Source organism: Elongatibacter sediminis (genome assembly GCF_037892215.1).
Lineage (GTDB): Bacteria > Pseudomonadota > Gammaproteobacteria > Xanthomonadales > SZUA-36 > Elongatibacter > Elongatibacter sediminis.
Genome location: NZ_JAZHOG010000008.1, coordinates 1 through 57,671 on the forward strand (window position 1 = coordinate 1; position 57,671 = coordinate 57,671).

Consider the following 57,671-nt stretch of genomic DNA (forward strand, 5'->3'; position numbering starts at 1 on the left):
GATAAGCGGAACTGAACTAACGCAAAACCAGTAAGGTCTCCAGGCTGTTGCACCAAGACCCCGAGGGGAATGTGCCGCAGCGCCTGCCGGCTCGAAGGCACGGATTTCCAAGAGCGCTTCAAATGAGCGGAATCTGAACCTGGTCCGCGGGTCTGTTGGAATTTCTGCCCGAAAGCTGGCCGCCCAACGATGGGAGAAAAGCTCGGAGGGCACAAGCAGAGTTTCCGGGGACAGGCGGATGCCGGGCGTTGGGGTCGGGGTGGTGCCGGCGGTCGGGAAAGGAGTCCGAAAGGCGGCGAAAGCAATCGCAACCCAGAGGGGCATGGGTTAGAATATGCTTCCAGAACTCGCACATCCTCAGACACAAGGTTCTGGCATGGCATCACTAGTTTTCGTTACCGGCGGCGTCGTCTCCTCACTGGGCAAAGGTCTCACCTCGGCGTCCCTGGCGGCAATCCTCGAATCACGCGGCCTCAAGATCACCCTGATCAAGCTGGATCCTTACCTGAACGTGGATCCCGGCACCATGAGCCCGTTTCAGCACGGCGAAGTGTTTGTTACCGGCGATGGTGCGGAAACCGACCTCGACCTCGGCCACTACGAACGATTCGTGCGGACCCGCATGAGTCAGCTGAACAACTGCACCACCGGTCGTATATACAACAACGTGTTGGCCAAGGAGCGCCGCGGCGAATACCTGGGTGCGACCGTGCAGGTCATTCCGCACGTTACCGACGAGATCAAGGACTGGGTACGCAGGGCTTCGGAAGGTTACGACGTTTCGCTGGTGGAAATCGGCGGCACCGTGGGTGACATCGAGTCGCTGCCGTTCCTCGAAGCCATCCGCCAACTGGGTGTGGAGTACGGTCGTCAGGCCATGTTCATGCACCTGACGCTGGTTCCCTACCTGCGTGCCGCGAACGAAATCAAGACCAAGCCGACCCAGCACTCGGTGAAGGAACTGCGTTCCATTGGCATCCAGCCCGACGTTCTGGTGTGCCGTTCGGAAATCGAATTGTCCGAGTCGGAGCGGGAAAAGATCGCGCTGTTCACCAACGTGCCGAAGAAGGCGGTGATCACCGCGCTGGACGCCAAGAACTGTATTTACGACATCCCCGTGATGCTTTACGAGGAAAATCTGGACGATATCGTCATCGAACGCCTGGGGCTGGAAGACAAGGCCGGGCCGGCCGATCTGGACGACTGGCGGGAAGTGGTGGACCGCACCGTCAACACCCGGCACACGGTGAAAGTGGCCATGGTCGGCAAGTACGTGGAGCATGCGGATGCCTACAAGTCGTTGACCGAGGCGCTGTCCCACGGCGGGCTGCGTCAGCGGATTCGGGTTGAAATCGAACGCATTGAATCGGATGAACTGACCGAGGGTGACCTGTCCCGGCTGGAGGGTGTCGACGCCATCCTGGTTCCCGGCGGATTCGGCGAACGCGGGTTCGAGGGCAAGGTGAATGCGATTCGGCACGCTCGCGAGCAGGGGATTCCCTACCTGGGCATCTGCTACGGATTGCAGGCGGCCGTGGTCGAATTCGCACGCAATGTCTGTGGCCTCAAAGACGCCAACACCACGGAAAACGATCCGGATGCGGCGGATCCGGTCATCGGCCTGATTACCGAGTGGCTGGACCGGAGTGGAAAAGTTGAAACGCGGCACGAGGATTCCGACCTCGGCGGCACCATGCGGCTGGGCGGCCAGCGTTGCCGGCTGCGTCCCGATTCACTGGCCCACAAGCTGTACGGCGAGGACATCATCACCGAACGCCACCGGCACCGTTACGAGTTCAACAACCACTACCGGGACATCCTGCAAAAACACGGCATGGTTCTGTCCGGCCTGTCGATGGACGAAATGCTCGTGGAAATGATCGAGTTGCCGGAGCATCCCTGGTTTCTGGCCTGCCAGTTTCACCCGGAATTCACCTCGACGCCACGTGACGGCCATCCGCTGTTCACCGGCTTCATCGAGGCCGCGCTGCGCTCGCAGCAGGGCGAACAGCCCGCCAACGTTGCCAACCTGTGAAACTCTGCGGATTCGATGCCGGGCCGGAACACCCGTTCTTCCTGATCGCGGGTCCCTGCGTCGTCGAATCGGAACAACTGGCGATGGATACCGCCGGACGCCTGCGTGAGGTCTGTGCCGGCCTGGATATCCCTTTTATTTACAAATCCTCGTACGACAAGGCCAACCGGTCCTCGCTGGAGAGTTTCCGGGGGCTTGGTGTGGACGAGGGCCTGCGCATTCTGGCGGATGTGCGGGAAAAGATCGGGGTGCCCGTCCTCACCGACGTGCACGAGGATACCGACATGGAAGCGGTCGCATCGGTCGTGGATGTGCTGCAGACGCCGGCGTTTTTGTGCCGTCAGACGAATTTCATCACACGGGTGGCGGCCGCCGGCAAGCCGGTCAATATCAAGAAGGGTCAATTCCTGAGCCCGTGGGAAATGGGCAATGTCGTGGACAAGGCCCGCGCGGCGGGCAATGACCGGATCATGGTGTGCGAGCGCGGAGCCTCATTCGGTTACAACAATCTCGTTTCCGACATGCGTTCGCTGGTGGTGATGCGGGAAACCGGTTGCCCGGTGGTCTTCGACGCGACGCATTCCGTGCAACTTCCCGGTGGAAAGGGCAGCTCTTCGGGGGGGCAGCGCGAGTTTATCCCGGCGCTGGCACGGGCCGCGGTGGCCGTGGGAGTCTCCGGCCTGTTCATGGAGACCCATCCGGATCCGGACCGGGCGCTCAGCGACGGGCCCAATGCCTGGCCGCTCGATCGGATCGAGTCCCTGCTCGACACCCTGAAATCACTGGACGCCGTCGCCAAACAGGCAAGCGAACCGTTTCTCTGACCCAACCGCCGTCCGGCGGTGCAACGATACAAGGTAAAACGAATGAGCCGCATGAAATCGATTCACGCCCGGGAAATTCTCGATTCCCGGGGCAACCCCACCCTGGAAGCGGAAGTGCGGCTGGAAAGCGGCGCGTTTGGCCGCGCGGCGGTTCCGTCCGGCGCGTCCACCGGGGCCCGCGAAGCCATCGAACTGCGTGACGGTGATTCCGGGCGTTACGGTGGCAAGGGCGTGCGGCAGGCGGTGGAAAACGTGAATACGACACTTCGCGAAGCACTCACGGACATGCCCGCCGACGACCAGGCGGCCCTCGATCACCGATTGATCGAACTCGACGGCAGCCCGAACAAGGCCAATCTGGGCGCCAATGCCCTGCTGGGCGTTTCACTCGCGGCCGCGCATGCGATGGCGGCCGAGGAGGGCCGGCCCTTGTGGCGTCGGCTGGCGGGGGACGGGGCGTGTGAATTGCCCGTTCCCATGATGAACATCATCAATGGCGGGGCCCACGCGGACAACAGCGTGGACATGCAGGAGTTCATGATTCTGCCGGTGGGTTTCGACCGGTTCAGCGAGGCTCTGCGTTGTGGTGTGGAGGTTTTCCACGCGCTGCGCGGCGTGTTGAATCGCCGGGGCCTGAATACGGCCGTTGGGGACGAAGGCGGATTCGCTCCCAACCTGCCATCGAACGAAGCCGCGGTGGAGACTCTGCTCGAAGCGGTTGAGGCTTCCGGCTACCGCATTGGCGAGCAGGTCTATCTGGGACTGGATGTCGCGTCGTCGGAATTCTTTCGGGACGGGCAATATCATCTCGACTCGGAGAACCGGAGTTTCGAGCCCGAGGCCTTCGCCGCCTACCTGGCCGACTGGGTCGCGCGTTATCCGATCATCAGCATCGAGGATGGCATGGCCGAGGACGACTGGGAGGGCTGGCGCGCGCTTACCGGCCTGACCGGCGATCGTTGCCAGCTCGTCGGTGACGACTTGTTCGTGACCAACACCGAGATCCTCGCGCAGGGAATCGAGCGCGGTGTCGCGAATTCGATTCTGATCAAGCTGAACCAGATTGGTACCCTGACCGAAACCCTGGAGGCCATCGGCATGGCGAAGCAGGCCGACTACACGGCCGTGATTTCGCACCGGTCTGGCGAAACCGAGGATACGACCATCGCTGATCTGGCGGTGGCGACGACGGCGAACCAGATCAAGACGGGTTCCCTGTGCCGTTCCGATCGCGTGGCCAAGTACAATCAGTTGCTGCGCATCGAGGAGGCACTGGGTACGGACGGGCGTTACGCCGGAGGCGGCGCCTTCGCGCATCTCGGTGGCCCGAAGAGCTGAACGGTGCGCCTCCTGCTGGCCATACTCCTGGTATTGCTGGCCTTGCTGCAATTCAACCTCTGGTTCGGTGAGGGTGGTTTTGCAGACATCAGGCGGCTGGAGCAGCGGGTCAGCGAGCAGGAGCGGGAGAACGCGCTGTTACAGCAGCGAAACCGGGAGTTGGAGGCTGAAGTGGACGATCTGCGCCAGGGTCTCGAGGCCATCGAAGAACGGGCTCGCAGTGAGATGGGCATGATCAAGGAAGGCGAAGAGTTCTACCAGGTCGTTCCCGGTCAGGGCGCTCCCCCCGAAGAGCAGAAGTGAATCCGCCGATGCAGCCCGCCATCCACGCCTTGATTCCCGCCGCCGGCCAGAGCGTGCGATTCGGCGGTACGACCTACAAGCAATATGCCCATCTGCTGGGTAAACCCGTCATCGCCCACAGTATCGATACCGTGCAACGGCATCGGGCGATTTCGGCGGTGACCGTGGCCCTGGCCCCGGACGACGGCATTTACGGCGAACTCATCCGGCCGGAATATCCCGAGGTCCGCACCGTCGCGGGCGGAGACTGCCGGGCCCGGACGGTCATGAACGGCCTGGAAGACATTCGCGCCGCGGATCCGGGTTGCCGCTGGGTGCTGGTTCACGATGCCGCGCGTCCGTGTCTTTCGCCCGAACTGCTCGATTCCCTGATTCTCGAAGGCCTGCAGGCCGACGATGGCGCGATTCTCGCCATGCCGGTCAGTGATACGCTCAAGCGCGCTGGGGATGAGGGTCGGATCGAACGCACCGAGGATCGCGAAGGACTGTGGGCGGCCCAGACGCCACAGCTGTTTCCGCTCGATGCCCTGATGGACAATCTGTCGGCCGCCCTGCGCTTCGGTGCGCCGCCCACCGACGAAGCCGAGGCGATGGAACGGGCCGGCTGCCGGCCGTTACTGGTGCGCGGCTCCTCGACGAATATCAAAATCACCCATCCCGACGACTTGCCGCTGGCCGAGGCGCTGATGCGATCCCGCCTCAAGGCGCAGCGACCCGCTGGACATGCCGCATGAATATTCGCATCGGCCAGGGGCTGGACGTACATGCCTTCACGCCCGGGGACCACGTGATGCTGGGTGGCGTGCGCATTTCCCACCACCGGGGAGTCGCCGGTCATTCGGATGGGGATGTGGTTCTGCACGCGCTCTGCGACGCCTTGCTGGGCGCACTGGCGCTCGGTGACATCGGCATGCATTTTCCGCCCGGTGATGAGCAGTGGCGTGATGCCGACAGCCGCGACCTGCTGCGGCGGGTGGTTGCGCTGCTGGTCGAGCGGGGCTGGCGCATCGGCAATGTCGATCTTACGGTGGCCTGCGAAGAGCCCCGGCTCTCCCCCCATGTACCCGCCATGCGCAAGGTCATCGCGGAAATTCTTGAAATCAGCGAGGGCCACGTATCGGTGAAGGCGACCACCACCGAGCAACTGGGGTTCTGCGGACGTGGAGAGGGGATCGCCGCGATGGCCGTGGCGCTGATCCACACCGGCTGAATGCATCCGGAACAGGAACTGGCCGCATTCGCGGCCGCGGGAGACTGGCCGCGCGCGCTGGGTGAGCCCGGGGTTCGTGCGGTGATCCGCGAGGTGCCCGAGGATTTTGAGGTCGAGGAGATAGCGCGCATCACGCCCGCCGGTGCCGGAGATCATCTGTGGTTGTGGGTCGAAAAGCGCGGGGCCAACACGACCTGGGTGGCCGATCAGCTGGCCCGTGCCGCCGGGTGCCGGTCCGGCGATGTGGGTTTCGCCGGCATGAAGGACCGCCACGCGGTCACGCGGCAATGGTATTCCGTCCCGGCGCCGGGGCGGCGGGACCTGCCGTGGCGAGAATGGCAAATCGAAGGCGTGACGGTGATCGACGGAGTTCGCCACGACCGCAAATTGCGGCGAGGCACCCTGACCGGCAACGCGTTTCGCATCGTTCTGGCCCGGCCGGAAGGCGATCTGGAAGGTCTGGTCGAGCGGATGCGACGAATCGCCGATGCCGGACTGCCCAATTACTTCGGCGAGCAGCGGTTTGGTCACGGCGGGGACAACGTGCGGCGCGGCGCCGACTGGCTGCGGCGCGGTGGGCGGATCAAACGCGCTCGCCGCAGCATCTACCTCTCGGCCGTGCGCAGCGCCCTGTTCAACCGCGTGCTGGCCTGCCGGGTGGATGCGGGCTGCTGGAACCGGCTCATGCCAGGCGAGATCGCGATGCTGGATGGATCCCGTTCGGTGTTTCCTTGCGACAACCTGGACGAGTCTCTCGAAACCCGCTGCCGAGAGCTGGACATTCATCCGACCGGGCCCCTGCCCGGACGTGACGGCATGCAGCCGACAGACGAGTCGGCGGCGCTTGAGAACTCCGTACTGGCCCCGTACGAAGCTTTGACGGCTGCGTTGTCCGCCGCGGGCGTCGATGCCGGCCGGCGCGCCTTGCGTGTGTGTCCGCGCAATGCCGGGTGCCGCTTCGAGGAGGGCGATGCCGTGCTGCGTTTCGAACTGCCCGCGGGTGCCTATGCGACGGCCGTTCTGCGTGAACTTGTGACACCGGTCCGGTGACGCCATATCGACCTCTGAACGGGAGAAGATGAATCGTGCATACGTACCGGCTCAAAGGCGCTTCGGGCAGTGTCGCCAACGAAGTATTCGAATTGCGGCAACGCACCGTGGTGGGTCGCGCCGACGATTGCGACCTGCGCCTCGACGACGACGGCTGCGCGCCGCGGCACTGCACCATCGAATTGCGCGACGACGGCGTGCTCGAACTCAAACACATCGCCGAGGAACCGGGGTTCGGCACGGTGCTCAATGGCCAGCCGGTGACCAGCGCCGCACTGGCGCGTGGCGATGAAGTGCGCATCGGCGCGGCACGCTGGGTGGTCCAGGCTCCGGGGCTTCGTCCCGAGCGGGTCCTGACCGAGACCGCGGTTCGCCGCCGGAATTCCCTGACACCCTGGCTCGTGGGGCTGGCCCTGGCGGCCGCGGCGGCGCTGGCGGTCTCGTGGCAGCAGGGGTGGCTGGCGCAGATCGGCCTCGCGGGCTGAGGCGGCCGCTTCAGTCGGATTCGCGCAGACGGAAAGCCGGCCGGTCCTGCGGGTCGATGAGCCCGTGGCGACGTAGCCATGCGCGCGCATCCTCCGCGTCCCGGCTGAACCACGCGGCCGCGCTCCCCAGCCGAAAACTGTAGCCCCAGCGGTCCATGTCGGCCATCATGCGGTTTCGGCCCAGTCCCGGAATTTCGTCGGCCAGCAGAATCTGCAGGTAGCATACGGCGTTCTCTTCGTCGTAGTCGCCACCGGCATCGGTGTCGAGTCCGTTCCGCCGCCCGGGGTCCATGCACACGTAATGGCAGGCTTCGTGGAGCACGGAGTGAATCGGTGTGTCATCCCTGACCCAGACCCCGTTTCCTTGCAGGCCGGCTTCTTCGTCACCCCAGAACGAGCCGGGAATGGACGTGCCTGCGTCCACTTTTACGATTCGCAGACCGTAGCGTTCCAGCAATTCCGCCACTGAATCACCTCGCCCCTGACCGAAACGCATGACGTCCTGGTCGGTACCGGGTGGTTGTGGCTGCGGCTTTGCCATGAAGTGGTCCTATAATGTGTCGCTGCAGTGTGCCGGTGGGCGGCCTGGGTCCGTTCCGGCCGGCGCATTACTATACCCCGCGCGCGTTCCCGGCCAAGTCCCTTTCCGGGCCGTGCCCAGTCTGAAGTGGTGGCGGAGCATGGCAGACGACACGTTCAAGGCCGACCCGTCCCGGCCCATGCAGATGTTGCGTTGGGCGGGCCTGTTCACGTGGTTGTGCGCGTCGGTGCCGCTGGTGCTCATGCCGCTGGTATTCGAAACGCCGCTGGATCGCGAACCCTATGTGGGCTGGTGGGTGCTGCACCTGGTTTTCGGGCTGACGTACTGGAACCAGGTGCGCGAATTGCCGATCCGCACGCCGTTGTGGCACCGGATTGTCACCGGCGGCGTCCTGATGCTCAGTGCCCTCGGCGTTTCGGTGATGGCCCAGTCGGGATTGGGCGGTATCCTGCTGCTGATTCTCGCCGGCCTGCTGCCCTGGATGCTGCCGGTGGTCTGGGCGTTGACCTGGCTGGTGGTGCAGAGCCTGTTGCTGAGCGTGACCATCGGCGTCATTCCCGGCGTCAGTCCGGGTGACGCAGCGCTGACCGGCGGACTGTTCCTCGGTATTTCCCTGTTCGCGTTCATGAGTTCGGTGGTCGCGCTGCAGCAGCACGCCGCACGCGATGAGCTGCGCAAGCTCAATTCCGAATTGCACGCGACCCAGGCGCTGCTGGCCGAAAACACGCGGATCGCCGAGCGCGTTCGAATTGCGCGGGAACTCCACGACCTCGTCGGACATCACCTCACTGCGCTGACACTGAACCTCGAGGTGGCCACGCACCTGGTTTCCGGCAAGGCGCTGGAACATGTGCAGCAGGCCCACTCGGTGGCCAAGCTGTTGCTTGCGGACGTGCGTGAAGTGGTCAGCGACATGCGGCATGACGACAAGGTCGACCTGGCGGCTGCGCTGCGGACCCTGGTCGAGGGCGTGCCGGAGCCGCGCATCCATCTGAACCTGCCCCACGAGCTTTCGCGCATGGACCCGCTGCGGGCCCAGGTATTGTTGCGCTGCGCGCAGGAGATGATTACGAACAGCGTGCGGCACGCCCGTGCGAGGAACCTGTGGATCCGGCTGCTCGAGGATGAGCACGGTGTGGCGCTGACGGCCCGGGACGATGGCCGCGGCGTGGAAACCCTGCGTTCGGGCAACGGTCTCAACGGCATGACCGAGCGCCTGCGCCAACTGGGCGGGGAACTTGAGGTAGAATCGCGGCCGGGTGAGGGCTTCGCGTTGCAGGCCAGGGTGCCGGTGGAGGGCGTGACATGATCAAGGTAATGCTGGTCGACGACCAGAACCTGGTTCGCAAAGGGGTGCGCAACCTGCTCGAACTGTCGGAAGAGATCGACATCGTGGGGGAGGCGGCGGACGGCGTCGAGGCATTGCGCTTGCTGCCGGAAATCGATCCGGACGTGATGCTGCTGGACATGAGGATGCCTGAAATGTCCGGCCTCGATGTGCTGCGCACCCTGTCCCAGTCCGGCAATCTGCCACCCACCATCATTCTCACAACCTTCGACGACGATGAGTTGGTGCTGGCCGGTATCCAGGCGGGTGCCCGGGGTTACCTGCTCAAGGACGTGTCCCTGGAGGATCTGGTCAAGGCCATCCGCACCGTGGCGGAGGGTGGGACCATCGTCAAGCCGGCGGTAACCCAGCGCCTGCTGAAAGGCCTGGAAAACCTGAAAACCGAATTTTCCAGCCTCGACCGACCCGATCCGCTGACGGAACGCGAAACGGAAATCCTGCGGTTGATGGCCGGGGGGTACAGCAACAAGGAAATTGCGGCTTCATTGAGTGTGGCGGAAGGCACGATCAAGAATCACGTGTCCAATATCCTGTCCAAGATGGGGGTGCGCGACCGCACGCGTGCGGTGCTCAAGGCGTTCGAGATGGGACAGATCTGAGCCGGATGCGGCCCGTCGACTCTCAGCCGGTCTTGTCCAGCCGGTCGAACTCGCGCTTCAGGTCCTGGCTGCGGTCGGTGACGATCCGTTCCAGAGTCTCTACGCGCTTGCGCAGTTCCGACTCGATCGAGTCGATCCGCCGGTTGATCGCGTCGAGGGATTCCTGATCGGCGCGGGACAGTTTGTCCTTGGTGCGCTGGCGATAGGCCTCCGAGGCGATTCCGGCGATCGCGATCAAGGCGATGGCGGTCCACATGCTCATTGCGTTGGTGCTCCTCTGATCATCACCGCACACTATCGCGCACTCGGACGTTCGCTTCCAGTGGCGAAAGTCACATCGCTCCGCCGCGGAACTTGAAAAATCCAGCCGATGACCTGAAATTTTCGCGGGGTTTCGTGGTCAGACGACGCTGAATCCCGATAACAAAGCACGGAAGTGAAGAGGAGCACATCATGAGCCAAGTGAGGGTCGAGGCACGGGCGCTTATCAAGCGCTACGGCAACCTGACCGCGGTCAGAGACCTCGAGTTCGAAATCGGCTCCGGCGAAGTCCTGGGCTTTCTCGGGCCCAACGGTGCCGGCAAGTCGACGACGATGAAGATGCTGACGGGGTTCCTGGCGCCGAGTTCGGGAACCGCGATCATCAACGGACACGACATTGTCGAGGATTCACTGGCCGCTCGCCGGTGCATGGGTTATCTGCCCGAGGGTGCCCCGGCTTACGGTGAGATGACCGTTCGCGCCTTTCTCGAATTCGTCGCCGGCGCACGCGGTTATTCCGGCGCCGAAGCCCGAAGCCGGGCAGCAGCGGCGCTGGAACGACTGAATCTGTCGCGAGTGCCGGAGCAGCCCATCGAAACCCTGTCGAAGGGTTTCAAACGCCGGGTCGGCCTCGCGCAGGCCATTCTGCATGATCCCGATGTGTTGATTCTGGACGAGCCGACCGACGGACTCGACCCCAACCAGAAGCACGAGGTACGCACTTTGATCCGGGAGATGGCGGCCGACAAGATCATCGTCATTTCGACGCATATCCTCGAAGAGGTGGCCGCCGTATGTAATCGCGCCATGATCATTGCCGATGGCCGTCTGCTGGTCGACGACACCCCCGCGGGCCTGCTGAAGCGCTCGCGCTATCACAACGCGGTGACCCTGGAGGTCGATCAGCCGGAGCGGGCGGCCAGCGTGCTCAGCGAACTCAGCCAGGCACGCAAGGTGGAAATTCGCGAAGGCGAAGTCACGGTGTTCCCGGCCGAAGGCGCCGAATTGCTGGAAGTGGTTTCCGGCGTGGTGCGAGAGCAGGGTTGGGCGGTGCGCGAACTGCGGCTGGAAAAGGGCCGCATGGATGAAGTGTTCCGGCAGGTTACGCAACAGGAGGTGGCGGCATGAACAACGCGGTTCCCGTCAATTCCACCACCCGTGCCGTCGGCAGTGTGATGCGGCGAGAGCTGTCCGGTTACTTCGCCACCCCGGTAGCCTGGGTGTTCATCGTTATATTCCTGGTCATGGCCGGTGTCTTCACGTTTTACATCGGTTCGTTCTACGAGCGCGGCATCGCCGATCTCGCGCCGTATTTCCAGTTTCATCCCTGGCTCTATCTGTTCCTGGTTCCCGCCATCGCAATGCGCTTGTGGGCCGAGGAACGGCGCTCGGGCACCGTGGAGCTGTTGCTGACCCTGCCGGTGACGACCTGGCAGGCGGTTGTGGGCAAGTTCCTGGCGGCATGGCTGTTCATCGGCATCGCGCTGGGGCTGACGTTTCCGATCTGGCTGACCGTGAATTATCTGGGCGAGCCCGACAATGGTGTCATCCTGGCCGGGTACATCGGCAGTTGGCTGATGGCCGGCGGTTTTCTGGCCATCGGGTCGTGCATGTCCGCCGTCACCCGCAACCAGGTCGTCGCCTTCATCCTCAGCGTGGTTGTCTGTTTCGGATTTCTGCTCAGCGGCCTTCCCATGGTGATGAACCTGTTCAGCGGGTGGGCCCCGCAGGTCCTGTTGGACCTGATTGCCGACTTCAGCTTCATTTCGCGATTCGGATCGATATCCAAGGGCGTTCTGGACTTGAGGGACCTCACTTACTTCGCGCTGGTCATCGTGTTCTGGCTCATCGCCAACACGGTGGTGCTGGATCTGCGCAAGGCCGATTGAGGAGCGATGACGATGAAGAAGAATGCACTGATTCCCGCCGCCTCGCTGCTGCTGCTCGCCGTGCTGTTCGCGGCGTTGAGCCTGATTTCGAGCCGCATGCTGGGTGGGGTGCGCGTGGACCTGACCGAAAACGGGTTGTACACCCTGAGCGAAGGCACGCAAAACATCCTCGAGGACCTGGATGAGCCGGTCCACCTGTACCTGTTTTTCTCCGAGGACTCCAGCCGAGACCTGCCGCAGATTCGCAGTTACGCGCGGCGAGTCCACGAACTGGTCGATGAGTTCGCCAACCGCAGTGACGGCATGCTGCGCGTCCACCACATCGACCCGGAACCGTTCTCCGAGGAAGAGGACCAGGCCAGTCAGTTCGGGCTGCAGGCCGTGCCGGTGGGCGCCAGCGGCGTATCCCTGTATCTGGGCATTGCCGGCACCAACGCGCTGGACGATGTCCAGACCATGCCCTTTCTGCAACCCTCCAAGGAGAAGTTCCTCGAGTACGATCTGGCCAAGATGATTTCCACCCTGGGCAACCCGGAACGCAAGACCATCGGGCTGATGACTGCCTTGCCGATGACGGCCGGGTTCGACCCGGCCACCCAGGCCATGCGTGAGCCGTGGGTGATTCATGATCAGCTCAGCCAGTTGTTCACGGTCGAGACCATCGACCTGCAGGCCCCGGAAATTCCGGACGACATCGACCTGCTGGTGCTGGTGCACCCGCGCGACCTCGGTCCGGCCATGCAATACCGCATCGAGCAGTTCGTGCTCGGTGGCGGGCGCCTGGTGGCCTTTCTGGACCCGATGGCGGAAATGGACCGGGGTGACCCGGGTGATCCCATGGCGCAAATGCAGCGCGGCAGTTCTTCGACACTCGGGCCGCTGCTGGATGCCTGGGGCGTGAAATTCGATACCGCGCGGGTACTCGGTGATCTTCAGTACGGAGTCGGATCCGGAACCAGCCGCCACATCGGAATTCTGTCCGTGCCCCGTGAGGGACTGAACGGTGAGGACATCATCAGTTCCGATCTCGAAGTCGTCAATTTCTCGTCCACCGGCTGGTTTACCGTGGAGGAGCCCGCTGACGGTGATTCGGCGCGGTCGACAACGCTGGAAGTGCTGGCGCAGAGCAGTGAGAATGCGGCGCCGGTCGATGCCGCCCGCATGCGTTTTCTGCCTGATCCCTCGGAGTTGATGAACGGCTTCAACCCCACTGGTGATCGTTACGCCCTGGCAGTCCGGATCAGCGGGCCGGCCAGTACGGCGTTCGAGCAGCCGCCCGAGGGCATTGAAGACGACGATCGGCTGACGGAGTCAGTCGACGGTGGCATCCAGGTCGTATTGTTCGCGGACAGCGACGTGGTGACGGACCGGTTGTGGGTGCAGAAACAGCCGTTTCTGGGACAGACCCTGGTCAATTCATTCGCCGATAACGGCAACCTCGTGGTCAACGCGGTGGATAACCTGCTGGGCAACAGCGATCTGATCAGCATCCGGACACGGGCCAGTTCCGGGCGGCCGTTCGAACGGGTCAACGCACTTCAGGCCGAGGCCGAGCGCCGCTACCGGGCCACCGAGGAACGCCTGCAGCAGGAACTCGCCGACACCGAGCAGAAGCTGGCCGAATTGCAGGCTGCGCGCGGTGACGACGACATGCTGGTGCTGAGCGACGAACAGCAGCAGGAAATCCAGCGGTTCATGGACCGTAAACTTCAGATTCGGCAGGATCTGCGCCAGGTTCAGCACGATCTGCAGCGCGACATCGATCGCCTGGGTACCCGGCTCAAGGTGCTGAATATCATCGTGGTGCCTTTGATCGTGATCTTCGTCGCCGGCCTGTACGGTTTACGCCGCCGTCGCCGACAGACGGAATCCGTTCGCGTTGTGACGACTGAATCGGGAGGATCACAGACATGAGCAGAAAGCATTTCTCCTGGTTGCTGGGGCTGACAGTGGTTGCCGCCGTGGTGATCGGACTGATGCCTGAACGCGCCGGCCGGCAAGACGTGTTCGAGAAAGAGGTTCTATTGCCGGACCTGGCCGGCCGGGTCAATGAGATTGATGAAATCCGGGTGACCGCGGCCGGCGATAAGCGGGTAGCGACCCTGCGCCGTACCGACACACGCTGGACCGTCGAAGAGGCGGGTGGGTACCCGGCCGACTGGAGCCGTCTGCGGAGCCTGCTGGCGGATTTCGCGCAGGCGCAGGTCGTGGAGCCCAAGACGGCCAATCCGGAATATTACGAACGCCTGGGTCTGCGCGATGTGAGCGATCCGGACAGCGCTGCGGTGCTAATCCGGCTCGGTGGGTCCGAGGACGCAACCGCAGTGCTGGTCGGCGAGTCGGCAAGCAACCGCGAAGGTCAATACGTGCGCCTGGCGGACGGCGATCGCGCATTGCTGATCGATCGCGCCCTGGACGTTCCAGCGGAAACGCGCGACTGGCTCGATCGCGACTTCATCGACATCCCGGAGTCCGACGTGGTGGAGGTGACCATCACTCATCCGGATGGAGACACGGTGCGCCTGGCCAGGGTGTCGGCCGACGAATCCGATTTTACGCTCGAAAACCTGCCCCCTGACCGGGAGGCTGAATCCTCGTGGACCGTGAATGCCCCGGCCGGCGGCCTGGGTGGGCTGCGCCTTGACGAGGTACGTCCGGCCACCGACGCTGATTTCGAAGCCCCGGTCGCTTACGAGCTGTTGACGGCGGACGGATTGCGTGTCACCGCCGAGTTGAGCGAGTCGGACGAACAACACTGGATTCGCCTGCATGCCGTGGCTGATGCCAATCTTTCCGGGGAATCCGGAGCGGCCGATGCAGCGGAGGGTGGAGCAAGCACGGAACCGGGAGCGGAGGAGTCCGATGAAAGCGCCCCGGTCAGTGCGACGGAACGGGCGGCGGACATCAACGCCCGGGTAGGGGGATGGGCCTACGCCATTCCCAAGTACAAGTTTGATGTGCTCACGCGGCGTCTCGAGGACCTGTTGAAACCGCTGCCCGAAGCGGAGGACTGAGCCTCTGGACACCGGGCGCTCCACGGGCTGGATCATCGTACTGGCGGCGGTGGCCGGTCTGGCGACGGTCATGTTGGCTGCCGTGGGCTCGCATGCGGTTTCCTTCGCTGATGAGCATGCCGCCAGCCTGTGGCGCACCGCCACGGGCATGCTCGGTTTTCACGCACTCGCCTTGCTGGGAATTGCTGCGCTTGTGGACCGGCACGGTTCGTTATGGCTCGCCGGTTCGGCCCTGGCGATGGTGGCCGGTTGCGTCCTGTTCTCGGGAACCCTGCTGCTGCGGGCCGCCGGGTTGGCGCTGCTTCCGGGAGTCCTGGCGCCCGTCGGCGGCGTCCTGCTGATGGCCGGCTGGGTCGCGTTAGGACTGACCGGCGTCATGAAAACCCGCCGCTGATTTGGTTTGCGTGGTTTGAAGGTATATATTTAACGGAAACCAGTCGGCACCGTATGGTATCGGCAAAATGATCCCAACGAGGTTTCCCATGGCCAGAATCCCCCGGTTTTCCTGGTACCTGAAGGTGCCGTCCGCAGTCGCAGTCCTGATTTTCGTCCTGTTTGCCGTGCCGGCCCAGGCCGCGGACTTCAATCTGCCCGGGCTGAGTGGACCGGTCACTGTCTATGAAGATGCCCTGGGGATTCCCACGATCCGGGGTGACAACGAATCGGATGTGGTCTTTGTCCTGGGCTACCTGCATGCTCGCGACCGGATGTTTCAGATGGATCGGGATCGCAAGGGCGCTGCGGGACGTGCCGCGGAACTGCTGGGCAGCGCCGCGCTGTCATCGGATGTTCAGTTTCGCAATCTGGGATTGGAGCGTGCGGCCCTGGATACCTGGCAGGTTCTGGGCGACGAAACCAAGGGCATACTCCAGTCCTACGCCAATGGTGTGAATGCATGGCTGGCGGCCAATCCGCTACCGCCGGAATACACGGCGCTTGAACTGACCCGGACCGATCCGTGGACGCCGCTGGATACCTTGTTGGTAGCCAAGGGCCTGGGTGCCGGTTTCTCGCTGGGTTTCGGAGATGTCGATAACACCGTGGCGCTGGGTACGTACCAGGCGTTCGGAGATGCCCTGGGCTTCGACGGGGTCGCACTGTTTTTCGAAGACACCTACCGCGTGCAACCACCGGATGACCGCTTGACGGCGCCTGGTTTCCTCGCCGGAATCGGCGGTGTCGGTCAGGCTTCGGTCGAAACGGCCGGGACGGATGGAGGAAAGGCTGAGTCCGGCATCACCGTCAGTGGCGATCAGCGCGTGCCGGATACCATGCTGAACCTGGCTGCGCGCTATCGCGCGACCCTGGATGCGGCCCCCGGCGTCGAGGCCCGTCTGCAGTCGGCGGAAATGCTCAAAGGCAGTAACGCCTGGGTGGTCAGCGGTGAGCACACGGCCAGCGGTTACCCGCTGATCGCCAACGATCCGCACCTGACCATGGACACGCCGCCAATCTTTCACGAAGCCCAGATGATCTATGATCGCGGTGACGGTCAGGACTGGCACGTCAACGGCACGGTCGTGCCAGGCACGCCCGGTGTGCTGCTCGGCTGCAACAACCACGCCTGCTGGGGCATGACCGTCAATCCGCTGGATGTGACCGACTTCTTTTTCGAAACCCTGCAGACCAATGCTCTGGGCCTGCCGACGCATACCGTGTACAAAGGCGAGCCCGAGATGATCCGGCAGGAATTCAATTCCTATTTCGTCAACCCGGTCGGTGACGGCATCGCCGACAACATTGAAAAGGCGAATGTGGGTTACACCGCGGGGGCGATTTCCCTGATCGTGCCGCGCCGCAATAACGGCCCGATCGTCGATATCGACGGTAATACCGGTTTGTCGGTGGCCTATACCGGATTCGGGCCGACCCGCGAAGTCGATCTCATTCGTGGTATCGATCAGGCGGACAGCCTGGAGTCCTTCGCCGAGTCTCTGGAATTCTTCGACATCGGTGTCCAGAATGTCTACTACGCCGATGTGCTGGGCAATATTGCCTGGTTCGCCACCTCGGAACATCCCATTCGCGAGGATCTGGCCAGCCTGACCGTCGACGGGCTGCCGCCCTGGTTCATCCGGGATGGAACGGGTGCGCAGGCCAATGAGTGGCTGCCGGTGATGAATCCACAGCCGAACCAGTCCTTGCCGTTCGAAATTCTGCCGATGGCGGAAATGCCGCATCTGATCAACCCGGAACAGGGTTTTATCACCAATGCGAACAATGACCCCATCGGAACCAACCTGGACAACGATCCGTTGAACCAGCTTCGTCCCGACTTCAACGGAATTTACTACCTCAATGCCGGTTACGCGGCCTATCGCATGGGCCGGGTGGACCGCGAGGTCAAGTCCCTGGTGGCCCGCGGAGGAGTGGACGTTCAGGACTTCATCGATCTGCAGGCCAATGTGCAATTGCTGGATGCCGAACTGATCCTGCCCATCCTGCTGGCGCAGTTCGACGGTGCCCCGCCGGGTTCACCCATGGCGCAGGCACTGGATGTGCTATCCACCTGGGATTACAGTGCGCCCACCGGGCTTGCCGAGGGCTGGGATCAGGGTGATGACCCGGTGATGGCCAGCACGCCGGACACCACGGAAATTCGCAACAGTGCGGCAGCCACGGTGTTCGCGCTGTGGCGGTCCATGCTGGTTCGCAACACCATCGACGCGACCCTGACGGCGATTGGCCTGGGCAATGAACTGCCGCCCAGCCGGGTCGCTTACAATGCCTTCAAGCACCATTTGCTCAATTATCCGACCGCGGGTGGTGTGGGTGCATCGGGCATCAATTTCTTCTCCGCCGGACTGGCGGCCACGGTGCAGGCCAGCCTGCAGCAGGCACTGGACCTGCTGGCATCGGAAGAATTCGCGCCGGCGTTCGCGGGTTCGCAGAATGTGATGGATTACCGCTGGGGCAAATTGCACCGGATCGTGTTCGATTCGACGCTGGACACCGATCCGTTCGATATCCCCAATGGGGGTGGTTTCATGGATCTGTCGCCGGAGCTTCCGGGGTTGGCCCGGCAGGGCGGCTATGAAGCGGTCGACGCGTCCAGCCACAGCGCCCGGGCGAATACCCTGAACGGCTTCATGTTCGGTCACGGCCCGAGTCGCCGCTTCATCGGCCACATGGCGCCGGGAGGTGCCGAGGCGCTGCAGGTGATCCCCGGCGGACAAAGCGGCGTGTTCTTCGATCCGAATTTCGCCAGCCAGTTGCCGCTGTGGCTGACCAACGACTATCACGACCTGGCTCAGGGTCAGGCGGATGCGGTGGCCAGCGCGCAATCGATCTCGACGTTTGGACCCGCGAACTAAGCGACTCATCGGGGGATTTTTCCCGGTCTGTCGGCGTGAGCGGCTTTGAGCCGACTGCGCTACAACCGCGCCGGTGCCGAGGAACATCTGCGCCGGCAGTGTCCGAAACTCGGAGCATTCGTCGAAATTCAGGGCCGGTTCCGCCTGCGTGTGGCCCGCGATCCCGACGTTTTCTGCGCGCTGTCCCGCGCCATCGTCTACCAGCAGCTATCCGGCAAAGCCGCCGGGACCATCCACCAGCGTTTTTGCGGACTGTTCGACGATGGATGCCCCGAACCATCGGCGGCGGCAGGTCTGGACATGGAGCGGCTGAGGGCTGCCGGCCTTTCGCGCAACAAGGCCTTGTCCGTCCAGGATCTCGCCCGTCGATCCCTGGACGGTTCACTGGCGGGGTTTCGGCGCCTGGGTCGGATGAGTGATGAAGCCGTCATCACCAATTTGTGCCAGGTACGGGGAATCGGACCGTGGACGGCACAGATGTTTCTGATGTTCAACCTCGGCCGCCCCGACGTGATGCCCGCCACTGACCTCGGCGTGCAGAAAGGTGTTCAGGCGGTCTATGGCCTGCGGTCCCTGCCGCCGCCTGACCGGGTTCTGCGGGTGACACGCCACCTGGCGCCCTATCGTTCGGCGGCAAGCTGGTATTTCTGGCGGGCCGCCGATACCGACTTAATGACCCGTTGACTTGATTCCGGACCGCCCCGGAGTCATGTTCAATAGCGTTCCCTCTCACTTTGGCCACCGGAGAACGCCGCCGCATGAATGCCCCGGAATCCGTGAACCTGCTGGACCGGTTCGTCCTCAAAAATCTCCAGATCACCCAACTCGAAGCCCGTTTGCAGCAGACTGCGAAAGAGGCGGGCAAGCAGGAAGGAAAGGTCGAGCTCAATCTGACACCGCGCACCGTGCAGGCGGATGCCGGTGACAACCTGCCGGCCTACCAGGTTGGCGCCCAGCTCGTGTGTGACGGCGGTGGTGCACAGGGGCCGGGACCACGTTTCACCGCGCGGGTGGCGTTCGAAACGATTTACCAGCAGGTCGGCGGTGACCCGGTCGATCTGGCGCAATTCACCGCCCACCATGCCAGCCTGACCCGGCAACTCTATCCGCTGCTGGCGCAGGAACTGCGCACGCTGTTGCTGCGGCTGGGGCTGGAGAAGGTTCACCTGCCGCACGACCTGGCGGCGCGGGCGAAGCCGGTCGAAGGGGAATCCATTCAGCTTTCGGGGGCCTTGCACTAGCGCGGATGACACGCTGGCGAGCATCGACGGCGGCCCGTCCGCGCATTCAGCCGCGATAACACCAGTGCCACGGCTCGTAGGCGAGCCGGTGCCGGTTTTCCCGTGGAAAAGACAGCCGGAAGCCATGCGCCGGCGCATGCTGGCACAGCCAGGCGAACGCACGAGTGTGTTCGAACGATTCTTCCAGCGGTTCGGCCCCCGGCGTGGTGATGTCCAGGGCGTTGCCGGTGTGGTGCTCGCTGAAGCCGGGCGCCGCGGAGACCCGCAGAATCTGTTCCATCTTCTGGCCGTGTTCCAGCTTTCGGCGCAGCAGCGCCGCCTGGTAGTCGACGCTGCGGAAGGCGGACACGGCCTGCAGCGCCGTGCCCGCTCGCGCGGCGGTTTCCACCATGGCCCGCCAGGCGGTTGCGGCCGGAGGTGTGAGCCGTTGTTCGCGGCCAAATACGTCCGTACCGATCGATTCCAGGCGGGGAGACTCGGCTTGCAGCCGCAGCCGGTGGCGTCGGGCATAATTCGAAGGAATGCCCAGTTCTGCACCGATGGCACGGATCCGGCGGCCGTACCGGGTCCAGCGGCGGGACAGCGCTCGCCGCAGGGCCGGCCGGCCGGAAGCAGACCGGGTCGGAGCCCGGTAGCCCAGCCCGGTCAGCAGTTCTGATCGGTCCGGCACGGGTTCGATCGTGATGTGGTCGAAACAGAAAGCCACGGCCAGGCGTTCGATCGCGTCCATCAAAGGTTGGATGTGCCGGGTGTCGGGACGCCGGCGCGCGACCGCGAGCGCCCACACCTCGCCGCTGTCCAGGTCGAGCGCCGCCACGCCCTGAACGCCCCGAAAACCATTGGCGATCACCACGCACCCGTCCTCGATGCTGCGACGAAAACGCAGCTCGGCTTTTTCGCCGCCGGCGGGTTCTAACCGCGCCTGGGTGATTGGTGTGTGGTGGCGATACCAATCCTTCAACCAGGGCAGGTCGTCCGGGCTGGCCGGACTGACGAAAGACTGCCGGGCGTTGGAGGATGGATTTGACGTGGCCATGGAAGCTGATCGGGGTCTCTGATCCTGTCCATGGTATCGCGAAACGGAGGCCGACACGCCGTCACCGCGGCCGAATGGTGGCCGGGGCCGGTCCGGGCGGGGTGTTCGTGGGGCGGCAGAGGCGTCTGAAGTCCCGTAACATAACTGTCACATTTGCCCCCTACCATGCCGATATGGAAGCTGCGTCTCCTGAAAACGCCGCGTCGGGCGAGGCGCGGTCTGTCCGTATTGCGCGTTTGCGCGCCCGGCGTGACCGGCTGGCGACGCGCCTGATCGGGCTCGGGGGGCTGACGGTCATCGTCGCCATCGTGCTGATTTTCTTTTACCTGGCCTATATCGTCGCGCCGCTGTTTCAACCGGCCCGCGCGACCCTGCGGGCGGAGGCGCCCGCCCCGGGCGATGCGAATCAGCCGCCTCTATTTCTTTCAATCGAGGAACAGCTGGAAGTCGTGGTTCGGATCACGGCGGATGGGCTTATCCGGTTTTCCCGGCTCGCCGATGGCGTCCCGGTGGAGGCCGCCGGCAACTCGCAGTGGAGCCCGGGTGGACTGCTCCTCGTTGAGGAAGCCATTGAACACAATGGTCTGCTGGCCGCGGCTGCCGAAGACGGCCGGGTTTACCTGGTGCGGCACGATTACGAAGCGCGCTACGACGGCGGAGTCGCCAACCGGACCATCGTGCCCAGGATCGGGTTTCCCTACGGTCAGTCGCCGGTCATGGAGATCGGCGACAGCGAGGTGGCCGAACTGGCCCTGTCCGAATCCGGTAACAGTCTGGCGCTGGCAGCGCTGGACCGTGCCGGTATGCTGCATGCCTGGACCGGCGACCGAATTGAGAACCTGCTGTCGGGCGACGTCAGTCTGAGCGGAAACGTCCGGCGTGCCGGACCGTTCAACGGCGTGACCGCTCTCGCGCTGAGCGGGGATCACCGTGCCCTTTATCTGGGCTACGACGACGGCCGGGTGCAGCGCCTGAAATTACCGAACCTGGAGCCCGCTGGTGAAGTGGGCGGGCAGGCGGCGCCCGTAACGGCCATGACCATGTTGCTGGGTGGTATTTCTCTGCTCGTGGGCGATGCGGAGGGCGGTATCACCCAGATGTTTCCGGTTCCCGATGCCGGCGGGGAAAACATGCTGCGTCCGATCCGGCGATTCTCGGCGGGAACTGCGGCCATCGAACGCATCGCGGTCGAGCCGCGGCGAAAAGGGTTCGCGGCCCTGGACGCCGACCAGAATCTGACCCTTTACCATTCCACTTCGGAGCGCCAGTTGCTGCACCGGTCGGTGGCCGGTCTCGCGCCACGTTCACTGAGTTTCTCGCCACGCGCGGACGCCCTGCTGATGGAAGGCGAAGACGGAGCCCTGCACCTCTTCTCCCTCGACAATGATCATCCGGAAGTTTCTTTTTCCTCATTGTGGAAAAAGGTCTGGTACGAGAACTACGACGAACCGGCCCATGTCTGGCAGTCATCGGCGGCGACGCGGGATTTCGAGCCCAAATTCTCCCTGACGCCATTGCTGTTCGGAACCGTCAAGGCGGCGCTGTACGCCATGCTGTTCGCGATTCCCCTGGCCTTGATGGGTGCGGCGTACACCGCCTGTTTCATGGCGCCACGGTTGCGCCGCTGGGTGAAACCTGGCATCGAAGTCATGGCCGCGCTGCCGACGGTGATTCTGGGCTTTCTGGCCGGATTGTGGTTCGCGCCCTTCATCGAGCGCCACCTGGCCGGCCTGTTCGCCCTGTTGGTGGTGGTGCCCGCCGGCATGTTGGGGTTTGCCTGGGCGTGGCACCGGTACGGCGGCAGGTTCGCGGCGCGCATACCGGCCGGTTTTGAGCCACTGGTGCAGATACCAGCGCTGGCCGTTTGTGTGCTGCTGGCATTTGCCGTGGCCGAGCCGATGCAATATGTGTTTTTTGGCCAGGATCTGAGTAGTTGGCTCACCCAGGTGGCGGGAATCGAATACGATCAGCGCAATGCGCTGGTCGTGGGCTGCGCGATGGGGTTCGCGATCGTTCCCACCATTTTCACGATCGCCGAGGACGCCATGTCGGGGGTGCCCGCATCGCTGTCGAACGGATCTCTGGCGCTGGGCGCGACCCCCTGGCAGACGCTGCTTCTGGTCGTGCTGCCAACCGCCAGTCCGGGAATATTTTCGGCGCTGATGATCGGGTTCGGGCGCGCGGTGGGCGAGACCATGATCGTGTTGATGGCCACCGGCAACACGCCGATCATGGATTGGAACGTGTTCGAGGGCATGCGTACGCTGGCGGCGAACATCGCGGTGGAAATGCCGGAGTCCGAAGTCCACAGCACGCACTACCGCATCCTGTTTCTGGCGGCCCTGGTTCTGTTTGTGTTCACGTTTGCGGTGAACACGGTGGCCGACGTCGTGCGGCAGAGCCTGCGTCAACGATACGGGGCGCTGTAACTTATGGAATCCCCGTCCAGAAACTGGTGGCGCAGCGGTGCACCCTGGATCTCGTTGCACGGGACGGCGGTCGCGGCCTGTATCCTCCTGGCGGGCGGGCTGCTGGCGCTGATCATGGTGCGCGGTTTGGCGTTTTTCTGGCCAACCCAGGTGCAGGAAATCATCTACCTGGAGCCGGATGGCGTCGAATCGCGCATTGTCGGACAGATTCATGGGGTGGAGCACGTCGATTCGGGCCGGCTCGCGGACGAGGGCTCCGATGCGGGCACCGTCATCGAACGGGTTCTGGTCAAAACCGGAAATCGTGATATCGCGGGCCAGGATTTCCGGCTGCTGAGAGGTGATCGCATCCTGCGGCAAAGTGCACCGCTCAGCCTGGTGGCTCTGGAGCGGCTGGAGTGGGGGGTGTTTTTCGGCCAGGTTGTGGGATTGCGCTCCTATGGAAGCCTGCTCCCCAGCAGTGATGTCTGGGCTGACTTTCAGTCGATGATCGGTCGGGCGCGGTACTTGCGGGAAGAGGCGCGGGAACTGGAGCGCGGACCCATTGCGGACATCAACTACCGGCTCGAGCAATTGCGCCTGGAGGAACGTGAACGGGAACTCGATGGAGATCCCGATCCGGTCGCGGCTGCGGCAGCGGCATCCGAACGCCGCGCCCTGCAGGAGCGTTATCGCGGCCTGGAATCGCAGTTGCTGGCGATCGAAGAGCAATTGAACCGGGATCACGTCATCGTTCGCATCTCCCGTGATGCATCCAATGACCGTGAAATGCCCCTGCGGTCTATCATCGATGCCTGGCGGCCGAACGACATGAGCCTGTTAAGCCGGTTCGGGCACTTTTTCCGCAAGTTCGGATCATTCATCACCGATGAACCGCGTGAAGCGAATACCGAAGGTGGCATTTACCCCGCGCTGTTCGGCACCGTGCTGATGGTATTGCTGATGACCGTGTTCGTCGCGCCGCTGGGCGTGGTGGCGGGCGTCTATCTCACCGAGTATGCCCGGCAGGGCTTGCTCACCCGGTTCGTGCGAATTTCGGTGAACAATCTCGCTGGCGTACCGTCAATCGTGTACGGTGTTTTCGGGCTCGGATTTTTCGTTTATACCGTGGGTGGCGGCATCGACCGGCTGTTTTACGAAGAAGCCCTGCCGTCACCGACCTTCGGGACCGGAGGATTGCTCTGGGCGTCTTTGACGCTGGCGCTGCTGACCCTTCCGGTGGTCATCGTAACGACCGAGGAAGGCCTGGCCAGGATTCCACGATCATTGCGGGAAGCCAGCCTCGCGCTCGGGGCCACCCGGTGGGAGACCTTGTGGCGTACGGTGCTGCCCATGGCCAGCCCGGCCATCATGACGGGCCTGATCCTGTCCATCGCGCGTGCGGCCGGTGAAGTCGCGCCGCTGATGCTGGTCGGTGTGGTGAAGCTCGCGCCGTCGGTTCCGCTGGACGGGAACTTTCCGTATCTGCACCTGGAGCGAAAATTCATGCACCTGGGCTTTCACATCTACGATGTGGGTTTTCAGAGTCCCAACATCGAAGCCGCGCGGCCCCTGGTCTACGCCACCGCGTTCCTGCTGGTCGCGGTGATCGTATTGCTGAACCTGGCCGCCATCCATGTGCGCAACAATCTCAGGGAGCGGTTCCGCGGAGTCGAGGTATGAACAAGGAGACCCGGTTGTCGCTGCAATCCCCGAGTGAGCAGTGGTACGACGATGAAGGCCTGGAGGGCCATGACATCACCCTACGCGTGCGCGATCTTGACCTGTTTTATGGCGAGGCACAGGCGCTCAGGGGCGTCAATATCGATTTTGCCGACCGGCTGGTCACCGCGATTATCGGTCCGAGCGGCTGCGGCAAATCGACCCTGTTGCGCTGCTTCAACCGGATGAACGACGTGGTGGGCGGTTGCAGCACCCGCGGCGAAATACTGCTCGGAAACCAGGACATACTCGGTTCGGAAATCGATGTCGCGGAATTGCGCCGGCGGGTCGGTATGGTATTTCAGAAACCCAACCCTTTTCCCAAGTCGGTGTACGAGAACGTGGCTTACGGATTGCGCATCCGCGGTATCAGGAAACGCCGGCAACTCGATGAACGGGTCGAGTGGGCCCTGCGCGCGGCCTCCCTGTGGGATGAAGTCAAGGGCCGGCTCGGCGAACCCGCCTTCGGCCTGTCCGGTGGTCAGCAACAACGACTCGTCATCGCACGCGCCATTGCCGTGGAACCGGAAGTGATCCTGCTGGATGAGCCGTGTTCGGCGCTGGATCCCATCTCGACGCTGAAGGTCGAGGAACTGATCAACGAACTGAAGCAGCGCTACACGATCATCATCGTCACGCACAATATGCAGCAAGCCGCGCGCGTGTCCGACCGGACCGCGTTCATGTACCTGGGCGAGCTTATCGAATACGGCGACACCGACCAGGTGTTCACCAACCCGCGGGTCAAACGCACCGAAGACTACATTACCGGCCGCTACGGTTGAACGGGAGCAGTACATCATGGAACGGCTGAACATCAGCGATCACATTTCACGCCAGTTCAACGAGGAACTGGAGAACGTGCGTGGACAGGTGCTGAAAATGGGCGGGCTGGTCGAGGAGCAGATGGCCCTGGCGGTGCAGGCGCTGGTGAATGGTGACGCCGAGCTGGCAGAGCGGGTGATCCTGAACGACTACCGGATCAATGCCCTGGATGTGGCCATTGACGAAGAGTGCACGCGCATCGTCGCGCGGCGGCAGCCGGCAGCCACGGACCTGCGCCTGGTGATGGCCGTGATCAAGACCATTACCGATCTGGAGCGGATCGGTGACGAGGCCAAGCGTGTGGCTCGTATGGTGGTGGAGCATCTCAGCGGCTCGGTGAACGACGAGGTGCGGCAGGAGATGGAGCACATGGGTGTGCTGGTGCGTGAAATGTTGCGCGGGGTGCTCGATGCGTTCGCGCGCACCGACGTCGATACGGCCATGGCCGTGGTGCGCGCCGACCGCAAGGTCGACGCCAAGTACGGCGCGATTACCCGGCAGCTCATGACCTACATGGCCGAGGATCCGCGCTCGATTCCAATGACCCTGAATATCCTGTGGGCGGCGCGCGCGATGGAGCGCATTGGCGATCGCTGCCAGAACATCGCCGAGTATATTTTCTACCTCGTGCACGGCCGTGATATCAGGCATACCAGTATCGAGGACGCCGAGCTCGAGCACGCCCGGGAACAGGCCCGGGAGCGGGAGTCCGGGCAGGAGTCGGAGTAAGCTCACCCCGTGAGAATTCGCCCCCACTGATCACATCTGTTTCAGGGTGCCTGCCGGGGAAGGCCGATTGCGGTCGAAGTGCGTTGTGAGGAAGACTTCAGGACCCGGCGAGCCGGGAAAAAAAGGGGCCGGTCACCCGGCCCCTCCAATACGGCTTCGCTTGTCGACTACAGGTCAGCGATCACTCGCCTCCCTCGACCTGGTGAGTCCAGCCGGTCGTCCAGTCGACACGGTCAAATGCGCCGCGGTAGGTGGTGTAGTCGAAGAAGTCGCTGTCGGTGATGTCAACGCCGCCACTCAGTGCCGGCGATCCGGGCATCGGCATGTAGCCGTCGAGCATCGGGTTGGCGGTCACATTGTTCATGAACTCACCACTGTTGAAGAAGGCGTTGACCGTGAACGGCGCGCCGGTGTCGTCGACGTAGTTGGTCGTGCAATCCAGGATGACACCGTTGAAGGCGCTGACGTCCGTGTTGGGGGCTTCAGGGGTGCCGGCGGCGTTGTAGGTAGCCGGTGCGTCGTCCCACTCGATGCAGCCTGTCGGAAACCGGGAGACGATGGTGTTGTAAATGCGTCCACCCGAACCGTCCTTGAACAGGATGCCGCTGTCGCCGTTGCCGTTGCCCAGGAACGTGTAGTTGGCCACGGTCGGTGTGGCGCGCGGCAGGGCGTCGAAGCTGTCCGGGTTGCTGGCGCCTTCGATACCGAAGTCTTCACCGAAGCCTTCGCCGTGGATCACCAGGCCGTACTGCAGAAATCCGCTGTAACCCAGGTCCCAGTCGACCGCGTCGTCACCGCCTTCGGTGACCACCATGTAGCGGACGTTCACGGTGCCGCCGAAAAACTCGATGCCGTCATCCTGGCCGCGGAAAGCCTGCAGGTGATGTACCCGCGTGCCGTCACCGACGCCCTGGAAAGTAAACGAGTTCACTTCGGCATTGGGCTGGAACTCGATGCCGGCGTAACGCACCTGGAAATAGCTGATCTCACCGCTGGAATCGTGCGGGTCGTCGCCGCCGAAGCGCTGGGTCTGGTCGAACTCCGAGAAGCAGTTGAACGGGGCTTCAGGGCAGGCATTGGATGGTGCGTTACCGGAAACCACCAGACCACCCAGATCACCCGGTGCGGGCGTGGTTCCTTCGATGAAGCCATCCTGCGGGCTGGTCAGAACGATGGGGGCTCCAGGCGTGCCGTTGGCGAATATTCTGGAGCCGGGGCTGACATACAGGTAATCCGCAGCCTGGCCGGCGCCGATCAAGACGGTGCCCGGATCGATCGTGATCGAAGCCGAATTTGCGTTGTCGTCACCGATGCGCACCAGACCGTTCAGAATCCAGGTGGTGTCGTTGGTCAGGGTGATGTCCTGGGTGATCACGCCGTTCAACTCGCATCCACGCGGTACCACCCCGGAGGCCTGGGCGAAGGCGGGGCAGCCGCTGAACTCTTCCTGGTAGACACAGGAATCAGCGGGTCCGTCGACCGGCTGCAGGTCGCCGAGTTCCACGTCCGGAAAACCGGAATTGTCATCCATGTCGAGATCGACGTACAGGCTTCCGCAGGAATTGAAACGCACCGTTGCCGATCCGACGATGTCCTCACTGACTGCTCCGGAATCGAACGGGAAATCAAACGCGCCGCCGCTGACACGCGAAACCGTGACCTCGGTGTTCTCGAACTGGTGCTCGAGGAACGGGGCGAAGAGAATCAGCCAGGTCGGCTCGCCGGCGTCGTCAAACGTAAACAAGGCGCCGAAGAACAGATGGGAACCGTCCGCCCGCGGGGCGACGAGAATGGAAAGGCCTCGTCCCCCTTCGGACGGGGAAAAGTAATTGCCGTCGAATACGTCACTCAGCTTGACCGCCGCATTGGCCGTGCCGGCCAGCAGGGTGCCGGCGAGCGCGCAAAGCAGGGTAAAACGTCGCAATGAAATGTTCACACTAAATCCCTCCGGGATATTGAAATTGAATGTCTACGGGTACATGACCACGGGCTGGCATGCGGTTTCCTACAGTACGTTCGCTTTGTTACAGCGATGTGTCCCGGAGGTGGCAAATATGACGTCTTTCCTTCATCTCGTCCGTAACGCTGGAAACGGATGTGATATCAGAGGAACTCCTTGGGAGGAATGTTGACTAATACGAACTATTCTTTTTCCGGGTTGCCGGATTATTCGCTTGCCTGCCAATGGACGATCACGCAGAAAAAGACAAACAATTCCACGCCAGGATCGCCGGGCATTACGACGCGATGACCAACGAGCCCCGGCAGTATCCCAATGAACTGCTGTTTCGGCCCATTGACCGGCTGATTCACCCGGCCCGCCTGCTCGTGGATCTTGGCTGCGGAACAGGGCAGATGTTTCTGAGGTACCGCAAGCGTACTGATCGGACCATTGCGGTCGACCACAGCGAGGAAATGCTCGAGGTGGCGGAAAGGCGGGTCCGAGGGATCGGCATGACGAATGTCGAATTCGTGCGGAGCGATGTGCACGATTTTCTGGAGCGGAACGCCGGTCTGGGTGTCAACCTCGTGACCTGCGTCGGTGTGCTGCACCACCTGAAGCAACATGAGCTTGAAACTGCCCTGAGCGGAATCAGCTCCATTCTTGCGGGGAGGGGGCAGTGTGTCATCGCCGAGCCGGTTTATTCCGATGCCGTCCCTGGCGTGATCCGGTCACGAAACGAACGCAGCATTCTGCAAAGACGCCTGGAACGATTCATGCCGGAGGATGCCGTCGATCCCGACGAAGAACCGCTGCATGAAACCAGTTTGCGGGATGCGATTCGCCATTCCGGGCTCGTCATGCGCAAAATTTCCAGGGGGTTCGAACTGTTTCACCTGACCGATCCGATTACGCGATTCGAAAAAATCCTGATCCGGGCGATATACGCCAGGTATCGCCATCGGGGCGATGTTATCGCGGTACTCCTGGAAAAGCCGACGGGCTGATAAGTCCGTCAAGGAAGGTGCCTTACGCTGAACGGCGGGCAGCGCGGTTGGAGCCGTCCGGTCAGAAACTCCACTGCAGTCCGAGGTCGATTTCCCGTCCACGTCTGTAGGCGCGGGTGATTTGATCGCCCTGGGTGTACTTCACATCCGGGTCGAGCAGGTTTTTGAGCTTCAGGGTGAAGCGCCAGCCTTCGCCGAGGCGGCGTTTGTAAACGAAATCCAGTTGGGGAAAAGCTTCCTCGTAGATGTCGGGTTGCCCAAGGACGCCGGCCTGCGTAATCCGCTTGCCGAATTCATTGTAGAGCAGGCTCCATTCGCCGGGGCTGTCGGGGCTGCTGTAACCGAGCTGGACGTTCACCACCCACGGTGACTGACCCTGCAGCGGTCGATCCGGGTTGGTCTGGGTGGTGAGGCTGGAATCGATCTCAACCGAAGATTCGATCCAGGCGTAGTTGAAAGCGACGTAATAGCCTTCCCAGTCGAACGGACCGGCGAAACCCAGGTCCAGGTTCTCCAGCCAGTTCAGCCAGTCGTGGTTCCGGATCCACCCCAGGGAACGGGAGTAGTCCAGTTCCACGCCCACGAGATCAGCCGCCAGCGCATTCTGCAGGGTGATGATGCGAGCCGAGCCGCCGGAGGAGAAGGTCTTTTCGATGGGTTTGGCGAATGCCTTGTAGAACGCCGCGATCGAGAAGCTCTCGTTGGGGGAGAAATAGTACTCCCAGCGTAAATCGTAGTTCTTGAGTTCAGCCGTCTGGAGCACCGGGTTGCCAACCGTGATCAGGTCCAGCAGGGGGTCCAGATACGGCGCTGGGGAAAGCTCGCGAAAGTCCGGGCGTGATACCGATTCGGCGTAGGCCGCGCGAATCTGTGCACTGGGGTTGTAGGCCCAGGTCACCGAGGCGGATGGCAAGCGGTCAGTCTGATCGATCTCGCCGATGACCGGGGGTGCGTTGGGGTTGGACAGGTCGGCGGTGATCACCTGCTGCCGGTTGTTCTCCTCGCGCACACCCGCTGAAATCCGCAATGCTTCGTTGAACAGGCTCAGGTCCAGGTTCAGGAAGCGGGAATCCAGGGATTGCGAAGCCGTGTACGTGTCCGTCGCACGCGTCGACTCCCGGAGTTGGAGAATGGACGGATCGATGTACTCGTCGGTGAACAATTCGGAGTAGGGCAGGTCCAGAAGATCGTTGGGCAGGCGGCCCTGAAAGGCGAAGGTCCGGATGCTGGCTTCGCGATCGCGCTCAAGTTCACCCAGGCCGGCCCGGATCGCCAGTGCGTGACGGCCAAAGTTCAGCGGCAGGGTGGTGTCCAGCGACCCGTGTTTCAGTGTGTCCTCCAGGTCCGACCAGGTCTGCTCATTGCTGTCGGCTCGCGTCGACACCGTGTAGATTCCGTCCTCGTCGTCGTCATCGCGCCGGTAGCTTCGCGTGTTGGGCTCTGCACGGGTGGCCGTGGCGTCGGTGTATTGCCAGTCCAGAGTCCAGTTTTTGAACGGAAGGGTGTGAGAGCCGGTGGCCTGGTAGGAAAGCAATTCATTCTCGACCCACTGAAATTTGAAGCGGCGGAGGACCTGGCTGTCTTCGACGCCCTGGCTGATCCGGGTCTCGTCCTCGGTCTGGCGCAGCAGCATGGCGTTGAAACCAACTTCGTGGTTGTCGCCGAACTCCACGCCGGTGTTCGCGAACAGGCTGGCGTCGATGTTGTTGATGGTTCGGACCACGTCCACTTCGTCCGCCAGTTGCAGCCCGCCTCCCGAGACCGCACTGAATTCCCGACGAACCTCGTTGGCGTTGGACCAAGTGTTGCCGTACCGGAAGGCGGTGAGAAAACCCCAGCGGTTGGTGTCACCAAAGGCAAAGGAGTGACCGAAAGACCCCGACAGGCCGATGTCCTGCGGAATGTCTTTTTTCTGAAGATCGTAGGTGCTGTTCGCGGCCATGTCCTGGCCCAGAGCCTCCAGTTCTTCCTGGGTCAGTCCGTCCGGATTGGTGAAAGAGCGTGGCCGCAGAAATTGCCCGTCGGCGATGGCCGTTGCCAGGGAGCCAGGAAGATCGCGGGCGCCGTCGTCGTAACCGAGCCAGTCGGTGTCACCGCCCCCGTAACTCAGGCCGGTTTCAAAGGTGGTGTCGTCGCGGTAGCCGAGGCTGAGGCTCAATTTCGCGGTCAGTTCGGGGGGGAAGGAAACCGTGCGCAGTTGGACCGTTCCGCCGCCGAATTCGCCCGGAAGATTCGCCGCCGCGGTTTTCTGAACGACGACCGCTTCAATCACGTCGGTGGGGAACAGGTCCAGCGGGACCACCCGCCGGGTCGGATCGGGGCTGGGAATGGTGGCGTTATTGAGCACCACGCTGGAGTAACGCTCGCCCAGGCCGCGCACGTAGATGTACTGACCGTCTACCAGGGTGAGTCCGGTGACCCGTTTCAGGGCGCCGGCGGCGTCGGAATCGCCTGCCCGGGAAATCTGTTCCGCGCTCAATACGTCGGTGACACCATCGGATTCCCGCCGCTCGGCCATCACCGAGGCCAGGGAGCCGGATATGTAGGGTGCCACCACCACGAATTCGGGGAGTTCTGAACCGGCGGGCGTCAGTTCCAGGCTCAGGGTGACGGCATCATCGGCCGGTATCTCGATGCCGTCCCGGGTGAGCGTGTTGAAACCGGCGTGAAGCACCGAAACCGATCGGGTTCCGGAGGGTAGCACAGCGGAAAAACGGCCATTTTCATCGCTGCGAATCTGCTCGGAAACACCGCTGATGAAAATGCGTGCACCGCTGATCGGGCTGCCGTCTTCGGCGCTGATCAGGTGGCCTTCGATCGTTCCGGGGGCTCCCCCGGGCTGGCTGTCCAAAGGCTTGGTCGCCGGGGGCTGGCCAGGCGGCGGACTGGACGATTCGACTTCGAACAATGCCGAACCACCCCCGGTCAGGTCGACAATCCACTGGCTGATCTCGTCCTGCACCGCGAGGATCTGCTGCTCCAGAACAACCGAGTCCTGGTACCTGAGCTCCAGCACCTTGATGCCCGGGTCCAGGTTCAGACCGGCGAGGCCGCCTGAATCGGTCCAGGTTTTGAGTTCGCCGTCGATGAGGACCTCGATGTTTCCGATCGGCGAGCCTTCGTTAAATACGTACAGGGTCAACCGGGATGATTGCGCGGCCAGGCTGCCGGCCAGCAGCAGACAGGCGAACCCGGTGATGAAACGCAGCGGGAGGTGATTGAGCCGGGTCAGTGGATTCAATAGCATCGCCAGCGCTCCTGCGCGCAGTCCTGGATGGCGCGTCTCAGTTCGGCGGCCTTGCGGAACAGGTCGGGCCGGTTCAGGGCCGCCAGGTGGTTTTCGGCCGCTTCGAAATCGCCGGTCTTGAACAGTGCGTAGGCGATCGCGTAGCGCAGATCTTCCTCCTGGAGCAGCCCCACCCGCCGCAGCGGTGTTTCCATCGCGGCGGCCTGTTCGAAGTTTTCCATCTGCAGGTACAGCGCCAGGCGCTGGCGGAATTTTTCCGGCTGGTCGGATAACTGGCTGTTGATGATGAGTGCACGGTAGATCTGTCCGGAGCGCCGGTAGAGTTCAGCGGCCTCCGCCATCAGCGGGGGACTCAGAAGCGCCGCCTGATAGAGAACATCCGCCGCAACACCCAACTGGCCCCGGTCGATATAGACATGGGCCAGGACTTTTCTGACCTCGGAGGAGTCTGGAAATTTCAGGAGTGCCTGTTCGAGCAGCATCGCGGCCTCGTTGAGTTCGCCACTGGCCCGGAGTGCGTTGCCCAGGGCCACGTAGTCTTCCCGCCTGCCTTCGGTTTGCGACAGGTACTCACGGCCCAGAGCTGCGGCCTGGCGGAACAGACCGAGGTCGACCAGGTAGAACACCTTGCGGCGCAGAAAAGATTGATCGCCGGAGAAAATTCCAGCTGCCTGGTCCAGGGTGGCGAGCGCCATGACGGGGTCTTGCATGAGCCAGTAGCTTTGCGCCTTCATGTGGTAGACCGACGGCACACTTTCGACCGCGGAGCCGGCATCATCCAGCGCTTCGATCACACCCGGGTAATCCTGAAGATGAAACTGCGCCTGCGCCAGGTACACATACACCAGGGCGTCGGCTTCACCGGACCCGATGGCCAGCTTCAGGGCGTCACGGGCCGCGGGGTATTCGTTGCGGCGAATGTGCGCCATGCCGCGCAGGGTGTAATAGCGTGTCAGGTCGACACCTTCGGTATCGGGATCGACCTGGTCCAGCGCGATCAGGGCGCGGTCGAGATTGCCGTCCCGCAGCATCAGAGAAGCCAGCGCGAGGTAGTCGACGATTTCATTTTCGTTTGCGGCCTGTGACGCCGCGGACACGCCCAGCGCGGCAGTCAGCAGAACGCTCAACAGAATTCGATTGCGTAAACTCATGTCAGCCCAGGTCAAAACGAACGCGCTGCCGCGCCCACGAACGGACGGCCTTGCCCTGGTAAAGGGCCGGCTCGAACCGCCACTGATTGATGCCAGCCATCGCGGCTTCGTCGAACACACCTTGCGGATAGGATTCGACGATTCGAACTTGTTCGATTTCACCGGTCAGGCCGATGAGCAGCGAGAAAACCACGTAGCCCTCGACGCCGTTGGCGCGGGCTCGGGGCGGGTATGTGACGGCAGCCTGATAGGTCGCACGGGGCGGATGGTCCACGGTGTCATCGGTCATCACCATGCCTTCGGCGCCGCCGAGCAGGTCACCTTCCAGGGCGCCGAGATGGTCCGCCGAGAAACCCGGCAGGCCCATGTCGATGCCCGACAGCGACGTATCGAGACCGGTCAGTGGCGCCGGTGCGCTGCGCTGGCTGCGCCGGGGTTTCGGCCTGGGCTTCGGCTTTTGTACCGGCTTTTCTTGCGGAGGTTTCCTGCGCTCGAACGCAATCTGGCTTTCGACTTCGGCGCGAGAATCTTCGAGCGCGTCGGAGTAGTAATTGATCAGGACGACGATGCCGAGCACGCCGAACGTGCCCGCCAGCATGAAGCCAGTGGCCCATGTGAAGCGCCTGAGGCGGCTGCTGCGCAACATGTCAGCCGGCTCCCGCTTCCTCGACGGTGGCGACGCCAACGTCCGTAGCTCCTGCCAGGCGGGCCTGGTCGACGACTTCCACCAGTCGTCCCGCCGGTACGCCGTCATCGGTTATGATCAGTACGGCCCTGGCAGTCATGGTCTTGAGCTGATCGCGCAACCGGCTCTGGACAACCCAGATCTGAACGGGCTCTCCATCCAGGTAGGTGTCGCCGTTGTTATCGATATACAGTCGGACCGCCTTGGTTGATGCCGTGGTCGCAGACGAAGCGGCCGGTCGGTTCAGTTCCAGCTTCATGTCCTTGACGAAGGTGGTGCTGACCATGAAGAAGATCAGCAGAATGAAAACCATGTCGATCAACGGAGAAATGTTGATGTCCTGGATGGCTTCTTTTTTTTCGCGGTAGCGCATGGCTTAGGGCCTGTTGATACGACATGGGGTCGGGTTGTTCCGGTAGTCGGAGCAGAGCATGTCCTTCAATTGCGCCAGCTCGAGCTCGATGTCTTTCTGTTTGCGGTGGAGCATGCCGTTCACGATCAATCCGGGGATGGCCACCGCCAATCCCATTTGCGTGGTGATCAGGGCCTGCGAAATACCGCCCGCGATACCGCCGGATTGCGAGAACAGCGACATGTCGCCGAGCGAGTCGAAAGTCTCGATCATGCCGACCACAGTGCCCAGCAGCCCCAGTAGCGGGGCCGAGAGCACAATGGTCATGATCAGCGTGTTGAAGCGCTGGATTTCCTGCTGCTCGTCGGAAAATGCGTCATCGAGCAGGGCGCGAAGATTGTTCGGCCGCGAGTCGCGAATGCTGGTGCCCCTGGCCAATGCCCGGACCAGCACACCATCATTGTTCGGCTGTCTGCCCTTCTCTTCGTGGCGCCGGAGCAGATTGCGCACGCCGCGCTTCGACCCGCGTTTGAGCGCGGCGAAGCGGTAGCCGATCGCGAACCACAGCAGCAGGGTGCATAACACCAGAGGCGGCATGACCCAGCCGCCCGCCTCGACGTAATCGGCAAATTGACGCAAAACTCCGGCGATCACGACTCAGGCTCCAGCCGCCGTTGGCGCCGCCGGGCGCTCGAGGTAGAGGTTCATGACGTGCAGCGCGGCTTTTTCCATGTTGTCCTTGATGGACTCTGCCCAGCCGGAAAGCAGGTTGCCGAAGATCAGTGCCGGGATCGCAACCGCCAGGCCGACCTCAGTTGTCACCAGTGCGATCGAAATGCCGCTGGACAGCAACTTGGGATCGCCGGTTCCGAACTCGGTGATGATGTCGAAGGTCGAGATCATGCCGGTTACGGTGCCGAGCAGTCCCAGCAGGGGTGCGACGGCGGCGATGACCATGATGAAGGCGCCGAAACGATTCAGATGAGCGGATTCATGCAGGATCTGCTCGGACACGATGTCTTCGATGTGCGCGCGATCCCGTTCGAGGTTGCGAACGGCCGAAGCAACGACGCGAGCGGTTGAACCTTTGAGACGCTTGCAGGCCTGAAGCGCGTCTTCGAGGCTTCCCTGGCGCACCAGCGTGCCCACCTCTTTTTCGACCCGGCCGGTACTGGCGCTGGCACTGCGCAGAAAGGACATCCGCAACAGGATCAGGACCGCGGCGAGGGCGCCGAGCCCCACGATCATCCAGGCGATGCTCCCGCCGCTGTTAATCACTCCGAGGAGTGTCTTGCCGGCTTGCTCCTCGATCGCCTTTCGGGTTGATTCGTAGACGAAGATGTTCAGGGTGTCGGGATCGTGACCGGCTGCGAGCGCCCGCGCGGTATCCGGGTCGGAAGGGCCCCAGACCTTGAGCTGGCCGTCTCCGGCCGGTACCAGAGCCCCACCCTGCTGACCGGCAATGCCGTAGGCAGCGATGTTGCCGATGTGAACGATGGTGCCGGTGACTTCGGTGCCGTCGGCCAGGAAGAAACTGCCCGTGACCTGGCGCCTTTTTCCAATGTTCTCGAGCAGGTCCAGGGTACCGGTCAGCAGAGTGTCGATTTTTTCGCTGTCGCTGGAACTCCTGTTGGTTCCGCCCGCCACGGGCTGGATTCCATATGGCTCCAGGGTCGAATCGGCCTGCAGGAAAGTCGCCTCCAGCGTCGAGCGGTTTTCCTCGACCGTGGCGACCTGACGTTCGGCATCGGCCAGCAGGTCGTTGATTCTCTCACCGCGTGACTGCAGAGCGATGTATTCACCCTCGAGGCGGTCTATCAAGGCTTCTTTTCGCGCCTCATCCTCGGCCGCGACGGCGTTGAATTCCTCCTGGCGCTGGCGCAGTTCACGAAGCTGGGCTTCGAGAAAGGCGTACTCTTTCTGATAGGCCGCCTGCAATTCGTTCCGGCTCTTCAGCGGGTTGGTCTGTGGTACCGGTGGTGCCGCGACCGCGGCCGGCTTCGAGGCCGGCCCGCCGTCCTGGGCCAGGGCCTGAAAGGAAACCATCATCAGGATGGCCGCCGGAAGCAGGCGCGGCCGGATCCGGGCAAGGGGGTTACCGTTCATGACGACATCTCCGGGAGCGCATTGGGAAGCTCGAAGTAGCCCTGGCGAATCTGCTTGCGCAGCGAGTCGAACAACAGCGCGACCTGTTCCTGCTCGCCCGGTGAGACGAGGCGTTCGAATCGCCAGCCCGCGGGTGTTTCCACCGCGCGACCGTATTCATGTTCGCGGGTGCGGAAATACATCATCGCGTTGCCGAGTTTGGCGATGTCCACCAGCACGTTCTCGCCGTCCAGTTCGATCGACTGGGTATAAATCGCGTTCTCGCGGCTGATGCGCAGCTCGTCTTCGATGAACGCCCACAGACGATTGAAGGCGCGCTGGGCGGTAATCACGCCGGTATTGAGCTGCACTTCGATCTCCTCGAGTTCGGCCAGGCGCTCCTGAACTTTGAACGGAAAGCCGGAACGGACCGCTTCGCGAAGGTCGGTCACGCGATCCAGGACCACCGGGGCCAGAACATCGGAACTGTCCCCCGCCGCCGCGACCTGTTCGCGCATTTCGTCCAGTTCGATTTCGAGTTGGGCGATCCGAAGTGATTCCCGGTCGCGGTTGGCTTCCAGCTCCGTTTGCTGGGCGGTCAGGAAGGCCATGCGGTTTTTGTGCTCTTCGCGCCTCAGGTTCAATTCGGCCTGAAGCTCTTCGACGTGGCCACGGATTTCGATCAGGCGGCGTGCCAGTTCAGTGCTGGCGTCTTCACCGACGTCCTGTGCGATTGCGGCGCTGTGACCACCGGCGGTGAGCAGGGCACAGGCCAGGATGGAGTGGCGATAGCTGCGGGTCATGGCATTATCCGGCTTGGTTGCAGGGGTCTGGATTCCGGCGCACCTGAGAGGCGGCGTCTCCGAAACATTCGATGGCGCGAAGTCTAGGACGGCGGTGTGACAGACATGTGACAAGGTTTCCGGCGCGGCGGGAACCGGCTGTCATCCCTTCGTCACGTCACTGTTGCTTCTTGCGCTTCGTTGGTTGCCGGGCCGGGCGTGAACGGGTTCCCCGGTACCGACGGACAAACCGTCAGGGGAAGTTCCCTGTCGGGCCAGGTTGATTGCCGAAGCGGTGATTGCGTGTCCGGTTCCCGCAGATTGGATAGAATGTCCGCAGTCCCCAGTGGCGGGCCACCGGTCCGATGCGAAGTCCATGCAGACAACCATTCTGATTGCCGACGACGATACCGAACTCGCTGACCTGTTGCGGCAGTTCTTCGAATCCGAGGGATTCGCTGTGCGCCTGGCCCATGACGGCCGCGCAGCGCTGAGCGAGGCTGAATCGGACGAAGTCGACCTCGTGATTCTCGACGTGATGATGCCCGAGATGAACGGGCTGGACGTGCTCAAGGAACTGCGCAAGGACAAGGATCTGCCAGTCATCATGCTCACGGCGCGTGGCGATGACCTGGACCGAATCCTCGGACTCGAACTCGGCGCCGACGATTACGTTCCCAAACCCTGCAATCCGCGTGAACTGCTGGCGCGGATTCGCGCCGTGATGCGGCGCTCGGAGGGTTCCGGTGGCCATTCGGTCATGCAGGCCGATGACCTCGAACTCAACCAGGGCAGCCGGGTGCTGCTGAAATCCGGTGAGCAGGTGGACCTGACCAGCACGGAGTTCAGCGTGCTCCAGTGCCTGATGCAGCATCGCGGTTCGGTCGTGAGCAAGCGCGATCTGTATCTGTCCGCGCTGGGGCGGGAACCCGTTGCGCACGACCGCAGTGTTGACATGCATGTCAGCAATCTTCGCCGCAAGCTGGGCCCGGCGCCGGACGGGGAGAACCGAATCGAGACGATACGGGGTATTGGCTACCAGTACCGGGTCTCCTAGGACGGATCCGGTAGCGTGTCGCGACTCTTCTGGAAACTGTTTCTGACGATGTGGCTCAGCATCGTCGGGTTTTCAGCGGCAATCGGACTGATCAACGACCGGGTTGCACGTGGCCAGTGGGCGGAAGAGCCGGCCAACACCTTTTCACGTGGCATGTACCGAATCGGGCAGCGTCTCAAGTCGTCGCTCGACGAGGATGGCTCCGAAGCGGCCCGGCAGGAATTGCTGGCCATACCACGCATGTCGCGCAGTTTCGTGTACGTGGTCAACGAGAATGATCACGAGATTCTGCGGCGAGACGAGGCGATCGAGGCGTTGCGGAGACGGGGCGCGCGCATGGAAGTCGAGGAGGTCCGGTCCGCGGAGGGCGTCGGTTACCGAATCTACCTCGTCGACCGCATCCCTCCGACGACGATACTGGCGCCCGGTCTCCAGGGAACTTTGCTGCGAATTCTGGCGGGTGCGCTGATCAGTGCGCTGGTCAGTTTCTTCCTGGCCCGCTCCCTGACGTCACCGGTGGGCGCCCTGCGCACCGCGACCCGTAAAATAGCCGAAGGCGACCTCGACGCGCGGGTTGGCGGGCCCATCCCGCGGCGCCAGGATGAGTTGGGTGAACTTGCCTGCGATTTCAATCTGATGGCCGAGCGATTGCAGACCATGTACCAGGCCAATCGCCGGCTTCTGCGCGATGTCAGCCACGAACTGCGTTCGCCGCTGGCGCGCTTGAGCGTGGCGCTTGAGATCGCCCGTGGCAAGGGCGCCGAGGCCATCGAGCCGGAACTCGACCGCATCGGCCTCGAGGGCGAGCGGCTGGAGACCCTCGTGAACGATGTGTTGGGGCTGTTGCGTGAGTCTTCGGAGCAGGCGCCAAAGCTCGACCAGGTGCTGGATCTGGGCGAACTGCTGACCGAACTGGTCGAGGTCGTGAATTACGAGGTGACCGCGGATCAGTCCGGTATTCACTGGGAACGCGGGGAGCCCGTGCCATTCCGGGGTGACCGGGAATTGCTGTGGCGGGCCCTGGAAAATCTGGTGCGCAACGCCCTGCGGCACACGGACCCCGCCCGCGGTGTGGATCTGGAACTCGATGCCCGGCCACCGGATGGCGGCATGGAAATTCGGGTGCGCGATTATGGGCCCGGCGTGCCCGAATCGGAACTCGAGCGGATTTTTGAGCCGTTTTACCGCGTACAGGAGTCCAGAGACCGGCAGACCGGAGGCCACGGTATTGGTCTGGCGATCGCGGCCGCGGCCGTCGCGCGGCATGGCGGGACGGTGCGCGCGTCCAATGCCGCCGACGGCGGGTTGAGGATGATCGTGAACCTGCCGCGCCCGGCAGCCAGTGCCTGATTCCCGCGCCCGGCTTCGGGTTCAGGCCCGGTCGGACGGAAAGCTCAGCGTCATCCCGATGTCGCGTACGCCCAGCCGGGCCATCAGCAGGCGATCGACGCCCAGTGCGACACCGGCGCAGTCGGGCAGGCCGTGGTCCAGAGCGGCGATCAGCTGATCATCGATCGGCAATACCGGATCTCCACGTAGCTCGCGGATTCGATTGTCGTGTTCGAACCGGTCCCGCAATTCCCGTGCGTCGCCCAACTCCTGGTAGCCGTTGGCCAATTCCATGCCACCCAGGTAGACCTCGAAGCGCTCGGCCACCGGCGGGTCGTCGTCGCGCAGGGTCGCCAGCGCGGCCTGGTCCACGGGAAAGTCACAGACGACGGTGATCCGGGCTCCTTCGATGGCCGGCTGGATCACGTGTGAGAGAAGCAGGTCCAGCCAGTCTCTCACATCCATCGGTCCGGCCGTGATCCCCCGTTCGCCGGCCAGATCCTCGCAATCGGATTCCGTTGCCGTAAACGGGTCGAGTCCCAGGTGTTGCAAAAACAGGTCCCGGTACGTCGTCATCTCGCACGGCCAACGGTCGAATTCTCCCCGCCCGCAATGGCGAATGAGTGCGACGACCTCGTCGGCCAGGGCGCGCCAGTTCCAGCCGACCCGGTACCACTCGGCCATCGTGAATTCCGGGTTGTGGCGCCCGCCGCGCTCACGGCCCCGAAAAACCCGGCCAAGTTCGTAGATGTCCTTTCCGAAGCTGGCGACCAGGCGTTTCATCGGATACTCGGGTGACGTTCTCAGGTAGAGCGGCACGGACCCGTCCACCCGCAGACCGGTGATGTTCGGGTCGGTATTTCCCGCCCGGCTCAGCACCGGAGTCTCGACCTCGAGTACATTGCGTTCAGCGAAGAATGTCCGAATGTCGGACAGCATTTCCGCGCGGGCTTCCAAGGCGTGCCGGGAAGCGGACGGGCGCCAGGAGTCCCGGGTCGTGCTCACGCCGTGATGCCTGGCACGTCAGGGGAAAAATTCAGTCCGATGGCGCGTAACTGCCGGGTCTCCGATTCCAGATCGGCAATGGTCAGCGGGTGTGCGTTGCGCCACGACGCCGCGAACTCCGCTTCGATGTCGTCTTCATTGAAGTTGAGACGAAATTCGGGGATCGCGGACGTATCACGGGTGCGGCACAAGACCCAGGAGAAGCGCAGGCAGAACAGTGTCATGCGCAGGGGGCCGTGCAGGCGTGACGGCAGGGCGCGTCCGTAATCACGCGGTACCGGTCTGCGATGGTATTGCACGAGGGCCGCGACAAAACACTGCTCCTGGGTTGTGAAGCCCGCCATGTCGGACTGGCCGACGAGATAGCCGGAATGGCGCTCGTAATGGCTGTGTGACACACACAGCCCCACCTCGTGCAGTTCGGCGCCCCAGGCCAGGAACCGGCGGTGAACGGGGGTCAGTTCAAACCGGTCGGCGAGCTGGTCGAAGGCCTCCAGAGCGGTAGACCGGACACGGTCCGCTTGTGCGGCATCCACGCCGTACCGTGCCCGAAACGCGGCAATGGTCGCCTCCCGGGGGTCACGATTCTCCAGGCGACCCAGCATGTCATGCAGGAGTCCCTCCCGGAGAGCGAACGGGGAGGCGCGCAACTGCTGCAGTCCGAATGCTTCGAAACAGGCCTGCAACATGACGACCCCGCCCGCCAGCACGGGTTGGCGGCGCTCGGACAGACCCGGCAGATTCACGTCTTCGCAGCGGCCCGCCTGCAACAGCCGTTCGCGCAGCCGCCCCACCGAGGCGGCGTCGATATCCCGCTCCGTCCAGCCGAGTTGCCGGCAGATTTCCGCGACGGCCAGCACGGTACCTGACGAACCGATGGCGGTCTGCCAACCGGTGGTGCGGTACCGGGTCTGCAGTTCCTGGAGTTCCGTCAGAACGGCCTCGACGGCGCGCGTCCAGCGGCGCGCGCTGATGCGTCCATCGCCGAAGAACCGGCGGGTCAGGGACACGCAGCCAAACTGGACGCTTTCCATTTCGATGGGATCGACGCCCTGGCCGATCACAAACTCCGTGCTGCCGCCGCCGATGTCGATGACCAGGCGGCGATCCTCGTGCCCGGAGACGCCTTGCGAGACGCCGAGGTAAATCAACCGGGCCTCTTCGCGGCCGCCAATGATGTCGATGCTGGCACCGAGGCCTGTTTCCGCGACCAGGAGGAACGCATTCGCGTTGCGCAGTCGCCGGAATGTCTGGGTCCCTACCGCGCGAATGTTGTCGGCCGGTAGGCCGCGTAGCCGCTGTCCGAAACGCGCGAGGCAGCTGAGCGCTCGCTGCTGGGTATCGGCGTCCAGCACCCCTTCGCGGTCGAGGCCGCCGCCCAGGCGGACCATTTCCTTGATTCGATCAATGATCCGCAGTTCGCCGTGTTCGCGGCGAGCGACCAGCATGTGGAAACTGTTGCTGCCCAGATCGACGGCTGCGTAGGTTGCCGCGGTTTCAGGCGAGGTTTTCGCCGGTGAGGTGCCCTGGCTCACGCTGGATTCCGGTTCCATTGCCCCAGTATGCCACGGGCACGTTACAGCTCGTGCCGGGACGATTACCGGTATTTGAAATTCAGGTTGAGCTGCAGCCGGTCCTGGTCCTGCGGGTCGCCGCTGGCGAGGCCGGTTTTGTTGATGAAGTAGGTCAATTCGAAAATCCAACGATCCTGGATGGCATATGCACCGCTCAATACATGGCCTTTCGCGTCGGTTCCACCGCGCCCGAAGTCGGAGTCAGCGAGCAGACCGAGCACCGCGTCGGCTTCGAGTTTCTTGTACAGGTAACCCACGGACCAGGCACCCGGGGTTTTGGCCTCGCCGTATTCGAATCCGAGGGAATAGCCACTGTCCTCATCGTCGGCATCGAGGTTGGTCACGTAGTCGCCGAACAGCGTCAATGGCCGGTCGAAGGTGGACAGGGTAAGTTCGGCGAAGGCCTCCACCATTCGATAATCATACCGATAGCTTTGCGTTGCCGCATCGAAGCTGTTGCCAAAGAAGTCACCATCGCCGAAGAACGACCCCTTGTCCGCGGCGTCAACGGCGTAGTAGCCGGCCCCCAGCATCAGTTCGGCCTTGTTGCCCAGCCGAAGGCGTGTACCTCCCTGCAACAGGTAGGAAAATTCCTGTTGTCCGGACGCGCTGTCGCTCTCCAGCCAGGTGCCGAGCCCGTAGGCGAATACGCTGCCGTCCTCGTACGCGGCGGCGAATCCTTCGGGCCGCCAGTCGCCGTCCCAGACCAGTGCGCTGGAACCCACCCGTTTCAACGGGTTCTTGTATTTGCCGCCGAAGATCGCCGTGTTGGTCAGACCGGTCCACTCAAAATACGCCAGGTCGATATTCAGTGACTTGTGCGAGCCTGCCATGCCCAGGGTCTGGTTGGTGGACACGGGGTCTTGCGACCCGCTGGCCAGCCCGAGTCCAACGCGAACGGTATCCGACACCCGGGCCTGCAGGGCGGCACGTGCGCGAATGCGGTTGCGGTTGCGCTCGTCCTGGCCTTGGCGGTCGATGTTTTCATAGCGGTAGCGGAAGTCGCCGGACCACCGGATACGTTCGGCCCAGGCGAGGGCTTCCAAACGGTCGGCGACACGGGCCTCGACAGCCTGATCGATGCGGTGATCCAGATCGGCAAGGTCACTCCCGGGGGCGTCGTCGGCACTGCCGGAGGCAGTATCGTGTGCCGCCCGGACGCGTGTTGCGGGGGCTGCCGTGTTCCGGTTCGTGCCCTGTTCCAGCGCATCCAGGCGTGCGGACAGGGCGCGGATCTGTTCGCGAAGCAACTGGATCTCCGATTGTCCGGTGTCCGCCAGCGCGAGTGCAGGCGCGCAGGAAAGAATGGAGGCCAGTAGCCAGCCCAGCGGCGTTGCAAGATGTTTCATGTTCGGTCTCCAGCCGGTCGGATCGTCACTTCGCCGCGAACCGTGCCAACTCCGGTCGGCTTTTCCGGGCGGCGCACCCTGATTAGCAGCCGCAGTTTATTGCGGTTGTGTGACAGTCCTGTTACGAACCGGAGACAAACGGGGGATGGTGACCAGGCGGTATTTCAGTTTTGTGTCGCATCTTCCCCGGCCGTGGGTGTTTCAATCGCCAGCCTGGCGGCTTCGCGCGCGGCGACTTCCGCCGGTAGCGGAATATAGCCGTCCTTGAGCACCTTGGATTGTCCCAGCCGGGAGAGGGCCATGATCAGGAATTCGCGAGTCAGCGGCCGAAGCGGCCTTTCCGGTTCCTGGTTGATGTAAACATACAAAAAACGTGCGAGTGGGTAAGAGCCGTTGATTGCATTCTCCGGCAGGGCCGCGACGTACGGTTGCCCGGCCCGGCGCGCGAGTGGCACGGGCCGCACGGCGGAAGTCGAATACCCCACCCCGGAATAGCCGATGCCGTTCAGCGAGGAGCTGAGCGCCTGTACCACGGAAGCCGATCCCGGTTGTTCGTTGACATCGTTGCGGAAATCTCCCCGACACAGTGCGTGCTGTTTGAAGTAGCCGTAGGTTCCTGAAACGGAGTTTCGGCCGTAGATCTGAATATTCCGGTTGCTCCATGGCCCGGAGAGGCCCAGCTGACCCCAGCGGACCGCGGAATCCGATGCGCCGCAATTGAGCGTGGAGGAAAAAACCGCGTCGATCTGTTGCAGCGTCAAACCCTCGATCGGATTGTCCCGGTGCACGAACACGGCGAGAGCGTCGATGGCCACGGCGATGGGGGTCGGTTTGTAGCCTCGCCGTTTCTCGAAAGCGCCGATCTCGTTGTCTTTCATCAATCGGCTCATGGGGCCGAGATTGGCCGTCCCTTCGGTCAGCGCCGTCGGGGCTGTCGAAGAGCCCGATGCCTGAATTTGCAGGTTGACATTGGGGTAGAGACGTTTGAATTCCTCAGCCCACAAGGTCATCAGGTTGGCCAGCGTGTCCGAGCCGACGCTGGACAGGTTGCCGGAGACCCCGCTGACTTTCTGGTAATCGGGCAGGCCTTCGTCGACGGTTGCGCGCGCCTCTGCGGTGGCGGCAAAACCCGTGGCGAGCAGAGTACAGAGCGCGACGAGTGTGCGGTTCATCCGGGATTCCTCCTCGTGGCGAGAGATTCGCGCGCCCCCGAGACGGAGCCTGGCGCGGTTTGTCGAGCGCTGGAGCGCCATGCTACCGGCCGCATTTGACAGAACGGTGACAAGCCGGTTCGCCGCCACGATGCGAATCGCCGATGGTGATTCATGCGCCGGGTCCAGCGCCCGGGTGCCGGTCTTCGCTTTCGCCAATAAGGCTGCGCTGCGGTTTGAATTCGCTCTCCCGGGGGAACTGGCAAACAAATTCGCTTCCTTCGCCCAATTCGCTGTGAATCAGCAGCCGCGCCCGGTGCGCGTTCAGCACGTGCTTGACGATTGCAAGTCCAAGCCCGGTGCCGCCGGATTGCCGGGCCCGGTCGGAACCAACCCGGTAGAAACGCTCGGTCAAACGGGGAATGTGTCGACTGGGAATGCCGATGCCGGTATCCCTTACAGCCAGTTTCGGCCCATCGTCGGTGTTGCACCAGACCACGGTGATCTCGCCTTCTTCGGGCGTGTAATTGATGGCATTCATGATCAGGTTGCGAAAGGCGCTTTCGAGGTCGGACGCAACGCCGGACAGGCGCACCTCGGGATCCACCTCGAAACGGATATGGTGCCGGCCGCGACTGACCTCTTCAGCTTGCTCCTTGAGCTGACCCAGCAGGGCAGGTACGTCCACTTCGTGTTCCTCGCCCTGGATTTCATCACTCTGCAGGCGGGACAGTTCGAGCAGGTCATCGAGCAATGCCCGCATCTGCACGGCCTGTGACTGCATGCGCTCGATGACGTCCGAAAGCGTATCGTCCGTCGGGTCCTGGAGCAGTTCGAGATAGCCGAGGATAACCGTTACCGGTGTTCGCAGCTCATGCGAGATATTGGCTACGAAATCACGCCGAACCTGCTCGAGATTGTGCACCCGGGTAATGTCCCGGAATACGATCAAGCGCCGCCCGGACTCGATGGGGACGGCGCTGACCTGCAGCCACTGGCTGTCGTTGGTGGGGGAGGGCATTTCGAAATCGCCCTGTACGTGATCCTTTACATCCAGCCAGTCGGAAAAACCCGGCACCCGCACCAGGTGAGTGATCGCCTGGCCGAGGTCGGCGGGAAATTTCAGGCCGAGCCTGTCCTGCGCGGCCTGATTGCCCCAGGTGATCTCGTCGTTTTCGCCAATGACCAGGGTCGCGTCGGGAATCGAGTGGGTCAGATCCTGAAACTCGCGAATGCGCGATTCGTACCGGTCGGCCTGATGTCGGTGCGATTCAGTCACATGCCTGATTCCATCGAATACCCGGCCCCAGATGCCGTTGCCTGCCGGCTCGGTACGGCCGGGTTGGTCCAACCAGGTGTTCAGTCGCCACAGGTTGTAGAAATTCCAGGCGGTCAACCCCGCCAGGGCGATCAGCAGAATCTGCCACAGCCAGCCGGTCGCCACACCGAATACCGCCAGTGCGGCGAGGGCGGCGAGCAGCCGCCAGAAGTGCCTTTTCCAGCCGGTGCTGGTCACCGGCATCGCCCGTGGACGGGCGCGGTCACGCCTTCAGTCCTCCGCGAGGAAGCGATAACCGTGACCGCGTACAGTCTGCACGTAGCTGTCCGTTCCACTCGGCTCCAGCGCCTTGCGCAGCCGGCGGATGTGTACATCGACGGTTCGTTCCTCGAGGTAGGCGTCCGCACCCCAGACGTGGTCCAGAAGTTGCGAACGGCTGTATGCGCGGCCCGGATGGCTCATGAAGAATTCAAGCATGCGAAATTCGGTCGGGCCCAGATGGATCTCCTGACCGTCATGAAGTACGCGGCGGGATACCGTGTCGAGAGTCAATTGTCCGGTGGTGAGGCGCCCTTCGCCATCGGTCGGGTTCGTTCGGCGCAGCACCGCCCGGATACGCGCCAGCAATTCGCGGGGCGAAAACGGTTTGATGACGTAGTCGTCGGTTCCGGCTTCCAGGCCCGCCACCTTGTCATCCTCGGTGACCTTGGCGGTCAGCATGATGATGGGAATGTCTTCGGTGAACGGGTCGCGCCGCAGGCGGCGTGTGAGGTCGAGTCCGCTGACGCCGGGCATCATCCAGTCCATCAGGATGAGGTCTGGCCGCTCGCCGTTGATGGCGACCAGGGCCTCCTGGGCATTACCTGCCTGCGTGCATTGCATGCCGGAACGCTCGAGTGCGTATCCGATCATGTCGCGGATGGCGGGTTCGTCGTCGATGACGAGTACGTGGGTCTGATTGCTGCTCAAGGTACCTGTGCCCCGGTTCGATACCCGCCATTATATGGCTGCGTGTGTCAGTTTGATTACATTGGGAATTCATGATCGATTATCGCAACGCGGCCGCGGGTGTTCAGGGTGCCGGAGGGTGTTCTTCCAGCCCCAGTTTGGTGACTTCGACTTGGTATTCATTGAGGCGCGCGGTGATTCGGGCGCGCTCGTAGTAACTCAGGTCCTCGCGTTCGATGAGTTCCTGAAGTTGCTGAATCGCTTCATGAATACCGCCACGCAGGTAGTACGATTCCGCAATCGCTTCCTTGGCTCTGACTTCGTTGCCGGCCGTGTTGGAAGCGCGGGCGTACAGCGAATACAGCACGGGATCTTCCGAGTGCGACAGCAGTTGCTCGCGCAGAACCTTGCTCGCCTGTTTTGCACGCTCGACATCGCCGTCATGCAGCAGGGCTTCGCTGTACTCCAGCGAAATGGCATGGTTGCCCGGGAATCCGCGGTACAGATCCGCAAGCCGATCGATCGCCTGGTCCACACGGCCGGTCTGCAAATCGAGATCGGCCAACTGGATCTGGTAGGCGAGGTGATCCCCTTCGGCCATCAGCGACTCGAGGACGCGGCGCGCTTCCTCGTATTCACCCTTGCGCTGCAGGGCGATCGCAATGCCGTAATCCATGGCGGAACGCTGGGCCGGGCTGCGCTCCGGCAGGCTTTTCTCGTGTCTGAAATACTTCAGTACGGTTTCCGGGTAGTCTTCCACCTGGGCGCGCAGGCGGGCCTGGACCAGATAGAAATCCCGGCCGGACGTTTTCTCGGGTTTGGGCATGTCCAGGGCCCGGTCTTCAGCCTCGGCGATACGGCTGACGTTGACCGGGTGAGTGCGCAGGTACTCCGGCGGACCCTCGCCCCGTGCGCGAGTGATTCGGCTCATTTTCTCAAAGAATTCCGCCATGCCGCGCGGGTCGTAGCCGGCGCGTGACAGCGTGCGGATTCCAATTCGGTCCGCCTCGGCTTCGTTCTGCCGCGTGAAATGTATCTGTGCCTGCTGTGCCGCCGCCTGTCCGCCGATCAGTGCACCCTGAATCGCTTCGCCGCTGCCGCCGCCGGCCAGCACCAGCCCCAGCATGGCCAGGGCCAGCGGAATGCTCATGGCCTGCTGGTTTTCAATGGCACGGTACAGGTGTTGTTGGGTGATATGCGCCACTTCGTGCGCCAGTACACCGGCGATCTCGTGTTCGTCGTCGGCCGATAAAATCAGCCCGCTGTACAGGGCGACAACACCGCCCGGGGCGGCGAAGGCGTTGACGACGGGCTGATTGATGATCACGAACGTGAAGGGTTTGTCCGGCCGGTCGCTGTTGGCGACGAGGCGGAAGCCCATGTCTTCGAAATACGCGTTGATCAGCGGGTCTTCATTGAGCACCTCGTAGGCCCGCATCTGGCGGACCAGAGCCTTGGCGTAGTCCTCTTCCTCCTTGCGTGAGATGATGGAGTCCGAGGATGCGCCCATGTCTGGCAGTTCGACACGGTCGGTCTGCGCGACGCTCGCCAGGCTGGTGGCCAGGGTGGCGAGAAGCACGGTGATTCGGGTGCTCGATTTTCGGGTTTTCTTGACCATCAGGATGCGTATCCCGGAGACTCGTTATCTTCAGACAGCCCGCGGACGAGCGGGTTCTCGACTCCGGCGGGAAACAGTTTAGCGTGAAGTGCCTGATCATCGTCAATGAAAGTCCCTGGGGCTCCGGTCTCGCACTCGGTGCCTGGCGTTTCGCGCGGGCGGCCAGCGAAGGCCCGCTCGATGTCGTGGCTGTGTTTTTCCGCGAGGACGGAATCTACAACGCGGTGCAGGGCGGTTCCGCCGACTCCGGAACGCCCGATCTCGAACAGGCCTGGCGTGCCCTGGCGGGCGATGACGGGACGGAACTGCTGCTGTGCCGGTCTTCCCTGGATCGACGCCTCGCGGAGCGGCCGGTCAGCCCGTGGCAGGTTTCCGGGCTCACGCCGATGTTTGAAATCATGCTGGATTGTGATCGGGTCGTCACCTTCTGATGGGCGAAGTGAAGAACAGTGTCGCGATGATCGTGCGGACGCGGCCATACCGGCAGCGTTCCGCGCGCACGCAACTCGACGTGGCCCTGCTGGCGGCGGCGGTGGAGTGTCCGCTGCGCCTTTATTTTCTCGGAGCGGCCGCGCTGCAACTGGCGTCGGCACGCGAAGTGGGCGCCGCGCAACTGCCGGCCGGATACCGGGCGTGGGCCAGCCTTCCGGAATTGACCGCACTGCACGCCTTTGTCGAGCCGGACTGGATCGATTGGCTGCAGCGTCACGGTGACGGCCCGGTCATCGATGTGAACCCCATGCAAACGGAGCACATGCGTTCCGATTGGCGCGCCTGCCGCCGGGTACTGGTCCTGTGAGTGACTCCGGAGCGAAGGTGCGACCGCCCTCGGGTGACGCCGGCGTGCTGCATCTGGTGCAGACAGCCGAAGCGCAAGCGCCGGTCTGGCGGGGTTTCTGCGCCCCGGGTGACGAGGTGCTGCTGATGGACGACGGCGTTCTGCTGCTGGCTGGAAACACCGGGATCGTGCCGCTGCCGGAGGGTGTGCACCTGGCTTGCCTGGATGCCGACGCGCGAGCCCGCGGTGTCGCCGACGTGGCACGTGCGCTCGAAGTCGAGTTGATCAGTGATGGGGAATGGGTGCGCCGGGTCGCGGAGCGGCCCCACTGCCTGTCATGGAAATGAGGGTCCCCGAATGAGCGGGGATGAACTGGAACTGCCAGACGGACGAAGGCTGGCGATCGATTCGCGCGGCTACCTGGTCCGGCCGGAAGACTGGAGTCCCGGGGTGGCGGAGTTCATGGCCGGGCGGGATGGCATCGAGTTGACGGCGGACCACTGGGTCGTCATTGAAATTTTTCAGGAACATTTCGCCCGCTTCGAAATCGAACCACCCATGCGGGTGCTGGTCCGTCGCGCCCGCGAGCAACTGGGCGAGGACAAGGGGACGAGCCGTTACCTTTATCGCCTGTTTCCGGACGGACCGGGTACCCAGGCCTGCCGCTACGCGGGGTTGCCGCGGCCGGTCAGTTGCATCTGAGCATCCGGATTGTTTCGGGTGCGGCGCGCCGGACATCTATCGCGTTGTATAATGGGCGGATTTTGCGGCGGGTCATACTCGCATCGGGACTGCCATGCGGGTTCTTGCCCGCTCAGGAAATCGTCCGGTGTTGACGCAAATTCAGCGGATCGGCCCGCAGACCGGGCTGCCCGGCCCGGTCGAGGCCGGCGCCCGTCGCGCATTGGAGACAACACACCATGAGCCAAGTTATCACCGTCATCAGCGGGGATGGGATCGGTCCTGAAATCACGCGGGCCACCCTGCGGGCCCTGGAGGCCCTGCAATGCGATCTCGAATACGAGCATGTCGATGCCGGTCTCGCCGCCCTTGAGCGCGACGGCGAACTGCTGCCCGAACCCACACTGGAATCCATCCGGAAAAACGGCATCGTCCTCAAGGGGCCGCTGACCACGCCCGTCGGCAAGGGTTTTCGGTCGGTAAACGTCAGCCTGCGTCGAACGTTTGATCTGTACGCCAATGTGCGACCGGTGCTGTCGATTCCCGGCACGAAAGCGCGCTACGAGGATGTGGACATCATCACCGTTCGCGAGAATACCGAGGGCGCCTACCTGGCTGCGGATGCGATGGTGGCCGAAGATGGCAGCCGTGCCGAATCGAAAATGATCATCACGCGCAAGGGTTCGGAACGGGTTACCCGCTACGCATTCGATCTGGCGCGGCGCGAAGGTCGGCGCAAGGTCACCCTCGTGCACAAGGCCAATATTCTCAAGGCCGTGTCCGGGCTGTTTCTGGACGTGTCGCGTGAGGTCGCCCGAGATTATCCCGATATCGAATGCGAGGAAATGATCGTCGATGCGACGTGCATGAAACTGGTGATGGATCCACACCAGTTCGACGTCATCGTCACGACCAACCTGTTCGGTGACATCCTTTCGGATTTGTGCGCCGGTCTGGTCGGCGGCCTGGGCCTGGCGCCAGGGGCCAACATCGGTCGTGATGCCGCCATGTTCGAGGCCGTACACGGTTCCGCGCCGGATATCGCCGGCAAGAAAATCGCCAACCCCTGCGCGCTGATGCTGGCCGCGGCGCAGTTGCTCACCCACATCGGGCGCAACGATGAAGCCGGCCGGTTGCGGCGCGCCATCGTGGCGACGATCGGTGCGGGCGACCGATTGACGCCGGATCTCGGTGGCGATGGTTCGACGGAATCGATTGCGGACGCGATTATCGAGCGTCTCTGACGTCTCCTGGCTAGGTCGGCGGGTCGAAGATGACACGGCCGGATCGGCAGCGTAGAATTTCCCGCAGGGCCTGTTGGGGCGCTTCTGTTGCGTCGACACAACGGTCGCCCGTGACGTCCCTTCGATACTGATCGATCCGCGTGCTGCGGAACCCAATACGTCTGGCGTCAGAGTTCCGATAAATCAGATACTTGCCGTCGTCGCGTGTTTGTTCCGCTCGCGGTGGCTGCCGGATTCAGACTTTCATTGACACCCTGTTGTATTCCTGCCATATTTCACCCTGAATCACTATAGGTGTGTGGGAAGCGTGTGACGCGAATTCGCTCACAGTTCATTGGACTTCTGGCCTGCGCGGCCGGGTTTGCGCCGGGTATCGCCACGGCTCACGGGCCTGGTTTGCCTGCGGCGAGCTTTGCCGCGGGTGGTACGGGCCTGACGTCCTTTTACGTGCTGGGTTTCGAACTCGGCCCGTGGCAGGAGTATCTGGCTCAGGAACTGACCCCGGATTACATGCTGCCCCACAACGTGGCCCCGGTCCGCATTTCCTGGTTGCCCGACAGCGATCAACTGCTGTTGCCGGAATTCGCGCAGGGTCTGGCTCCGGCTGAAGATTCCTACTTTTTCTACGATTTCGAATTCCAGTCCTCAGGCGAATTCCTGCTGCCGGATGCGCAGGCCGATACCCTGTTCCAGGGCTCGCTGTTCGAACGGCAGTACTTCACTCCGGGTATGGAACACCAGGTCAGCGACAACGGTGTGCTCGGGGTAGCGGCGATCATCGCCTACCAGCGTTTCAGCGCAGCCAATCTGGGCCTGTTGTCGGCGACCACGCCGGAATCGGTCTGGTTGCCAGGTGCGAGTCTCGGTTACAACCCGCATCAGGAAACCGGTTACGGGACTGGCGTACGCCTGGCACTGCGCCAGGAGGTCTTCGATCGGTTCGCGGTGGAGACCGGCTATCAGTCACGTATCGACATGGAGGAGTTCGCCGCGTTTCGAGGTGTTTACTCCAACCCGGCCGACCTGGACATTCCGGCCCGGGCCAGTGTCGGCCTGGCGTTTCAGGCCAGCGAACGCTCGTCGCTGAATGTCGCAGTCGAGCGCGTTCTGTACAGTGACATCAACGCGTTTCCCAGCCGCTTTCTCCCCAACCGCTTCCTGTCCCTGCTGGGCGATTCAACCAGTCCGTCGCTCGAATGGGAAGACCTCACGGTTTACCGGGTCGGATGGACCTGGTCCGATGGTGCCCGCCAGCGGTGGCACGTGGATTTCAGTACCCGCCAGCAACCGTCGCCGTCCTCATTGTTGCTGAGCCAGGCGATCGACAGCGAACTGGCCGACAGCGCGCTGGTGGTCGGGTACTCGCGCAAGACCGGAAAGAACCACAGCCTGAGCCTGAACGCGGCCTATGCACCGTCTGAGTATGCATTCGGTGGCAGCGTGCTGGGCATCACAACCGAGGATCTCGACCAGCGCTTCGAGTTGGAAGCATTCTGGACGATGAGTTTCTGACCGTCCCGGCGGTTTTCGCGTCAACGTAAAGCAGGCACCGGCCCGGCCGATGGGTGGGTGACGAGCGCCGTACGATATAAGGAATTCGACCCGTGGAGCTGCTGAAGAACTGGTTCAAACGCTCTTTCTCGGATCCCCAGGTCGTGATCCTGGGCGTCATCCTGGTCATTGGCTTCGCGATCGTTTTCGGTCTGGGCAAATGGTTGGCGCCGATGTTCGCCGCGCTGGTCATCGCCTATCTGCTCGAGGCCGTGGTCGGCTGGTTCGAAAGGGCCGGTATGCGCCGCATGCTGGCCGTCGTGATCGTGTTTCTGGGTTTCCTCGCGCTGGCCCTGTTTCTGTTGTTCGGGTTTCTGCCGCGGATTTCCCGGCAGCTCACCCAGTTGGTCCAGCAGTTCCCCGATTACCTGAGCCGCGGGCAGGATCTGCTCAAGCAGCTTCCCGAGCGCTATCCCCAGGTGGTCACCGAAGAGCAGGTGCAGGCGCTGACGGCGACGCTGGGCCAGGAGGCGGCCAATCTCGGCCAGCAGTTGTTGACCCTGTCGCTGTCGTCAGTGGGCGTGTTGTTGGGTCTGGTGGTTTTTCTGGTGCTGGTGCCGGTGCTGGTGTTCTTTTTTCTCAAGGACAAGGACCTGATGGTCCGCTGGTTTGTCGGCTTTCTGCCCCAGGAAAGGGGGCTGGTGACCACGGTCTGGAATGAGGCGGAGACCCAGATCGCCAATTACGTGCGCGGCAAGGTGCTCGAGATCTTCATCGTCGGCTCGGTAACTTACGTGACCTTCATTTTCCTGGGGCTGGAATATGCGGCTCTGCTGTCCACCCTGGTCGGCTTTTCCGTGCTCATACCCTACATCGGCGCCGCGGTCGTCACCCTGCCCATCGCCCTGGTGGCGTATTTCCAGTATGGCTGGGGCTGGGATTTCGGCCAGGTGCTGATTGCCTACGGCATCATTCAGGCGCTGGACGGCAATGTGCTGGTGCCGTTGTTGTTCTCGGAAGTCGTGAACCTGCACCCGGTGGCAATCATTCTCGCCATCCTGGTCTTCGGTGGGCTGTGGGGTTTCTGGGGGATTTTCTTCGCGATCCCGCTGGCTACCCTGGTTCAGGCGGTCATCGGGGCCTGGCCGCGCAGCAAGTCCGAACCGGCCGGGGAAGCGGAGCCCGTGGGCCCGGAGGATTCCGCCTGATCCGACCGCGGGTCAGAGCGCTTTGGAGGCGTAGTCGGCCAGTCTCGAGCGTTCGCCGCGTCGCAGGGTGATGTGACCGGCGTGCGCCCAATCCTTGAACCGGTCGACCGCGAACGTGAGCCCGGACGTGGTTTCGGTCAGGTAGGGGGTGTCGATCTGCTCCACGTTGCCCAGGCAGATCATCTTGGTTCCCGGTCCGGCGCGGGTGACCAGGGCTTTCATCTGTTTGGGCGTGATGTTCTGTGCTTCATCGATGATGACGTACCGATTGAGGAAGGTGCGTCCGCGCATGAAGCTGAGTGAGCGAACCTTGACCCGGCTGGCCAGCAGGTCGTTGGTCGCGGCCCGGCCCCATTCGCCGCCCTCCTGGGGCTGCATCAGGACTTCGAGATTGTCCGTCAGCGCGCCCATCCACGGTGTCATTTTTTCTTCCTCGGTGCCCGGCAGGAAACCGATGTCCTCGCCGATCGAAACGGTGGCGCGAGTGACGATGATTTCCGAATAGCGCTTTTCATCCATGGTCTGGGCCAGACCGGCGGCCAGAGTGAGCAGGGTTTTGCCCGTGCCGGCCGTGCCCATCAGCGTTACGAAGTCGATATCGGGGTCCATCAGCAGGTTGAGCGCGAAGTTCTGCTCGCGGTTACGGGCATGGATGCCCCAGATGCTCTTGCTGCCGCTGTAGTAATCGTCGACCAGGCGCAGTTTCACCGAGTCGGGATCACGGGTCTTGACGATGGCCTCGATGCCGCTGTCCGCGCCGATGGCCAGGCATTGATTGGGGTACCAGTCGTTGTCGCTGCCCGGGTTGAACCGGTAGTAGGTCCGTCCCGAATCGTTCCATGACTCGAGGTCGCCACGGTCGTCCCAGAAGCCGGTGTCCTGCACGCGCAGACCGCGGTACAGCAGGCTCAGGTCGTCCAGCGCCCGGTCGTTGTAATAATCCTCCGCCTGGACACCGAGAATCGCGGCCTTGATGCGCAGATTGATGTCTTTGGAGACCAGGATGATGCGGCGCTCGCCGTCGTTTTCCTTCAAGGCGAGCGCGGTGCTGAGTATTTCGTTGTCGGCGAAGGAGCCGTCGCGCAGCAGGCTCGAGTGCTGCTCGGGCATGCTGGTCTGGAAATACAGCTTGCCGCCGCTGCGGGGCAGGTCGACCCCCTCGGGCAGCAGCAGATCGAGACCTTCGTCGAGGTTCGAAACATTCTGGCGCTGCATCAGCTCGCCGATGAAGCGGCTGACCTGGCGAACATTGCGTGCGACTTCCGAAAGTCCTTTCTTGGCCGCGTCCAGTTCCTCGAGCACCATCATGGGCAGAAAGACGTCGTGTTCGTCAAAACGGAACAGCGATGTGGGGTCGTGCATCAGCACGTTGGTATCGACAATGTACAGGCGCTTGCTTCTGGCCATGCGCGGTTTTTCCGGAGGTCAGGGTTCGGTGGTTGTGGCCGGGTTCAGGCAGGCAGTGTCTTGACGGCTTCGAGGACTTCGTCCACGTGGCCCTTGACCCTGACCTTGCGCCATTCCCGGCGCAGGATTCCCTTGCTGTCGATCAGAAAGGTGCTGCGTTCCACGCCCATGAATTTGCGGCCATACATGTTCTTTTCGCGAATCACATCGAACATCCCGCACAGTTTCTCATCTTCGTCCGACAGCAATTCGAAGGGCAGTTCCAACTTGGCCTTGAATTTTTCATGCGAGGCGAGGCTGTCACGCGACACCCCCAGAACCTGAGCGCCTGCGCGACGGAACTTGCGGTAGGCGTCGCGAAAGTCACGGCTCTCCGTGGTACAGCCGGGCGTATTGTCCTTGGGATAAAAATACAGGACGACGTGGGTGCCCTTGAGGTCTTTCAACGAGATTTTTTCGACGCCGGTGGCGGGACAGGAAAATGAGGCGACTTTCTTACCGATGCTGATCATGGAAATCCGCGGTTCACGGTGCGGTTGGAGCAGGACAGTGGAGCATACTTGTCAGGTTCGGGCACCGCAAGTACCATGCTCCGGTTTTCCCGTTACCATCCGGCACCCATGTTCACAGGCAGTATTACAGCGCTCGCGACACCGTTCGACGCAGCGGATGAGATTGATTTTTCCGCGCTCGAATCACTGGTCGCGCACCAACTTGACAATGGCACGTCCGCCCTCGTCGTGGCGGGAACGACGGGCGAGTCCGCGGCTTTGCGGGCAGGCGAGTTCGACCGTTTGCTGCAGGCGGTGACGGGACAGGTCGCCGGTCAGATACCCGTTATCGCCGGTACCGGAAGCGCCTCGACTGACCGGACCCTCGAACAGACCCGCCGCGCGGCCAGCCTGCGCGCCGACGCAGTGCTGGTCGTGACCCCGTACTACGTCCGTCCGCCGCAGACCGGGCTGATCGCCCATTTCCGCGCTGTGGCCGATGTCAGTGAACTGCCGGTCATTCTGTACAACGTCCCTTCGCGCACGTCCGTGGACATGTTGCCGGAAACCGTGGCGGAGCTGGCGGGCCATGATCGTATCGTGGCCGTCAAGGAAGCCGTTGGAAGCATGGAGCGAGTCGATGCCCTGCGCGAACAGTGCACAGCGGATTTCGTGGTATTGAGCGGTGACGATCCGACCTGTTTCGAGGCGATGCGGCACGGCGCCCGGGGCGTGATTTCGGTGGCGTCCAATGTGGCACCCGGTCTCATCAGTGAACTCGCCGCGGCCGCGCAGGGCGGCGATTGGGCCGTGGCCGAAGAGTGCGATGCCAGACTGCGGCCGCTCTACGACGGGTTGGCCGTCGAGACCAATCCGATTCCTGTAAAATGGGCGCTGCAGGAAATGGGCCTGTGTGACGCGCGCCTCAGGCTCCCCTTGATTGCGCTGTCGCAGGAACACCGCTCCGCCATGCGCGAAGCACTTGCGTCGCTGAACCTGTTGCGGACATGAGTATCCGCTCGCGGGCCATGGCGGTACCCAAACTCACGTCGGACACTATTGCATGAACCCACCCTCGAAGAATCGACCGGGAAAACTTCTCGGCAACGGCCAGCGCCAGTTGCTGGTGTGCGCGTTGCTGTTCAATATGCTGCTGTTGTCGGGCTGCGGGCTGTTTGGATTCGGAAAAGACGACGACGAAGACCAACCCGAATACTACGAGGCGGTGGAAGCTCCGCCGCTGGAAATTCCCGAAGGCCTGGCGCGTCCGGGTGCTGCCGGTGCCCTGGTCATTACCACTCCGCCTGCGCCCCTGCCGCAGCGGGAACTCCAATCCGTGCCGCCACGGGTTTCCAGTACTTCGACGGGAAAGAATCAGAATGCCGTGCTGCGCTGGGGGTCGGACGGCGCATACCTGCTGGTCGAGGACAGCGCCTCGAGCGTGCAGCGCCGGCTGGGATTCGTGATCAAGCGTGCTGGCATGGGCATGCGTGAACTGGATTCCGGGGCAGGCTACGAGGTGGAGTACTGGCACCAGCCGAAATCCGAAAAAGAGGGTTTTTTCAGTCGTCTGGCTTTCTGGCGTGACGATGCGCCGAATTACAGCGGAACGTATCGGGTCACCGTGCGTGAAGAGGG

Annotated in this window: 54 protein-coding genes (1 of these 54 running past the window's edge); 34 read left to right on the top strand and 20 right to left on the bottom strand. The window is 62.8% G+C overall.

From position 1 onward, the window contains the following. Positions 1 to 376 precede the first annotated feature (376 nt). From pyrG to V3330_RS12280, 8 genes are read left to right on the top strand one after another with little or no spacing between them, the layout of a single operon-like run. Positions 377 to 2,035, top strand: a complete 1,659-nt coding sequence (gene pyrG, locus V3330_RS12245; protein WP_354695717.1) for a CTP synthase — start codon at positions 377 to 379, stop codon at positions 2,033 to 2,035. After that, entirely contained in the window at positions 2,032 to 2,859 is an 828-nt protein-coding gene (gene kdsA, locus V3330_RS12250; RefSeq protein WP_354695718.1) for a 3-deoxy-8-phosphooctulonate synthase, read from the top strand. The genes pyrG and kdsA overlap by 4 nt, the downstream gene beginning before the upstream one ends. 42 nt (positions 2,860 to 2,901) lie before the next feature. After that, positions 2,902 to 4,197 carry a phosphopyruvate hydratase gene (gene eno, locus V3330_RS12255; protein WP_354695719.1) on the top strand — a complete coding sequence of 432 codons (1,296 nt, stop codon included), beginning with the start codon at positions 2,902 to 2,904 and terminating at the stop codon, positions 4,195 to 4,197. Positions 4,198 to 4,200: 3 nt separating this feature from the next. Further along, entirely contained in the window at positions 4,201 to 4,500 is a 300-nt protein-coding gene (ftsB, locus tag V3330_RS12260) for a cell division protein FtsB (RefSeq protein WP_354695720.1), read from the top strand. A gap of 8 nt (positions 4,501 to 4,508) precedes the next feature. Next, positions 4,509 to 5,234, top strand: coding sequence for a 2-C-methyl-D-erythritol 4-phosphate cytidylyltransferase (gene ispD, locus V3330_RS12265; RefSeq protein ID WP_354695721.1), 726 nt, complete (start codon positions 4,509 to 4,511; stop codon positions 5,232 to 5,234). Beyond that, positions 5,231 to 5,710 carry a 2-C-methyl-D-erythritol 2,4-cyclodiphosphate synthase gene (ispF, locus tag V3330_RS12270; RefSeq protein ID WP_354695722.1) on the top strand — a complete coding sequence of 160 codons (480 nt, stop codon included), beginning with the start codon at positions 5,231 to 5,233 and terminating at the stop codon, positions 5,708 to 5,710. Before ispD ends, ispF begins: the two co-directional genes overlap by 4 nt. Beyond that, a complete protein-coding gene (truD, locus tag V3330_RS12275) occupies positions 5,711 to 6,760 on the top strand; it encodes a tRNA pseudouridine(13) synthase TruD (protein ID WP_354695723.1) in 1,050 nt (349 codons plus the stop codon). A 35-nt stretch (positions 6,761 to 6,795) separates the two neighbouring features. Further along, complete coding sequence (locus tag V3330_RS12280) at positions 6,796 to 7,245, top strand: FHA domain-containing protein (RefSeq protein WP_354695724.1); 450 nt, start codon at positions 6,796 to 6,798, stop codon at positions 7,243 to 7,245. A gap of 10 nt (positions 7,246 to 7,255) precedes the next feature. Here V3330_RS12280 and V3330_RS12285 read toward each other — a convergent pair whose 3' ends face one another. Next, positions 7,256 to 7,741 carry a hypothetical protein gene (locus V3330_RS12285; RefSeq protein ID WP_354695938.1) on the bottom strand — a complete coding sequence of 162 codons (486 nt, stop codon included), beginning with the start codon at positions 7,739 to 7,741 and terminating at the stop codon, positions 7,256 to 7,258. 184 nt (positions 7,742 to 7,925) lie between these two features. On the opposite strand from V3330_RS12285, the gene V3330_RS12290 reads away from it, so the two are divergent. Beyond that, positions 7,926 to 9,095 (top strand): sensor histidine kinase, encoded by a 1,170-nt coding sequence (locus V3330_RS12290; RefSeq protein WP_354695725.1) that lies wholly within the window; start codon positions 7,926 to 7,928, stop codon positions 9,093 to 9,095. Further along, positions 9,092 to 9,733, top strand: coding sequence for a response regulator (locus V3330_RS12295; protein ID WP_354695726.1), 642 nt, complete (start codon positions 9,092 to 9,094; stop codon positions 9,731 to 9,733). Before V3330_RS12290 ends, V3330_RS12295 begins: the two co-directional genes overlap by 4 nt. 22 nt (positions 9,734 to 9,755) lie before the next feature. Here V3330_RS12295 and V3330_RS12300 read toward each other — a convergent pair whose 3' ends face one another. Further along, a complete protein-coding gene (locus tag V3330_RS12300; protein WP_354695727.1) occupies positions 9,756 to 9,995 on the bottom strand; it encodes a hypothetical protein in 240 nt (79 codons plus the stop codon). Positions 9,996 to 10,186: 191 nt separating this feature from the next. Here V3330_RS12300 and V3330_RS12305 point away from each other — a divergent pair, with 191 nt between their 5' ends. The 8 genes from V3330_RS12305 to V3330_RS12340 all read left to right on the top strand — a co-directional run bounded on the left by V3330_RS12305 (position 10,187) and on the right by V3330_RS12340 (position 19,452). Further along, positions 10,187 to 11,122, top strand: a complete 936-nt coding sequence (locus V3330_RS12305) for an ABC transporter ATP-binding protein (RefSeq protein WP_354695728.1) — start codon at positions 10,187 to 10,189, stop codon at positions 11,120 to 11,122. Further along, a complete protein-coding gene (locus tag V3330_RS12310) occupies positions 11,119 to 11,883 on the top strand; it encodes an ABC transporter permease subunit (protein WP_354695729.1) in 765 nt (254 codons plus the stop codon). Before V3330_RS12305 ends, V3330_RS12310 begins: the two co-directional genes overlap by 4 nt. A 12-nt stretch (positions 11,884 to 11,895) precedes the next feature. Then, positions 11,896 to 13,797: a Gldg family protein gene (locus V3330_RS12315; protein WP_354695730.1), complete on the top strand. Its 1,902-nt coding sequence runs from the start codon at positions 11,896 to 11,898 to the stop codon at positions 13,795 to 13,797. Continuing rightward, on the top strand, positions 13,794 to 14,897 hold the full coding sequence (locus tag V3330_RS12320; protein ID WP_354695731.1) for a DUF4340 domain-containing protein: 1,104 nt from the start codon (positions 13,794 to 13,796) through the stop codon (positions 14,895 to 14,897). The genes V3330_RS12315 and V3330_RS12320 overlap by 4 nt, the downstream gene beginning before the upstream one ends. A gap of 70 nt (positions 14,898 to 14,967) precedes the next feature. Continuing rightward, positions 14,968 to 15,291, top strand: a complete 324-nt coding sequence (locus tag V3330_RS12325) for a DUF423 domain-containing protein (RefSeq protein ID WP_354695732.1) — start codon at positions 14,968 to 14,970, stop codon at positions 15,289 to 15,291. A gap of 88 nt (positions 15,292 to 15,379) precedes the next feature. Beyond that, the gene (locus V3330_RS12330; protein WP_354695733.1) at positions 15,380 to 18,211 is read left to right on the top strand and encodes a penicillin acylase family protein; all 2,832 of its coding nucleotides are present in this window, start codon (positions 15,380 to 15,382) and stop codon (positions 18,209 to 18,211) included. A 45-nt stretch (positions 18,212 to 18,256) separates the two neighbouring features. After that, the gene (locus V3330_RS12335) at positions 18,257 to 18,895 is read left to right on the top strand and encodes a DNA-3-methyladenine glycosylase family protein (protein ID WP_354695734.1); all 639 of its coding nucleotides are present in this window, start codon (positions 18,257 to 18,259) and stop codon (positions 18,893 to 18,895) included. A 74-nt stretch (positions 18,896 to 18,969) separates the two neighbouring features. After that, positions 18,970 to 19,452 (top strand): hypothetical protein, encoded by a 483-nt coding sequence (locus V3330_RS12340; RefSeq protein WP_354695735.1) that lies wholly within the window; start codon positions 18,970 to 18,972, stop codon positions 19,450 to 19,452. A 46-nt stretch (positions 19,453 to 19,498) separates the two neighbouring features. Here the strand turns inward: V3330_RS12340 and V3330_RS12345 are convergent, their stop codons facing one another. Continuing rightward, positions 19,499 to 20,488 (bottom strand): M15 family metallopeptidase, encoded by a 990-nt coding sequence (locus V3330_RS12345; protein WP_354695736.1) that lies wholly within the window; start codon positions 20,486 to 20,488, stop codon positions 19,499 to 19,501. A gap of 173 nt (positions 20,489 to 20,661) precedes the next feature. On the opposite strand from V3330_RS12345, the gene V3330_RS12350 reads away from it, so the two are divergent. From V3330_RS12350 to phoU, 4 genes are read left to right on the top strand one after another with little or no spacing between them, the layout of a single operon-like run. Then, complete coding sequence (locus tag V3330_RS12350) at positions 20,662 to 22,917, top strand: ABC transporter permease subunit (RefSeq protein ID WP_354695737.1); 2,256 nt, start codon at positions 20,662 to 20,664, stop codon at positions 22,915 to 22,917. Positions 22,918 to 22,920: 3 nt separating this feature from the next. Beyond that, positions 22,921 to 24,579, top strand: coding sequence for a phosphate ABC transporter permease PstA (pstA, locus tag V3330_RS12355; RefSeq protein WP_354695738.1), 1,659 nt, complete (start codon positions 22,921 to 22,923; stop codon positions 24,577 to 24,579). Next, complete coding sequence (gene pstB, locus V3330_RS12360) at positions 24,576 to 25,403, top strand: phosphate ABC transporter ATP-binding protein PstB (RefSeq protein WP_354695739.1); 828 nt, start codon at positions 24,576 to 24,578, stop codon at positions 25,401 to 25,403. The genes pstA and pstB overlap by 4 nt, the downstream gene beginning before the upstream one ends. Before the next feature lie 16 nt (positions 25,404 to 25,419). Continuing rightward, entirely contained in the window at positions 25,420 to 26,172 is a 753-nt protein-coding gene (phoU, locus tag V3330_RS12365; protein ID WP_354695740.1) for a phosphate signaling complex protein PhoU, read from the top strand. 181 nt (positions 26,173 to 26,353) lie between these two features. Here the strand turns inward: phoU and V3330_RS12370 are convergent, their stop codons facing one another. Next, complete coding sequence (locus V3330_RS12370; RefSeq protein WP_354695741.1) at positions 26,354 to 28,108, bottom strand: beta-helix domain-containing protein; 1,755 nt, start codon at positions 28,106 to 28,108, stop codon at positions 26,354 to 26,356. Between the two features lie 248 nt (positions 28,109 to 28,356). On the opposite strand from V3330_RS12370, the gene V3330_RS12375 reads away from it, so the two are divergent. Continuing rightward, positions 28,357 to 29,121, top strand: a complete 765-nt coding sequence (locus tag V3330_RS12375) for a class I SAM-dependent methyltransferase (protein WP_354695742.1) — start codon at positions 28,357 to 28,359, stop codon at positions 29,119 to 29,121. 61 nt (positions 29,122 to 29,182) lie between these two features. Here the strand turns inward: V3330_RS12375 and V3330_RS12380 are convergent, their stop codons facing one another. The 7 genes from V3330_RS12380 to V3330_RS12410 are packed head-to-tail and all read right to left on the bottom strand — an operon-like array spanning position 29,183 to position 37,444. Continuing rightward, the gene (locus V3330_RS12380) at positions 29,183 to 32,368 is read right to left on the bottom strand and encodes a TonB-dependent receptor (RefSeq protein WP_354695743.1); all 3,186 of its coding nucleotides are present in this window, start codon (positions 32,366 to 32,368) and stop codon (positions 29,183 to 29,185) included. Then, complete coding sequence (locus V3330_RS12385) at positions 32,359 to 33,519, bottom strand: tetratricopeptide repeat protein (RefSeq protein ID WP_354695744.1); 1,161 nt, start codon at positions 33,517 to 33,519, stop codon at positions 32,359 to 32,361. Before V3330_RS12385 ends, V3330_RS12380 begins: the two co-directional genes overlap by 10 nt. 1 nt (position 33,520) lies before the next feature. Then, positions 33,521 to 34,165 (bottom strand): energy transducer TonB, encoded by a 645-nt coding sequence (locus V3330_RS12390; RefSeq protein WP_354695745.1) that lies wholly within the window; start codon positions 34,163 to 34,165, stop codon positions 33,521 to 33,523. A 1-nt stretch (position 34,166) separates the two neighbouring features. Beyond that, entirely contained in the window at positions 34,167 to 34,577 is a 411-nt protein-coding gene (locus V3330_RS12395) for an ExbD/TolR family protein (RefSeq protein WP_354695746.1), read from the bottom strand. A gap of 3 nt (positions 34,578 to 34,580) precedes the next feature. Continuing rightward, a complete protein-coding gene (locus V3330_RS12400) occupies positions 34,581 to 35,210 on the bottom strand; it encodes a MotA/TolQ/ExbB proton channel family protein (RefSeq protein ID WP_354695747.1) in 630 nt (209 codons plus the stop codon). 3 nt (positions 35,211 to 35,213) lie between these two features. Continuing rightward, positions 35,214 to 36,662: a MotA/TolQ/ExbB proton channel family protein gene (locus tag V3330_RS12405; protein ID WP_354695748.1), complete on the bottom strand. Its 1,449-nt coding sequence runs from the start codon at positions 36,660 to 36,662 to the stop codon at positions 35,214 to 35,216. Continuing rightward, positions 36,659 to 37,444, bottom strand: coding sequence for a DUF3450 family protein (locus V3330_RS12410; RefSeq protein WP_354695749.1), 786 nt, complete (start codon positions 37,442 to 37,444; stop codon positions 36,659 to 36,661). Before V3330_RS12410 ends, V3330_RS12405 begins: the two co-directional genes overlap by 4 nt. Positions 37,445 to 37,799: 355 nt before the next feature. Between V3330_RS12410 and V3330_RS12415 the strand changes: the two genes are divergently transcribed. Both V3330_RS12415 and V3330_RS12420 read left to right on the top strand, forming a co-directional pair. Continuing rightward, positions 37,800 to 38,480 (top strand): response regulator, encoded by a 681-nt coding sequence (locus V3330_RS12415; protein ID WP_354695750.1) that lies wholly within the window; start codon positions 37,800 to 37,802, stop codon positions 38,478 to 38,480. Positions 38,481 to 38,495: 15 nt separating this feature from the next. Then, positions 38,496 to 39,830, top strand: coding sequence for an ATP-binding protein (locus V3330_RS12420; protein WP_354695751.1), 1,335 nt, complete (start codon positions 38,496 to 38,498; stop codon positions 39,828 to 39,830). A gap of 21 nt (positions 39,831 to 39,851) precedes the next feature. On the opposite strand, the gene epmA is transcribed toward V3330_RS12420, so the two are convergent. The 7 genes from epmA to V3330_RS12455 all read right to left on the bottom strand — a co-directional run bounded on the left by epmA (position 39,852) and on the right by V3330_RS12455 (position 48,733). Beyond that, entirely contained in the window at positions 39,852 to 40,814 is a 963-nt protein-coding gene (gene epmA / locus V3330_RS12425; RefSeq protein WP_354695752.1) for an EF-P lysine aminoacylase EpmA, read from the bottom strand. Beyond that, positions 40,811 to 42,349: a Ppx/GppA phosphatase family protein gene (locus V3330_RS12430; protein WP_354695753.1), complete on the bottom strand. Its 1,539-nt coding sequence runs from the start codon at positions 42,347 to 42,349 to the stop codon at positions 40,811 to 40,813. The genes epmA and V3330_RS12430 overlap by 4 nt, the downstream gene beginning before the upstream one ends. Positions 42,350 to 42,411: 62 nt before the next feature. Next, positions 42,412 to 43,737, bottom strand: a complete 1,326-nt coding sequence (locus V3330_RS12435; protein ID WP_354695754.1) for a putative porin — start codon at positions 43,735 to 43,737, stop codon at positions 42,412 to 42,414. Positions 43,738 to 43,901: 164 nt separating this feature from the next. Then, positions 43,902 to 44,909: a PstS family phosphate ABC transporter substrate-binding protein gene (locus tag V3330_RS12440; RefSeq protein WP_354695755.1), complete on the bottom strand. Its 1,008-nt coding sequence runs from the start codon at positions 44,907 to 44,909 to the stop codon at positions 43,902 to 43,904. A 151-nt stretch (positions 44,910 to 45,060) separates the two neighbouring features. Then, positions 45,061 to 46,404: a phosphate regulon sensor histidine kinase PhoR gene (gene phoR, locus V3330_RS12445; RefSeq protein ID WP_354695756.1), complete on the bottom strand. Its 1,344-nt coding sequence runs from the start codon at positions 46,402 to 46,404 to the stop codon at positions 45,061 to 45,063. Positions 46,405 to 46,437: 33 nt separating this feature from the next. Next, a complete protein-coding gene (phoB, locus tag V3330_RS12450) occupies positions 46,438 to 47,136 on the bottom strand; it encodes a phosphate regulon transcriptional regulator PhoB (RefSeq protein WP_354695757.1) in 699 nt (232 codons plus the stop codon). Between the two features lie 103 nt (positions 47,137 to 47,239). After that, positions 47,240 to 48,733, bottom strand: a complete 1,494-nt coding sequence (locus V3330_RS12455) for a beta-barrel assembly-enhancing protease (RefSeq protein ID WP_354695758.1) — start codon at positions 48,731 to 48,733, stop codon at positions 47,240 to 47,242. An 83-nt stretch (positions 48,734 to 48,816) separates the two neighbouring features. On the opposite strand from V3330_RS12455, the gene V3330_RS12460 reads away from it, so the two are divergent. From V3330_RS12460 to V3330_RS12490, 7 genes are all read left to right on the top strand, one after another. Then, the gene (locus tag V3330_RS12460) at positions 48,817 to 49,164 is read left to right on the top strand and encodes a DsrE/DsrF/TusD sulfur relay family protein (RefSeq protein ID WP_354695759.1); all 348 of its coding nucleotides are present in this window, start codon (positions 48,817 to 48,819) and stop codon (positions 49,162 to 49,164) included. 8 nt (positions 49,165 to 49,172) lie between these two features. Continuing rightward, complete coding sequence (locus tag V3330_RS12465; protein ID WP_354695760.1) at positions 49,173 to 49,532, top strand: hypothetical protein; 360 nt, start codon at positions 49,173 to 49,175, stop codon at positions 49,530 to 49,532. Between the two features lie 17 nt (positions 49,533 to 49,549). Then, a complete protein-coding gene (locus V3330_RS12470) occupies positions 49,550 to 49,858 on the top strand; it encodes a DsrH/TusB family sulfur metabolism protein (RefSeq protein ID WP_354695761.1) in 309 nt (102 codons plus the stop codon). A gap of 10 nt (positions 49,859 to 49,868) precedes the next feature. After that, complete coding sequence (locus V3330_RS12475) at positions 49,869 to 50,213, top strand: TusE/DsrC/DsvC family sulfur relay protein (RefSeq protein WP_354695762.1); 345 nt, start codon at positions 49,869 to 49,871, stop codon at positions 50,211 to 50,213. Positions 50,214 to 50,431: 218 nt separating this feature from the next. Beyond that, positions 50,432 to 51,436, top strand: a complete 1,005-nt coding sequence (locus tag V3330_RS12480) for an isocitrate dehydrogenase (RefSeq protein ID WP_354695763.1) — start codon at positions 50,432 to 50,434, stop codon at positions 51,434 to 51,436. 309 nt (positions 51,437 to 51,745) lie between these two features. Continuing rightward, positions 51,746 to 52,948, top strand: coding sequence for a hypothetical protein (locus V3330_RS12485; RefSeq protein WP_354695764.1), 1,203 nt, complete (start codon positions 51,746 to 51,748; stop codon positions 52,946 to 52,948). A gap of 92 nt (positions 52,949 to 53,040) precedes the next feature. Continuing rightward, a complete protein-coding gene (locus V3330_RS12490) occupies positions 53,041 to 54,135 on the top strand; it encodes an AI-2E family transporter (RefSeq protein WP_354695765.1) in 1,095 nt (364 codons plus the stop codon). Between the two features lie 12 nt (positions 54,136 to 54,147). Here the strand turns inward: V3330_RS12490 and V3330_RS12495 are convergent, their stop codons facing one another. Together V3330_RS12495 and V3330_RS12500 are read right to left on the bottom strand one after the other, a co-directional pair. Further along, positions 54,148 to 55,542, bottom strand: a complete 1,395-nt coding sequence (locus tag V3330_RS12495) for a PhoH family protein (RefSeq protein WP_354695766.1) — start codon at positions 55,540 to 55,542, stop codon at positions 54,148 to 54,150. Between the two features lie 44 nt (positions 55,543 to 55,586). Continuing rightward, on the bottom strand, positions 55,587 to 56,054 hold the full coding sequence (locus tag V3330_RS12500) for a peroxiredoxin (RefSeq protein WP_354695767.1): 468 nt from the start codon (positions 56,052 to 56,054) through the stop codon (positions 55,587 to 55,589). 108 nt (positions 56,055 to 56,162) lie between these two features. Here V3330_RS12500 and dapA point away from each other — a divergent pair, with 108 nt between their 5' ends. Next, positions 56,163 to 57,044 carry a 4-hydroxy-tetrahydrodipicolinate synthase gene (gene dapA, locus V3330_RS12505; RefSeq protein WP_354695768.1) on the top strand — a complete coding sequence of 294 codons (882 nt, stop codon included), beginning with the start codon at positions 56,163 to 56,165 and terminating at the stop codon, positions 57,042 to 57,044. Positions 57,045 to 57,096: 52 nt separating this feature from the next. Continuing rightward, positions 57,097 to 57,671, top strand: the 5' portion of a protein-coding gene (locus V3330_RS12510) for an outer membrane protein assembly factor BamC (protein WP_354695769.1). 100 nt of this gene lie beyond the right edge of the window; 575 of the gene's 675 nt are visible here — the first part of the coding sequence; it begins with the start codon at positions 57,097 to 57,099; its stop codon lies off the right edge, out of view.

Bases quoted from the DNA above. Each gene is read 5' to 3' on its own strand.
- pyrG (WP_354695717.1), top strand. From the start codon at position 377: ATGGCATCACTAGTTTTCGTTACCGGCGGCGTCGTCTCCTCACTGGGC.
- eno (WP_354695719.1), top strand. From the start codon at position 2,902: ATGAGCCGCATGAAATCGATTCACGCCCGGGAAATTCTCGATTCCCGG.
- ispD (WP_354695721.1), top strand. From the start codon at position 4,509: ATGCAGCCCGCCATCCACGCCTTGATTCCCGCCGCCGGCCAGAGCGTG.
- ispF (WP_354695722.1), top strand. From the start codon at position 5,231: ATGAATATTCGCATCGGCCAGGGGCTGGACGTACATGCCTTCACGCCC.
- truD (WP_354695723.1), top strand. From the start codon at position 5,711: ATGCATCCGGAACAGGAACTGGCCGCATTCGCGGCCGCGGGAGACTGG.
- V3330_RS12285 (WP_354695938.1), bottom strand. From the start codon at position 7,741: ATGCGTTTCGGTCAGGGGCGAGGTGATTCAGTGGCGGAATTGCTGGAA.
- V3330_RS12290 (WP_354695725.1), top strand. From the start codon at position 7,926: ATGGCAGACGACACGTTCAAGGCCGACCCGTCCCGGCCCATGCAGATG.
- V3330_RS12295 (WP_354695726.1), top strand. From the start codon at position 9,092: ATGATCAAGGTAATGCTGGTCGACGACCAGAACCTGGTTCGCAAAGGG.
- V3330_RS12300 (WP_354695727.1), bottom strand. From the start codon at position 9,995: ATGAGCATGTGGACCGCCATCGCCTTGATCGCGATCGCCGGAATCGCC.
- V3330_RS12305 (WP_354695728.1), top strand. From the start codon at position 10,187: ATGAGCCAAGTGAGGGTCGAGGCACGGGCGCTTATCAAGCGCTACGGC.
- V3330_RS12310 (WP_354695729.1), top strand. From the start codon at position 11,119: ATGAACAACGCGGTTCCCGTCAATTCCACCACCCGTGCCGTCGGCAGT.
- V3330_RS12315 (WP_354695730.1), top strand. From the start codon at position 11,896: ATGAAGAAGAATGCACTGATTCCCGCCGCCTCGCTGCTGCTGCTCGCC.
- V3330_RS12320 (WP_354695731.1), top strand. From the start codon at position 13,794: ATGAGCAGAAAGCATTTCTCCTGGTTGCTGGGGCTGACAGTGGTTGCC.
- V3330_RS12325 (WP_354695732.1), top strand. From the start codon at position 14,968: ATGTTGGCTGCCGTGGGCTCGCATGCGGTTTCCTTCGCTGATGAGCAT.
- V3330_RS12330 (WP_354695733.1), top strand. From the start codon at position 15,380: ATGGCCAGAATCCCCCGGTTTTCCTGGTACCTGAAGGTGCCGTCCGCA.
- V3330_RS12340 (WP_354695735.1), top strand. From the start codon at position 18,970: ATGAATGCCCCGGAATCCGTGAACCTGCTGGACCGGTTCGTCCTCAAA.
- V3330_RS12345 (WP_354695736.1), bottom strand. From the start codon at position 20,488: ATGGCCACGTCAAATCCATCCTCCAACGCCCGGCAGTCTTTCGTCAGT.
- V3330_RS12350 (WP_354695737.1), top strand. From the start codon at position 20,662: ATGGAAGCTGCGTCTCCTGAAAACGCCGCGTCGGGCGAGGCGCGGTCT.
- pstA (WP_354695738.1), top strand. From the start codon at position 22,921: ATGGAATCCCCGTCCAGAAACTGGTGGCGCAGCGGTGCACCCTGGATC.
- pstB (WP_354695739.1), top strand. From the start codon at position 24,576: ATGAACAAGGAGACCCGGTTGTCGCTGCAATCCCCGAGTGAGCAGTGG.
- phoU (WP_354695740.1), top strand. From the start codon at position 25,420: ATGGAACGGCTGAACATCAGCGATCACATTTCACGCCAGTTCAACGAG.
- V3330_RS12375 (WP_354695742.1), top strand. From the start codon at position 28,357: ATGGACGATCACGCAGAAAAAGACAAACAATTCCACGCCAGGATCGCC.
- V3330_RS12380 (WP_354695743.1), bottom strand. From the start codon at position 32,368: ATGCTATTGAATCCACTGACCCGGCTCAATCACCTCCCGCTGCGTTTC.
- V3330_RS12385 (WP_354695744.1), bottom strand. From the start codon at position 33,519: ATGAGTTTACGCAATCGAATTCTGTTGAGCGTTCTGCTGACTGCCGCG.
- V3330_RS12390 (WP_354695745.1), bottom strand. From the start codon at position 34,165: ATGTTGCGCAGCAGCCGCCTCAGGCGCTTCACATGGGCCACTGGCTTC.
- V3330_RS12395 (WP_354695746.1), bottom strand. From the start codon at position 34,577: ATGCGCTACCGCGAAAAAAAAGAAGCCATCCAGGACATCAACATTTCT.
- V3330_RS12405 (WP_354695748.1), bottom strand. From the start codon at position 36,662: ATGAACGGTAACCCCCTTGCCCGGATCCGGCCGCGCCTGCTTCCGGCG.
- V3330_RS12410 (WP_354695749.1), bottom strand. From the start codon at position 37,444: ATGACCCGCAGCTATCGCCACTCCATCCTGGCCTGTGCCCTGCTCACC.
- V3330_RS12415 (WP_354695750.1), top strand. From the start codon at position 37,800: ATGCAGACAACCATTCTGATTGCCGACGACGATACCGAACTCGCTGAC.
- V3330_RS12435 (WP_354695754.1), bottom strand. From the start codon at position 43,737: ATGAAACATCTTGCAACGCCGCTGGGCTGGCTACTGGCCTCCATTCTT.
- V3330_RS12440 (WP_354695755.1), bottom strand. From the start codon at position 44,909: ATGAACCGCACACTCGTCGCGCTCTGTACTCTGCTCGCCACGGGTTTT.
- V3330_RS12455 (WP_354695758.1), bottom strand. From the start codon at position 48,733: ATGGTCAAGAAAACCCGAAAATCGAGCACCCGAATCACCGTGCTTCTC.
- V3330_RS12475 (WP_354695762.1), top strand. From the start codon at position 49,869: ATGAGCGGGGATGAACTGGAACTGCCAGACGGACGAAGGCTGGCGATC.
- V3330_RS12480 (WP_354695763.1), top strand. From the start codon at position 50,432: ATGAGCCAAGTTATCACCGTCATCAGCGGGGATGGGATCGGTCCTGAA.
- V3330_RS12495 (WP_354695766.1), bottom strand. From the start codon at position 55,542: ATGGCCAGAAGCAAGCGCCTGTACATTGTCGATACCAACGTGCTGATG.
- V3330_RS12500 (WP_354695767.1), bottom strand. From the start codon at position 56,054: ATGATCAGCATCGGTAAGAAAGTCGCCTCATTTTCCTGTCCCGCCACC.
- dapA (WP_354695768.1), top strand. From the start codon at position 56,163: ATGTTCACAGGCAGTATTACAGCGCTCGCGACACCGTTCGACGCAGCG.